This is a genomic window from Pseudomonas sp. p50(2008), assembly GCF_015351605.1.
Classification (GTDB): domain Bacteria; phylum Pseudomonadota; class Gammaproteobacteria; order Pseudomonadales; family Pseudomonadaceae; genus Aquipseudomonas.
Genome location: NZ_JACMYF010000003.1, coordinates 628,941 through 686,076, shown reverse-complemented (window position 1 = coordinate 686,076; position 57,136 = coordinate 628,941). Strand labels below are relative to the sequence as shown.

The 57,136-nt window shown below is 57.7% G+C and carries 51 protein-coding genes, 3 tRNA genes, 1 other RNA gene and 1 pseudogene (2 of these 56 only partly in view); 37 read left to right on the top strand and 19 right to left on the bottom strand.

Features of this window, described 5'->3' with window-relative positions:
- From H7698_RS11610 to H7698_RS11600, 3 genes are all read right to left on the bottom strand, one after another.
- Positions 1-2,236, bottom strand: partial view of a TonB-dependent siderophore receptor gene (locus H7698_RS11610; RefSeq protein ID WP_194691485.1) — the 5' portion only. The gene continues 104 nt to the left of window position 1, outside the view; the window shows 2,236 of its 2,340 coding nt (coding positions 1-2,236); the start codon lies at positions 2,234-2,236; its stop codon lies off the left edge, out of view.
- Positions 2,237-2,410: 174 nt separating this feature from the next.
- On the bottom strand, positions 2,411-3,373 hold the full coding sequence (locus H7698_RS11605; RefSeq protein ID WP_328803730.1) for a FecR domain-containing protein: 963 nt from the start codon (positions 3,371-3,373) through the stop codon (positions 2,411-2,413).
- A complete protein-coding gene (locus H7698_RS11600) occupies positions 3,370-3,891 on the bottom strand; it encodes a sigma-70 family RNA polymerase sigma factor (protein WP_194691448.1) in 522 nt (173 codons plus the stop codon). The genes H7698_RS11605 and H7698_RS11600 overlap by 4 nt, the downstream gene beginning before the upstream one ends.
- Positions 3,892-4,129: 238 nt before the next feature.
- Here H7698_RS11600 and H7698_RS11595 point away from each other — a divergent pair, with 238 nt between their 5' ends.
- Both H7698_RS11595 and H7698_RS11590 read left to right on the top strand, forming a co-directional pair.
- Positions 4,130-4,378 carry a helix-turn-helix transcriptional regulator gene (locus H7698_RS11595; protein WP_194691447.1) on the top strand — a complete coding sequence of 83 codons (249 nt, stop codon included), beginning with the start codon at positions 4,130-4,132 and terminating at the stop codon, positions 4,376-4,378.
- Positions 4,378-5,577 (top strand): type II toxin-antitoxin system HipA family toxin, encoded by a 1,200-nt coding sequence (locus tag H7698_RS11590; RefSeq protein ID WP_194691446.1) that lies wholly within the window; start codon positions 4,378-4,380, stop codon positions 5,575-5,577. The genes H7698_RS11595 and H7698_RS11590 overlap by 1 nt, the downstream gene beginning before the upstream one ends.
- 39 nt (positions 5,578-5,616) lie before the next feature.
- On the opposite strand, the gene H7698_RS11585 is transcribed toward H7698_RS11590, so the two are convergent.
- The 9 genes from H7698_RS11585 to H7698_RS11545 form a co-directional block, all read right to left on the bottom strand.
- Entirely contained in the window at positions 5,617-5,820 is a 204-nt protein-coding gene (locus tag H7698_RS11585) for a hypothetical protein (RefSeq protein ID WP_194691445.1), read from the bottom strand.
- A gap of 148 nt (positions 5,821-5,968) precedes the next feature.
- Positions 5,969-6,365, bottom strand: a transfer-messenger RNA (tmRNA) gene (gene ssrA, locus H7698_RS11580).
- Between the two features lie 109 nt (positions 6,366-6,474).
- Positions 6,475-6,726 carry a hypothetical protein gene (locus H7698_RS11575; RefSeq protein WP_162437882.1) on the bottom strand — a complete coding sequence of 84 codons (252 nt, stop codon included), beginning with the start codon at positions 6,724-6,726 and terminating at the stop codon, positions 6,475-6,477.
- A 242-nt stretch (positions 6,727-6,968) separates the two neighbouring features.
- The gene (locus H7698_RS11570) at positions 6,969-7,244 is read right to left on the bottom strand and encodes a hypothetical protein (protein WP_162437883.1); all 276 of its coding nucleotides are present in this window, start codon (positions 7,242-7,244) and stop codon (positions 6,969-6,971) included.
- Between the two features lie 110 nt (positions 7,245-7,354).
- Positions 7,355-10,183, bottom strand: a complete 2,829-nt coding sequence (locus tag H7698_RS11565; RefSeq protein WP_194691444.1) for an FAD-binding and (Fe-S)-binding domain-containing protein — start codon at positions 10,181-10,183, stop codon at positions 7,355-7,357.
- Entirely contained in the window at positions 10,180-10,851 is a 672-nt protein-coding gene (locus H7698_RS11560; RefSeq protein ID WP_162437885.1) for a LutC/YkgG family protein, read from the bottom strand. Before H7698_RS11560 ends, H7698_RS11565 begins: the two co-directional genes overlap by 4 nt.
- Positions 10,851-12,305 (bottom strand): LutB/LldF family L-lactate oxidation iron-sulfur protein, encoded by a 1,455-nt coding sequence (locus H7698_RS11555; RefSeq protein WP_194691443.1) that lies wholly within the window; start codon positions 12,303-12,305, stop codon positions 10,851-10,853. Before H7698_RS11555 ends, H7698_RS11560 begins: the two co-directional genes overlap by 1 nt.
- Positions 12,302-13,126: a (Fe-S)-binding protein gene (locus H7698_RS11550; RefSeq protein ID WP_194691442.1), complete on the bottom strand. Its 825-nt coding sequence runs from the start codon at positions 13,124-13,126 to the stop codon at positions 12,302-12,304. Before H7698_RS11550 ends, H7698_RS11555 begins: the two co-directional genes overlap by 4 nt.
- Positions 13,127-13,277: 151 nt before the next feature.
- Positions 13,278-14,972 carry a lactate permease LctP family transporter gene (locus H7698_RS11545; protein WP_194691441.1) on the bottom strand — a complete coding sequence of 565 codons (1,695 nt, stop codon included), beginning with the start codon at positions 14,970-14,972 and terminating at the stop codon, positions 13,278-13,280.
- A gap of 262 nt (positions 14,973-15,234) precedes the next feature.
- Between H7698_RS11545 and H7698_RS11540 the strand changes: the two genes are divergently transcribed.
- Positions 15,235-16,002: a GntR family transcriptional regulator gene (locus tag H7698_RS11540; RefSeq protein WP_162437889.1), complete on the top strand. Its 768-nt coding sequence runs from the start codon at positions 15,235-15,237 to the stop codon at positions 16,000-16,002.
- A gap of 130 nt (positions 16,003-16,132) precedes the next feature.
- Here the strand turns inward: H7698_RS11540 and smpB are convergent, their stop codons facing one another.
- Entirely contained in the window at positions 16,133-16,615 is a 483-nt protein-coding gene (gene smpB / locus H7698_RS11535) for an SsrA-binding protein SmpB (RefSeq protein ID WP_150580576.1), read from the bottom strand.
- A 118-nt stretch (positions 16,616-16,733) separates the two neighbouring features.
- On the opposite strand from smpB, the gene H7698_RS11530 reads away from it, so the two are divergent.
- Genes H7698_RS11530 through H7698_RS11520 form a run of 3 tightly spaced genes read left to right on the top strand, consistent with a single transcriptional unit; the run spans position 16,734 to position 18,886 of the window.
- Positions 16,734-18,137, top strand: a complete 1,404-nt coding sequence (locus H7698_RS11530) for a sodium-dependent transporter (protein ID WP_194691440.1) — start codon at positions 16,734-16,736, stop codon at positions 18,135-18,137.
- Between the two features lie 7 nt (positions 18,138-18,144).
- Entirely contained in the window at positions 18,145-18,579 is a 435-nt protein-coding gene (locus H7698_RS11525) for a type II toxin-antitoxin system RatA family toxin (RefSeq protein ID WP_162437891.1), read from the top strand.
- Positions 18,572-18,886 carry an RnfH family protein gene (locus tag H7698_RS11520; protein ID WP_162437892.1) on the top strand — a complete coding sequence of 105 codons (315 nt, stop codon included), beginning with the start codon at positions 18,572-18,574 and terminating at the stop codon, positions 18,884-18,886. The genes H7698_RS11525 and H7698_RS11520 overlap by 8 nt, the downstream gene beginning before the upstream one ends.
- Positions 18,887-18,946: 60 nt before the next feature.
- On the opposite strand, the gene H7698_RS11515 is transcribed toward H7698_RS11520, so the two are convergent.
- Positions 18,947-19,474 carry an outer membrane protein assembly factor BamE gene (locus H7698_RS11515; RefSeq protein ID WP_162437893.1) on the bottom strand — a complete coding sequence of 176 codons (528 nt, stop codon included), beginning with the start codon at positions 19,472-19,474 and terminating at the stop codon, positions 18,947-18,949.
- 97 nt (positions 19,475-19,571) lie between these two features.
- Here H7698_RS11515 and fur point away from each other — a divergent pair, with 97 nt between their 5' ends.
- The gene (fur, locus tag H7698_RS11510) at positions 19,572-19,976 is read left to right on the top strand and encodes a ferric iron uptake transcriptional regulator (RefSeq protein ID WP_003197684.1); all 405 of its coding nucleotides are present in this window, start codon (positions 19,572-19,574) and stop codon (positions 19,974-19,976) included.
- Between the two features lie 75 nt (positions 19,977-20,051).
- On the opposite strand, the gene recN is transcribed toward fur, so the two are convergent.
- Positions 20,052-21,725 carry a DNA repair protein RecN gene (recN, locus tag H7698_RS11505; protein WP_194691439.1) on the bottom strand — a complete coding sequence of 558 codons (1,674 nt, stop codon included), beginning with the start codon at positions 21,723-21,725 and terminating at the stop codon, positions 20,052-20,054.
- A gap of 240 nt (positions 21,726-21,965) precedes the next feature.
- Between recN and grpE the strand changes: the two genes are divergently transcribed.
- The 8 genes from grpE to H7698_RS11465 all read left to right on the top strand — a co-directional run bounded on the left by grpE (position 21,966) and on the right by H7698_RS11465 (position 32,427).
- Positions 21,966-22,532 carry a nucleotide exchange factor GrpE gene (gene grpE, locus H7698_RS11500; protein ID WP_162437895.1) on the top strand — a complete coding sequence of 189 codons (567 nt, stop codon included), beginning with the start codon at positions 21,966-21,968 and terminating at the stop codon, positions 22,530-22,532.
- A gap of 102 nt (positions 22,533-22,634) precedes the next feature.
- Entirely contained in the window at positions 22,635-24,551 is a 1,917-nt protein-coding gene (gene dnaK, locus H7698_RS11495; RefSeq protein ID WP_162437896.1) for a molecular chaperone DnaK, read from the top strand.
- A gap of 297 nt (positions 24,552-24,848) precedes the next feature.
- Positions 24,849-25,973: a molecular chaperone DnaJ gene (dnaJ, locus tag H7698_RS11490; protein ID WP_194691438.1), complete on the top strand. Its 1,125-nt coding sequence runs from the start codon at positions 24,849-24,851 to the stop codon at positions 25,971-25,973.
- A 10-nt stretch (positions 25,974-25,983) separates the two neighbouring features.
- The gene (dapB, locus tag H7698_RS11485; RefSeq protein WP_162437898.1) at positions 25,984-26,787 is read left to right on the top strand and encodes a 4-hydroxy-tetrahydrodipicolinate reductase; all 804 of its coding nucleotides are present in this window, start codon (positions 25,984-25,986) and stop codon (positions 26,785-26,787) included.
- 258 nt (positions 26,788-27,045) lie between these two features.
- A complete protein-coding gene (gene carA / locus H7698_RS11480) occupies positions 27,046-28,182 on the top strand; it encodes a glutamine-hydrolyzing carbamoyl-phosphate synthase small subunit (protein ID WP_194691437.1) in 1,137 nt (378 codons plus the stop codon).
- A 117-nt stretch (positions 28,183-28,299) separates the two neighbouring features.
- Complete coding sequence (gene carB / locus H7698_RS11475) at positions 28,300-31,521, top strand: carbamoyl-phosphate synthase large subunit (RefSeq protein WP_194691436.1); 3,222 nt, start codon at positions 28,300-28,302, stop codon at positions 31,519-31,521.
- Complete coding sequence (greA, locus tag H7698_RS11470; RefSeq protein ID WP_010463507.1) at positions 31,518-31,994, top strand: transcription elongation factor GreA; 477 nt, start codon at positions 31,518-31,520, stop codon at positions 31,992-31,994. The genes carB and greA overlap by 4 nt, the downstream gene beginning before the upstream one ends.
- A gap of 49 nt (positions 31,995-32,043) precedes the next feature.
- Positions 32,044-32,427 carry an MFS transporter gene (locus H7698_RS11465; RefSeq protein WP_194691483.1) on the top strand — a complete coding sequence of 128 codons (384 nt, stop codon included), beginning with the start codon at positions 32,044-32,046 and terminating at the stop codon, positions 32,425-32,427.
- Between the two features lie 9 nt (positions 32,428-32,436).
- On the opposite strand, the gene H7698_RS11460 is transcribed toward H7698_RS11465, so the two are convergent.
- On the bottom strand, positions 32,437-32,745 hold the full coding sequence (locus H7698_RS11460; protein WP_162437901.1) for a YhbY family RNA-binding protein: 309 nt from the start codon (positions 32,743-32,745) through the stop codon (positions 32,437-32,439).
- A 105-nt stretch (positions 32,746-32,850) separates the two neighbouring features.
- On the opposite strand from H7698_RS11460, the gene rlmE reads away from it, so the two are divergent.
- From rlmE to H7698_RS11375, 17 genes are all read left to right on the top strand, one after another.
- Positions 32,851-33,480 (top strand): 23S rRNA (uridine(2552)-2'-O)-methyltransferase RlmE, encoded by a 630-nt coding sequence (gene rlmE, locus H7698_RS11455; RefSeq protein WP_020299918.1) that lies wholly within the window; start codon positions 32,851-32,853, stop codon positions 33,478-33,480.
- A gap of 202 nt (positions 33,481-33,682) precedes the next feature.
- Entirely contained in the window at positions 33,683-35,593 is a 1,911-nt protein-coding gene (gene ftsH, locus H7698_RS11450) for an ATP-dependent zinc metalloprotease FtsH (RefSeq protein ID WP_162437902.1), read from the top strand.
- An 8-nt stretch (positions 35,594-35,601) separates the two neighbouring features.
- Positions 35,602-36,453 carry a dihydropteroate synthase gene (gene folP / locus H7698_RS11445; RefSeq protein WP_194691435.1) on the top strand — a complete coding sequence of 284 codons (852 nt, stop codon included), beginning with the start codon at positions 35,602-35,604 and terminating at the stop codon, positions 36,451-36,453.
- A gap of 16 nt (positions 36,454-36,469) precedes the next feature.
- Entirely contained in the window at positions 36,470-37,807 is a 1,338-nt protein-coding gene (glmM, locus tag H7698_RS11440; RefSeq protein WP_162437904.1) for a phosphoglucosamine mutase, read from the top strand.
- 66 nt (positions 37,808-37,873) lie between these two features.
- Positions 37,874-38,629: a triose-phosphate isomerase gene (gene tpiA, locus H7698_RS11435; protein ID WP_162437905.1), complete on the top strand. Its 756-nt coding sequence runs from the start codon at positions 37,874-37,876 to the stop codon at positions 38,627-38,629.
- Between the two features lie 4 nt (positions 38,630-38,633).
- Positions 38,634-39,017, top strand: coding sequence for a preprotein translocase subunit SecG (gene secG / locus H7698_RS11430; RefSeq protein ID WP_017336473.1), 384 nt, complete (start codon positions 38,634-38,636; stop codon positions 39,015-39,017).
- Positions 39,018-39,039: 22 nt separating this feature from the next.
- Positions 39,040-39,125: transfer RNA gene (locus H7698_RS11425), tRNA-Leu, on the top strand.
- Between the two features lie 96 nt (positions 39,126-39,221).
- Positions 39,222-39,298: transfer RNA gene (locus H7698_RS11420), tRNA-Met, on the top strand.
- Positions 39,299-39,437: 139 nt separating this feature from the next.
- Positions 39,438-39,896 carry a ribosome maturation factor RimP gene (rimP, locus tag H7698_RS11415; RefSeq protein WP_010463487.1) on the top strand — a complete coding sequence of 153 codons (459 nt, stop codon included), beginning with the start codon at positions 39,438-39,440 and terminating at the stop codon, positions 39,894-39,896.
- Between the two features lie 47 nt (positions 39,897-39,943).
- On the top strand, positions 39,944-41,425 hold the full coding sequence (gene nusA / locus H7698_RS11410) for a transcription termination factor NusA (RefSeq protein ID WP_162437906.1): 1,482 nt from the start codon (positions 39,944-39,946) through the stop codon (positions 41,423-41,425).
- Between the two features lie 27 nt (positions 41,426-41,452).
- A complete protein-coding gene (gene infB / locus H7698_RS11405) occupies positions 41,453-43,981 on the top strand; it encodes a translation initiation factor IF-2 (RefSeq protein WP_162437907.1) in 2,529 nt (842 codons plus the stop codon).
- 159 nt (positions 43,982-44,140) lie between these two features.
- Entirely contained in the window at positions 44,141-44,542 is a 402-nt protein-coding gene (gene rbfA, locus H7698_RS11400) for a 30S ribosome-binding factor RbfA (RefSeq protein ID WP_162437908.1), read from the top strand.
- 3 nt (positions 44,543-44,545) lie between these two features.
- Positions 44,546-45,463 (top strand): tRNA pseudouridine(55) synthase TruB, encoded by a 918-nt coding sequence (gene truB / locus H7698_RS11395; RefSeq protein WP_162437909.1) that lies wholly within the window; start codon positions 44,546-44,548, stop codon positions 45,461-45,463.
- Between the two features lie 117 nt (positions 45,464-45,580).
- Complete coding sequence (gene rpsO, locus H7698_RS11390) at positions 45,581-45,850, top strand: 30S ribosomal protein S15 (protein WP_003176135.1); 270 nt, start codon at positions 45,581-45,583, stop codon at positions 45,848-45,850.
- A 195-nt stretch (positions 45,851-46,045) separates the two neighbouring features.
- A complete protein-coding gene (pnp, locus tag H7698_RS11385; RefSeq protein WP_007942868.1) occupies positions 46,046-48,151 on the top strand; it encodes a polyribonucleotide nucleotidyltransferase in 2,106 nt (701 codons plus the stop codon).
- 150 nt (positions 48,152-48,301) lie between these two features.
- Positions 48,302-48,377, top strand: a tRNA-Thr gene (locus H7698_RS11380).
- Positions 48,378-48,510: 133 nt separating this feature from the next.
- Positions 48,511-48,816: a DUF6388 family protein gene (locus H7698_RS11375; protein ID WP_194691482.1), complete on the top strand. Its 306-nt coding sequence runs from the start codon at positions 48,511-48,513 to the stop codon at positions 48,814-48,816.
- Between the two features lie 87 nt (positions 48,817-48,903).
- Here the strand turns inward: H7698_RS11375 and nadC are convergent, their stop codons facing one another.
- Positions 48,904-49,752: a carboxylating nicotinate-nucleotide diphosphorylase gene (gene nadC, locus H7698_RS11370; protein ID WP_162437911.1), complete on the bottom strand. Its 849-nt coding sequence runs from the start codon at positions 49,750-49,752 to the stop codon at positions 48,904-48,906.
- 196 nt (positions 49,753-49,948) lie between these two features.
- On the opposite strand from nadC, the gene ampD reads away from it, so the two are divergent.
- The 4 genes and pseudogenes from ampD to H7698_RS31830 all read left to right on the top strand — a co-directional run bounded on the left by ampD (position 49,949) and on the right by H7698_RS31830 (position 53,604).
- On the top strand, positions 49,949-50,509 hold the full coding sequence (gene ampD, locus H7698_RS11365; protein ID WP_194691434.1) for a 1,6-anhydro-N-acetylmuramyl-L-alanine amidase AmpD: 561 nt from the start codon (positions 49,949-49,951) through the stop codon (positions 50,507-50,509).
- Entirely contained in the window at positions 50,506-51,342 is an 837-nt protein-coding gene (gene ampE, locus H7698_RS11360) for a regulatory signaling modulator protein AmpE (RefSeq protein ID WP_194691433.1), read from the top strand. The genes ampD and ampE overlap by 4 nt, the downstream gene beginning before the upstream one ends.
- 264 nt (positions 51,343-51,606) lie before the next feature.
- Positions 51,607-52,698 (top strand): annotated as a pseudogene (locus H7698_RS31835) (methyl-accepting chemotaxis protein); the annotation flags it as partial.
- Entirely contained in the window at positions 52,675-53,604 is a 930-nt protein-coding gene (locus H7698_RS31830; protein ID WP_442966285.1) for a methyl-accepting chemotaxis protein, read from the top strand. The pseudogene H7698_RS31835 and the gene H7698_RS31830, both read left to right, overlap by 24 nt.
- A 33-nt stretch (positions 53,605-53,637) precedes the next feature.
- Here H7698_RS31830 and H7698_RS11350 read toward each other — a convergent pair whose 3' ends face one another.
- Positions 53,638-54,414, bottom strand: a complete 777-nt coding sequence (locus tag H7698_RS11350; protein ID WP_194691431.1) for a TatD family hydrolase — start codon at positions 54,412-54,414, stop codon at positions 53,638-53,640.
- A gap of 3 nt (positions 54,415-54,417) precedes the next feature.
- Positions 54,418-55,413 carry a catabolite repressor/activator gene (gene cra, locus H7698_RS11345; RefSeq protein ID WP_194691430.1) on the bottom strand — a complete coding sequence of 332 codons (996 nt, stop codon included), beginning with the start codon at positions 55,411-55,413 and terminating at the stop codon, positions 54,418-54,420.
- A 290-nt stretch (positions 55,414-55,703) separates the two neighbouring features.
- Here cra and ptsP point away from each other — a divergent pair, with 290 nt between their 5' ends.
- Positions 55,704-57,136, top strand: the 5' portion of a protein-coding gene (gene ptsP / locus H7698_RS11340) for a phosphoenolpyruvate--protein phosphotransferase (RefSeq protein ID WP_194691429.1). The gene runs 1,429 nt beyond the window's last position; the window shows 1,433 of its 2,862 coding nt (coding positions 1-1,433); the start codon lies at positions 55,704-55,706; the stop codon falls past the right edge of the window.

The window sequence follows — 57,136 nt, the reverse complement described above, 5'->3', positions numbered from 1 at the left end:
TCACCGACGCCGTCAGGTTACGGGTGATGTCATAGCGCGCCAGCAAGTTGGCAATCGCGTAGCTGCCTTGGGTAAAGGTGTGCAAGTCGTTGCCGGTTTTGCTCTGCCAGTTGACGCCACCGCCGAGGGTCAGCTTGTCCAGCGGGCCGTGCAGGCGATAGCTGGTGAACGTCTTGACGCTGTTGCGCGGCATCATGGTGCTGATGCGGGCGTCGTCCGCGTCGGTGGTCACCGAGTAGGCATAGCCTGCAGACGCTTGCCAGCCTTCAGCCAGTTCACCGTTGAGCTCCAGCTCGATGCCTTTGGACGTGGTGTCCTGCTCGGCGCTGTACACGTTGTCGTGTTGCCAGATCGCCAGGTTGTCCTGCTCCAGTTTGAACAGCGCAACGCTGGAGTTCAGCTTGCCTTCAAGGTGCGTGCCTTTCAGGCCGATCTCGTAGCCCTTGCCTTCCATCGGGTCGAGGGGTTTGTTGTCTTCGTTTGTGACCCACGAGGCTTGCGGGCTGAAAATGCTGGTGTAGCTGGCGTACACCGACCAGGTGTCGTTGAGGTCGTAAACCACGCCGGCGTAAGGAATGAACACGCCGTTCTCTTCACGATTGACCTCGGTTTCGGGTGCGCCATACGGGCGGTCCGTGGTGTCGCGTTTCCAGTCGATCAGTCGGCTGCCGAGGATCAGGCTCAGGTCGTCGGTCACGCTGAAACGTGAGGTCAGGTAGGCCGCGTATTGGGTTTCGTCCATGGACGATTTTCCACTTTCGACGAAGTCGGGTTTGGGTGAGTTGCCGTCCCAGGTGAACAGGTTGTCGATGGCGCCTCCCGCTGAAGAGGCGTAGTCGTATTGCCAGCCGCCCCAGCCCGGAACACTTTCCTTGTATTTGGAAAGGGTCATCCCGCCGATCAACTCATGCTCGCGACCAAACAGTCCGAACGGGCCGGTGACGTACAGGTCGAGGTTGTCCTGCCTTGGCGTACCGGAGAACCGCACGGGCAATTGTGAAGTGCCGCTACCGTCCTTGTTGAGATCGCCCATCACATAGTTGAAGGCTTCATCGAATTTGTTTTCCGCGTGGGTGTACTCGATCTTGCCGCTCCAGCCGTTGGCGAATTGCTGCTCGATGGAGGTGAAGAACGTGGTCTGTTCGTGATCGTTATAGGACCAGTCCGGCGCCCCGTTGATCGAGCGCTTGAGGTCGGTGCGTTCGCCGGTGCTGAAGCGCGAGGGCAAGCCGGTGCGCAGCGGCGAGTCGACGTCGGTGCGCTGGTAGCTGAAGCCCATGGTCAGCAGGGTGTCTTCGCTCAGGTCGAATTCGCTGATGCCGTAGAGCAGTTGCGATTGCAGGTTGAAGCGGTCGATCCAGGCATCCTGGGTCTTGTAGTCCGCCACCAGGCGGCCACGCACGTTGCCGCTTTCGGTCAGGGGGCCGGACACGTCGAAGCCGCTGCCGTAGCGATCCCAGTTACCGGCTTCACCGGTGATGCTGGCCCGGGCCTCGGCGGTCGGGCGCTTGCGAATCAGATTGATGGTCGCCGAGGGGTTGCCCATGCCGCTGATCAGGCCGGTGGCGCCGCGAATGATCTCGACGCGGTCGTACATCGCCATGCTCTGGGTGTAGTTGTCCAGACGCGTGTTGGTGGGCACGCCGTCGATCTCGTAGTTCTGGATGACGAAGCCGCGGGAATAGTAGGTGTCAGTCTCCGCACCGAGGCCGTCACGAACGACGGTGATGCCTGAGGTGGCATCCATGGCGTCGGTCAGGGTTGTCAGGTTCTGGTCATCCAGACGTTGGCGAGTCATCACCGTCAACGACTGCGGGGTTTCACGCGGGGTGAGGTTGAGCCGGGTCGAACTGCTGGACGAGTAGGTGGTGTACAGGCCGGTGCCTTCGGTGGTCGACCCCGGCGCCTTGCCGGAAATGGACACCGCGCTCAGCTGCAACGCATCGCCGGAACTGGCCACCAGCGAATAGTTGCCGTTGGCGCCACGGCTGGCTTCCAGGCCAGTGCCCGCCAGGAGCATCGCCAGGCCTTGCTCCACGTCGTACTGGCCGTTAAGCCCTGGCGTTGTCTGGCCTTCGGTCAACGGGGTGGAGTAGGACAGCAGGATGTGCGCCGTTTGACCAAAGCGCGTCAGCGCAGGTGCCAAAGCCCCGGCTGGAATATCGAACGACTGCAGCGTTTGTTCGGCGGCCTGCGCCCAGTTCGGCGCAATCATCAATGATGTGGTTGCCGTCATGCAGGCGATACCTTGAACCACGGCGCCGGCCAGTTTTTGCTTGAGGGATAAGTGCCAGAGCTGGCCGTTGCGAGCGGTGGAATCCACGAGTTGTTCCCCATTGAATATAAGTGTCTGGGGTTTAAGTCTCGCGAGATTCGAAAACGGACCACCCAATCGCAAAAAAAAGTGGTGTCAGGTCAGCCGGGGTTTCAGCGTGACCCAATAGCGGGTGAATTGCTGAACGTCGAGTTGCAGGGTGTCGGCGACGGCGAAAATGATCCGCTCGGTGTTGGCCAAGGGGAATGTGCCTGATACGCGTATGTCGGCCAGGCTCGGATCACAGGCCAGATGTCCGCGCCGGTAGCGGCTCAGTTCATCGAGGAAGTCTTGGAGTGGCTGCCCCTGGGCAACCAGCATGCCCTGACTCCAGGCGGGCGGCGTGAGTGCCACGGCTTGACGGGTAATCAGGCCCTGGGCGTTGAAGCTGAGCTGCTCGCCCGCCTGTAAAGTCATTGCCAGTTGGCGTTGCGCCGACGGATTAATGACCAGCGAGCCCTGATAAACGCTGACCTGTGTAATGCCCGAGCGCTGCCGGACGCTGAACCGTGCCAGCGCGACATCCAGACGACCTTCGGCAGTTTCTATCGACAGGGGACGGCCGTCGGCAATCTTGTCCAGGGTGATCAATATCTCCCCGCGCAGCAGTTTGATGCGTCGTACTTCTCGTTCGAACACCACGTTGATCGCACTGTCGGTGTTGAGCTGTAAGCGTGTGTTGTCCGCGAGCGCGATGCGCCGCTGCTCGCCGATTCGACTGTGGTAATCGGCGGTCAAGTCCTGGAGGAGCGCGGCGTCCTTCATGCTCCAGGCTCCCGCGCCTGCGGCCATCAATACACCGAGTTGCTTGATCGCCGTGCGCCGCGACATCGTCGGGCGAAGGGCGGCGTGGACCAGCGGGCGCTGGTTCGGGGAGCGGATATCGCTCATGCGTTGAGAGAATGCTTCGGCACGCTGCCATGCATGCTCGTGAACGGGGTGTGCCTGGCGCCAGTTCATCCACGCAGCCAGGGTGTCTTCGCTGACGTCGCGTTCCTGCAGTTCCAGATGCCAGTGCATGGCTTGTTCGGCGACGTCGCCGGGGATGGGCGGCTTCACTGCAAGTCCAGGCTGTCATCGAGCATGATGCACAGAGCGCCCGCTTTGACGATGTAGCGCTTGACGGTGGTGATGGAAATGGCGAGCCGTTCAGCGATTTCGCCATGGCTCAGCCCATCCACCTGCGACCACAGAAAGGCCTCGCGAACCGGCCGCTCAAGGCATTCCAGTACAGCATCGAGGGCGATCAGGGTTTCCAGCAGGATTGCCTGCGTTTCAAGACTGGGTGCGGTGAGCTCTGGCATGGCTGCCAGGGCTTCAAGATAAGCGCGTTCGAGTTTTTGCCGGCGGTAATGATTGGATAAAACGCTTTGTGCCACCTTCGCCAGAAACGTGCGTGGCGCATGCAACTCCGGCACCTGCTCCTTGGCCAGCAGTCGCATGAAGGTGTCCTGTGCCAGGTCAGCTGCACTTTGCGAACAGTTGAGCCGGCGCCGTAACCAGTTCTGCAACCAACTGTGCTGTTGTCGATACAGCACGGCCACGTCGCAAAAGCCGGTTTGAGAGGGTGAGGACATGGTCTGATAGCGCCGGATGAGTAAATATCACAAATGATAATACTTATCATATAGATCGGCTGGGTGTGGCTGCAAGGGCGGTGTTTGATTGCTCGGGCAAATGGTCGGTCGCATGCGCCTGTTGACCCGTCACAGGAATGCAGGGCAGGAAATAGGGCGTTACCCAGGATAAAATCTTTGGGTCGCGCGAATGTTATGTATGCGGTACATTTATTGACAAATGTTACGGATATTGAACATGGATCACGCTCTTCTTGTAGATCGTCTCGGCGAACAGATACGCGAAAAGCGCATCAATCGCGGCTTGACTCAGGCACAGGTCGCTCAACTCGCCGGTTTGACACGGCAGAAAGTCATTGCTGTAGAGAAGGGTACATTGTCGGTGAGCATGCTCGCGTTTGCCCGGGTGTTGGGTGCGCTGGATTGTGAGTTCGAGGTGGTTCCAGCCCGCATGCCCACTCTAGAAGAACTGGGGGACATGTTCTAATGAAAATGACCTCGCTGAACGTCAGTACTCCCGAAGGCAATAGCGGGAGGGTCTTCGCCAGTGCAGCAGATTTTGTGTTCCGCTACGACGACGATGCGCGCTCCGAAAGTGCGATCAGCTTGTCGATGCCTGTGCGACTAGACGATTTCCGTCGGCGGGATCTGCATCCTGTTTTCCAGATGAACTTGCCGGAAGGGTATGTGCTGGAGCAGTTGCGTAATCGCCTGGCTAAAACAACCAATGTTGATCCGTTTCTGTTGCTCGCGCTTTCCGGTAGCAGTGCACCCATTGGTCGGGTTCACGTGCGCTCAGAAGCAGTTGATGCGCTGCTGGGGGAGCAGAGATTTGCCGGGGAAAATCTCGAAGAGATTCTGACGTGGGACGGCACGGAAGATATTTTTGCCGACCTGCTGGATCGCTACATTCTGCGGGCAGGCATTTCAGGTGTTCAGCCAAAAGTCATGGTTCCTGAACATCAAGGAGTTGACTTGCCACGCGTCACCTCCAAAACCTCTGACTTGATTATTAAAAGTGGCCGTGATGAGTTTCCCGGGCTGGCAATCAACGAGTTCCTCTGTATGTCGATGGCCAAGGAGGCGGGCATCCCCGTCCCGCCGTTTTACCTTTCGGAAAACGCCAAGCTCTTTGTCATGCGTCGATTTGATCGTGACGATCAGCTCAACCCGATTGGATTCGAGGACATGGCGGCGCTGATGGGGCTTTCAGCCGATCAAAAGTACAGCAAAAGCTACGCAGCGATTGCCAAGGCAGTCCGAGTATTTTGCCCGGCGGTGCACATCAGATCGTCATTGGACCAGCTATTCGATAGCGTCGCGTTGAGTTGTATTGTCGGAAATGGTGATGCGCATTTGAAAAATTACGGCTTGCTCTATTCCGAGCCGACCCAACGCGACGCGCGACTGGCGCCGGCGTATGACATCGTCAACACAACGGCCTACATCCCGGAGGATGTTCTGGCGCTGGATCTGGCGGGTAACAAATCACTGTTTGCTTCACGCCAGGGGCTATTGGAGTTCGCGCAGACATGCGAGGTCGAGCGACCTCAGGAGCGAATTCAGCACCTGCTTACGGCTGTTGAAGGGGTGCTAGAGCGCTACCCCCAGTATCGGGAGCAGGCGCCTAATGTAGTGGGAGCAATTCAACGAGCGGCAGCACCTTTCGCACTCACGTTCGGGTAGTGTTTGGTCGACAGTCAGTTTAAAGGACGGCTCACCTGGTTACTTGGATGCACCGAGCCCGAATTTCAGCCCGCCCCAATTCCACTCCTTCGATTGCTTTACATAGCATCCGGGCTGAATGGCGGGGGTAGCATCACAAGCGATACGACCACCCTTGCTGGTGTCGGCTGTGCGGTCGTTGTAGTGCGCGCAGCCGGAGGCCATCGAAAAAATCAGCGCGGCGGTCAGGGTTTTGAGGGTCATGACAGCATCCTTGCAGGTGGGGCCGTAGCATAGGTTCCGATGTGTCGGGCCGTCCAGGGACTCTTCGAAAGGTAGGGACGCCCCGGGATTACAAACCTCCAGATGCAACAAAGCCCGCACTGGGCGGGCTTTGTTGGTGCTTCGTATTTGGTGGAGCCGGGGGGATTTGAACCCCCGTCCGCCAGTACTCCGCTGTCGGTACTACATGCGTAGCCGTTTCTATTAAGTTAACCCTCAGCGACCCGAAGGGCAGGGTGCTTTGGGCGAGTTGTGTAAGTTTTAGCCGCTTCGTCCACAACGTACTGCACGGCGATTCTGTTCTATATGACAATCACTTCGGGTTTACAGACATCCCCTAGTGATTGCTGGACCCGAAGGTACCAGAAGCTCAGGGCTAAGGCTGCTTACGCAGCGAGAGCGAATTCCTGGCCGTAGTTTTCGTCATTGGCAACTATAAGTAGTTGCAACAGTGGATTTACGAGTTCTGTTACCAACTCGGCATGCACCTAAAGTTTCGCAACCGGCGTCGAATCCTAAACGGCCCCGAGTCTGTTGCTCGGTGAATCAAGTGAGCAACAGACCTGCGCAGTGTACGCCAACGAGACTCAGAAGGCCAACCCGAAGGTTGGCCGCGAGTGATTATGTGCTCGCTGCTCAGTTTGCCATCGACAATGCCTGGGTGGCCTCAGTGGCGCATTTTTTTTCATCATTCGCAGCCTGTGAAGCTTTGGCGCTGGCCAGCAACCTCCTGATCTCCGGTGCGTTGGCGGAGGTCGCTGGCAGCGAATTCACTTTGGCTTCGAGTTCCTGCAGCTTGCTCGTACACAGGTTGTTATCCGCAGCAAATACGGGAGAGGTCAACATTGCAGCGGACATGAACAGACCAGCCAGTGCGGTACGTTTCATGGATATCTCCTAAGAATGATGGTCTCGGTGCTATCGCATGACCGGGCTCGGCCGAGGTCGATCGACCGGCCGCGATGCTTGAGGCCTACTCAAAAGACCACGCCACTGCAAAGTAATTCGGTTTTAGAGAATCGTGAACGACGACAGGCCTGTTGCTCTGTCAATCGAGATGAGCAACAAGCCTGTGTGATTTACATCAGCGTCTGCGAAGCAGGCCATCCCAAAGGTTGGCCTTGTCGGGACTACTGCTTGCCGCCATCACTGGACTTCTGAATATCCTGAATCGTTTGGGTCGTTTCGGCGATGCAATCTTCCGTGCCTTTTTTGGTACCCGTCGCGTGATCAGCTTTGGCTTTTTCGACGGACGCCTGCACCTGTTCAGTCATCTCCGGAGAGATTTGCGACTTGGCATTTTCGATAGTTTTCAAATTGACCGCACAGAGGTCTTCGGCTGCGAACGAAGTGGACGCCATCATGGAAGCAGTAACGAACAGACCTAACAGTACAGAACGTTTCATGTGTATCTCCTTGAGCTGAGGGTCCAGGCATTTGCTGGCCATCAGGACGGGCTGCCGATTGGGGGAAGCCCGGCGATGTCCGGGCTTAATCTGTGGACTACAGCGGCGCGTCAGGGTTCTATTTTTTCTTCAGGTGACCTCGACCGTGTCACCCGGTCCACCAGATAGACCAGGCTGTGGTAGTCAATTCCACCGTGTTGTGTCAGACCAATCTCACAGGTGCGGCTCGTGGAAATCCCTTCGCTGCATTGTTGCACCGCATCCTTGAGCGTTCGCAGTGAATGAGCGTTCAGCTCCGGGGTGGTAAAGCCTTTGTCGCCGGCGAACCCACAGCAGTGAATGCCTTCGGGAATGACCACGTTTTTGCTGCACTTGCGCGCCAGATCGATCAGCGCCTGGCTCTCGCCCAGGTGCTGGGTGCTGCACGTGACGTGAACGGCGATCGGCGCTTCCTGTGGGGTGAAGTCGAGGCGATCCATCAGGTGGGTGCGGATGAAACGTACCGGGTCGTATAGGTCCAGGCGCACATCGCCCACATCCTGGACCAGGCGCAAGGTGCAGGGGCTGGTGTCGCAGTAGATGGGATCGAGCCCACCTCGACTGGCGTGCAGCAGCGCGCCGATCAGTTCCTGGCGTTTGTGCTCGGCCTGCTCTGCGTAGCCTTTGGATGCGAAGGGCTGGCCACAGCAGAGGTTGTCCTGATTGTCCGGAAAGACAACCTGGTAACCGGCTTTTTCCAGCAGCCCACGGGTTTTGTCGTACAGCGACATTTGTTCGTTATCGCCGGCTGCCGGTCCCATGACTCGCGAAACACATGCCGCCAGATAAACCACCCGAGGGCGCTCGTCCGGGACGGTCGGGCTGAAGCGAATGGCTTTTTCCGGTTGCGGCATGGCGCTGGTCCATTGCGGGACCTGGCCTTTGGATAATCGGTTCAGCGTCGCCGACAGCTTTGCCAGACGCGGCGCCCCCAGCATCATTCGTGCACCATTGGCGACGTGCAGGGTAAAACGCGCCCCTTGCAGTGCCGTGGCGAAATTACCTTCAAGCCAGTTGGCAGTTTTCGTATGCGTCGCCTTACGGCTGCGGAGCTTTTTCACCAGCTCGCCGGTATTGATTCCTACAGGACAACGCTGCGCACACAGCCCGGTGGCGGCACACGTTTCGATGCCTTGGTATTCGTAGGCCGCTTCCAACTCGGTAGTGTCCACGCCGGCACGCTTCTTCGCCTGAATATCGCGCCATATCACGATGCGCTGGCGCGGGCTCAAAGTCAGGCCCTTCGACGGGCAGACGGGTTCGCAGAAACCGCACTCGATGCACTTATCCACAATTTCATCGGCGGCCGGCAACGGCTTCAAGTGCTTGAGATGAATTTGCGGATCGTTGCTGAGCACAACGTCGGGGTTGAGAATCCCATGGGGATCGAGCAGACGTTTGAGTTGCCACATCAACTGGTAGGCGTCGCTGCCCCATTCCAGTTCGACGAAGGGGGCCATGTTGCGCCCGGTACCGTGCTCGGCTTTTAAAGAACCGCCAAATTCCACTGCAACCAGCTGTGCAACGTCGTCCATGAAGGCCTGATAGCGTGCGACTTCTTCCGGGCTGTTGAAGCCTTGGGTGAAGACGAAGTGCAGATTACCTTCCAGTGCGTGTCCGAAAAGGATGGCTTCGTCGTAGTGATGCTTGTCGAACAGCTCGATCAAGCGGTTCACGCCAATCGCGAGTTGTTCCACCGGGAACGTCACGTCTTCGATGATCACCGTCGTGCCGGTTTGGCGTACGGCGCCAACGGCGGGAAAGGTGTCTTTGCGGATCGCCCAGAGGCGCGCGTTTTCGACCGGATCTTCAGTGAAATCGACTTGCTTCTCTACGGGAAAACCGGCCAGCGACGCCATGATTTGCCCGAGCTGTTCCTGCAACAGCGAGGACGATGCGGCGCGGGATTCGATCAACAGGGCGCAGGCATTATTCGACAGTTGTTGTACGAAAGCGGGCATGCCGGGTTTTTCCTGCACTGAGCGCAGGCTGCGACGGTCCAGCAGTTCCACGGCGGACACCGGTTGGGTTTTCAACACGGTGACAGCGTTGCAACAGGTTTCCACGTCCGGGAACACGATCAGCGCCGACGCCTTGTTTGGGTGGTCGATGACGGTGTCGTAGGTCACCGCGCTGATGAAGCCAAGGGTGCCTTCGGAGCCGACCAGCAAATGGCTCAAGATATCCACAGGTTCATCGAAATCGACCAAGGCATTGAGTGACAGACCAGTGGTATTTTTCAGACGGTATTTGTGGCGAATTCGTGCGGCGAGTTCGGTATTGGCGCGTGTCTCACGGCCCAGGGTTGCCAGACGTTCCAGCAATTGCCCATGGCTTGTGCGAAAGGCTGCAACGCTGGTTGCATCCTCGGTGTCGAGACGGCTTCCGTCTGCCAGCACCAAACGAATGCCAGCCAGCGTGTGGTAGGTGTTTTGCGCAGTGCCGCAGCACATGCCGCTTGCATTGTTGGCAACGATGCCGCCGATTTTGCAGGCGTTGATCGACGCCGGGTCCGGCCCGATCTTGCGTCCGAAGGGGGCCAGCCAGGCGTTCGCCTGCGCGCCGATAACGCCCGGTTGCAGGCGGATCTGCAGACCCTCGCCGCGGATCTCGCGCGCGTTCCAGTTATCCCCGAGGACGATCAATACCGAGTCGCTGATGGCCTGGCCGGAGAGGCTGGTGCCTGCGGCGCGAAACGTCACCGGGACCTGATCCCGTTGCGCCAGTTTAAGCAGCGCCACCACCTCATCTTCGGATTCGACGCGGATCACCAGTTTCGGAATCAATCGGTAGAAACTGGCATCGGTGCCGAAGGCCAGGGTCGACAGCGGATCATCGAAACGCCGGTCCTGGGGAATCAGTTGCTGCATATCTCGCAGGAAAGCCGTCGGTAAACTCATTGATCCTCCAGGATCAGCACCACAAGGTCTTTCGGCCCGTGCGCGCCGTACGCCAGCACTTGTTCGATATCGGCAGTTTTCGAGGGGCCGGACACCAGCAGCGCGTTGGTCGGCATGCCCTTGGCCCATTCGAACTCTTGCTGCACCTGATAGAAGTTGTCGCGGATTTCGCTGGCCTTGAGCAGGGCGAAATGCACCGGCGGTACCAGGCTCATCAAGCGCGGTTCTTCTCGCGTCGGCCAGATAATGAGGCTGCCCGTGGCAGCGATTGCACCGAGTGTAGTGGTCAGGCTGGCCGGAGTGTCGTTGAACAATTCGGCTTTCCATTCCTCGACCGGGCGGTCGTAGGCTTTGAGCGTTGGAAGCGTGGGATTGTTCGCCCAGTGCTGAGTGACACGTTCGCCGTGGGGCGTCGTGGGTGCGATCAGCAGGCTCGGCAATTGACGATCCTGCAGCAATTGCGCGAGCAGTGTTGGCCACTCGGCACCTGAAGTCAGGTGGATTTCCGTGTGCACCGCTTCCATCTGTTTGCGCAGTTGCGCGATGCGTTGTTCGGGGGCGTAGGTGTAAGGCGCTGTCACCAGTTCGACGTCGAAGTTGTCAGCCACTGGTGTGGTGCCTGTCAGACTGTTGCGCAATTTGGCGAGGATGTTTTGCTTGGCGCTCATCAACGGTCTCCCTGTTTGGCCAGGTGCGCGCGGGCCATGTCATGCAATGAGCGGGCGGCGGGTTTGGGTGCGCTGTGGTTTTGCGTCCAGGGCCCGACATTGCTCGGTGCCAGCGCGCGCAGGCGTGTGGCGAAGAAGCCGAACAGCCGATAGAGCGTCGGCGAACTGTTGAGCCTTGCCCAGGCGTTCCAGATAAACCGTTCCTTGCGTGAATACTTGCTGCCTTGGCCGCGCATCACTTTATGGGGCGTGTCCGGGGCTTTCACGTTCTCTTCCCGTAGGCGCCTAAGCAAGGCTGGGATAGGAATTTTTACCGGGCAGACTTCGCCGCAGGCGCCGCACAGTGACGAGGCACTGGGGTGGTCCGGAACTTTTGCCAGCCCGACCATGTGAGGGGTGATGATCTTTCCGATAGGACCCGGGTAGACCTCGCCGTAGGCATGACCGCCGATTCGGGTGTAGACCGGGCAATGATTCATGCAGGCGCCGCAGCGGATGCAGTTCAAGGTCTGGCGCAACTCACTGTCGGCAAAGGCCTGGCTACGACCGTTGTCGAGCAAGACCAGATGCACTTCCTGTGGGCCGTCGAGTTCATGATCCTTGCGTGGGCCGGAAATCATATTGACGTAGGTGGTAATCGGCTGGCCGAGGGCGGAGCGGGTCAACAAGGACAGCAGCGGGACAACGTCGCGCAGGTTTTCGACGACTTTTTCTATGCCGGTGACCGCGATGTGAACCGGCGGCACGGTGGTCGACATGCGCCCGTTGCCTTCATTTTCCACCAGCAGCAAGGTGCCGGTTTCGGCCACTGCGAAGTTGACGCCGGAGACGCCGATGTCCGCTTCGAAGAATTTCTGCCGCAGGACTCTGCGACCGATTTGAATGAGTTGGTCAACGTCCTTGGTGTATTCCACGCCAAGTTTGTCGTGGAACAAGGACGCGACCTGACCGGCATTCTTGTGGATCGCCGGCATAATAATGTGTGAAGGCTTCTCGTGGTCGAGCTGGACGATGTACTCGCCCATGTCCGATTCCAGGCATTCAATGCCACGATCAGCGAGGAAATGATTCATTTCCATTTCTTCGCTGACCATCGATTTGCCCTTGATCACTTGCCGCGCCTCGTGAGCCCGGATGATCGAGAAGACGATGCCATTGGCTTCGTCCACCGTTTCCGCCCAATGCACTGTCACACCGTTGCGGGTCAGGTTGTGTTCAAGCTGCTCGAGCAGGTCGGGCAGCTTTGATAACGCACGAGCGCGGACAGCGTTGCCCAGCGCTCGCAAATGTTCCCTTTCGTGGGCATCGCTGAAAGACGCTGCCCGTTTTGTCATCAGTGAATCCATCGCCGAGCGAAAGTTGTTTCGCAACTGCGTGTCACCCAGCGCCTCGTGAGCCCGAGTGCGGAAATCTTCTTCTACGGCAACCGTAGGAATAATCGCGGAAGCGTTCATAGAACACCGCCGGTTCGTTGCCAGAGGAAGCTGGCCAGGTGTTGGCCGCGCAACGCTTCCTGCTGTTTTTCCAGCGAGCCGTTGATGTTCATCAGGCAACCGCAGTCGGCACTGAGTACCTTGTGCGCACCGGATTCCTTCAACGACCGGGTCTTGTCAGCCACCATCGCGCCGGAAATGTCTGGCATACGGACGCTGAACGTCCCACCGAAGCCACAACATTCGCTTTCGTGACCGTGCTCGACCCGCTCCACGTTGCTCAGTTGCGACAACAGCTCGCGACCGTGCAGGTGGGTGTTCATCTCACGACGCGCCGAACACGAGGTGTGCAGCGCCACTTTGATCGGCGCACCGCTGTCCTTGAGCTGCACCTTGCAAACGAACAGCAGAAACTCGGCCAACTCGTAGGTCCGTGCCGCCAAGGCCTGGACCTGTTTCAACGTGTGCGGCTCATCCTTGAACAAGTCGGCGTAGTGCTCGCGCAACATACCCGCGCAAGAACCTGACGGCACCACCACCGGGTAGTCTTCGGCGAACAGCGCCAGCTGCGAGCGCGCTACGGTCCGGGCCTGTTCGGTGTAACCCGAGGTGTAGGCCGGTTGTCCGCAGCAGCTTTGCCCTTGCGGATACTCGACACGAATGCCTTCGCGCTCCAGCAGGTGGATCGCATCCATCCCGGCTTCGGGGTAGAACAAATCCACCACGCACGTCCCGAACAGGTAGACCCGCTGCGGTTTTTCGCTGGGGTATTGCCGTGGCTCGGGCAGTGGCGGGGCGACTCGGGTCGCGTTCGGCACAGCGTTGTAAAAAAGCTCGCTCATCAGGCGTGTCTCCGGGTTTTCCCGGTTATCCGTCCGCTGCGGCTGCTGAATATAGTGAGGGAAGCTTTCAGCAGCCTTACAGACCGGGTTGTGAATAGCTGACGCCGCAGTCGTGGTACGGCGTCGGTTTAATGCGTGCAGCGTGTAGTCCTTAGTGCACCAGCATGCCGGTGAACCAGTAGGCCTGGGCCAGGGTGATCAAGCCGACAATCGTTGCAAAGAACAGGCTGTGCTTGAGGGTGAACCGGAACAGGTCGGATTCCTTGCCCACCAGGCCGGTCGCGGCGCAGGCCACGGCGATCGACTGAGGCGAGATCATCTTGCCGGTGACGCCACCGCTGGTGTTCGCGGCGACCAGCAACACATCGCTCACGCCGATTTGGTGTGCCGTGGTGGCTTGCAGCGAGCTGAACAGTGCGTTGGAAGACGTATCGGAACCGGTCAGGAATACGCCCAGCCAACCGAGGAACGGCGAGAAGAACGGGAACGCTGCGCCTGTACCGGCCAATACCAGCGCCATGGTCGAAGACATGCCTGAGTAGTTGGTGACAAAGGCGAAGGCCAGCACCATGCCAATGGATAGAATCGGCCAGCGCAACTCGTAGAAGGTCTCGCGCAAAGTGGTCAGACCAGTTTTTAAGTTGATCTTCAGCACCAGCATCGAGATCAGCGCGGAGAAGAATATCGCCGTGCCGGTGGCGGAAATCGGGTCGAGCTTGAACACGGCGGGAAGAGCGGTCGGAGCGGTCACGATCGGAGCGACCTTGATCACCATCTGGTCCAGGTGCGGAATGGCGAAGTTGAACACCCAGCTGTACATCGAGCCGCCCGCAGCGAACATCGCCTTGAACGGTTTCAGGGTCCAGATCGTCACCAGCACAGTGAGGATCAGGAAGGGAGACCAGGCTTTGAAAATCTCACCCAGGCTGTAGGGAGAAGCCACGGTGCTGCGCGGCAGGCCGAAACCGCCGGCGCTGGCGGTTACGACAGACGCGGAGACTGCACCGGCGATGTGCTGGCCGGCGGTGCGTTTCGGCTGCCAGACTTTCAGGAACAGCGTCAGGGAAATCAGGCTGGCGAGCGCCGAAGTGATGTCCGGCAGCTCAGGCCCGATGAAGTTCGACGTGAAGTATTGGGTGACAGCGAAGCTCAAGCCCGCCACCAGTGCCGCCGGCCAGGTTTCGCGGACGCCACGCATGCCGTCCATCATGAACACCAGCCAGAACGGCACGAATAGCGACAGCAGCGGCAGTTGGCGACCGGTCATTGCGCCGATCTTGAAGGCGTCGATGCCGGTAACTTGCCCGGCGACAATAATCGGAATGCCCAAGGCGCCGAAGGCCACCGGCGCCGTGTTCGCAATCAGGCATAACCCGGCGGCGTACAGCGGGTTGAACCCCAGTCCTACCAACAGCGCGGCGGTAATCGCCACAGGTGCGCCGAAACCGGCTGCGCCTTCCAGGAAGGCACCGAAGCAGAAGCCGATCAACAGCACCTGCAGTCGTTGGTCGTCGGTGATCGACAGCACGGAGCTGCGGATCACTTCGAACTGGCCGCTTTTGACCGTCAATTTGTAGAGGAACACCGCTGCCACGATGATCCACGCGATGGGCCAAAGGCCGTAGGCGAAGCCATACCCGGCTGCGGCGAACGCCATGTCGACCGGCATCTGGAAGGCAAAGATCGCTACTGCAATCGACAGGGCCAGCGTAATGCTGCCTGCCACATGGCCTTTGAGGCGAAACACTGCCAAAGCGAGGAAGAAAAACACGATGGGAATGACGGCGGCGAGTGCGGACAGGCCGAGGCTGCCGAGCGGACTGTAGAGCTGTTGCCAGGTTTGCATATGGGGTGGCCCCTAATTGTTGTTGGTCAGGCACTGATGAGCGTTCTTGGTTAATTGGTAATACCAATTTACAATCGCTGTTGGCTAGGGTAAAAGCCTTGTAGGCGGTGTGTCAATTTGTCGCCCTAAAACTTTTGTCGCAGGCAGGGTGCAGAGACTGATTTGTTTACGCTGTCGAGCGTCGTCTGGTAGGTGCTGCTGCAGTGCCGATAGGCCAGAATAGAGACCCCGGCGAGCGGCCGGGATCGTGGAGAATTGAGTTATGGGGTTTGATCAGATTCGTCAGCGCCGTTTGTCTGACGATATTGTCGAGCAACTCGAGGAGATGATTCTTGAGGGGACGCTGAAGTCCGGCGAGCGTTTGCCGGCCGAACGTGCACTCGCCGAACAGTTCGGGGTGTCACGTCCTTCGTTGCGTGAGGCGATTCAAAAACTGGCGGCCAAGGGCTTGCTGGTCAGTCGCCAAGGCGGTGGCAACTATGTGGTGGAGTCGCTGGGGTCGACATTCAGCGATCCGCTGTTGCACCTGTTGGAGAGCAATCCAGAAGCCCAGCGCGATCTACTTGAATTTCGCCACACACTGGAAGCGTCGTGCGCCTATTACGCAGCATTGCGCGCCACAGATGTGGATCGTGAGCGGCTGACCGCTGCGTTCAATGAACTGCAGGATTGCTATACCCGTCACGACGAAGTCAGCCGGGCGGAGGAGGGGGCCGCTGATGCAAAATTCCACCTCGCGATTGCCGAAGCCAGTCATAACGCGGTTTTGCTGCACACGATTCGTGGGCTGTTCGATCTGCTCAAGCGCAACGTGGTGACAAACATTGGCGGGATGTACAAGCAGCGTACGGAAACGCGCGACATGTTGATTACTCAGCACCGTGAGTTGTACCTGGCGATTGTCGAGGGACGGGCGGAGCAGGCGCGGGAAGTGTCCAGTCGGCACATTTTGTACGTGCAGGAAGTGCTGGAGGAGGTGCGGCAGGAAGTTCAGCGCATGGCTCGGGCGGAGCGGCGCAAGGGGACGTAGTCAGTCAGAGTTTGTGTCGGGTTTGCAATCGCAATCGCGAGCAGGCTCGCTCCCACATTGTTTTGTGTCGTTCACAAATCCACTGTGGGGGCGAGCCTGCTCGCGATGGAGGCCTCAGGCAAAAGGAGGATTAATCTTCCTTGCCCTTGTTCCGCACTGCGCGCTGCAGTTCTCGGCCGGCATCGCGTTCGCGCTCGGTATCACGCTTGTCGTATTCCTTCTTGCCCTTGCCCAGAGCGATCTCGCACTTGACCATGTGCTTGCTCCAGTACCAGGACAGGCAGACGCAGGCGTAACCCTTTTGCTGCACGGCAGAGGCCAGCTTTTCCAGCTCGCGCCGGTTGAGCAGCAACTTTCGTGTGCGCGTCGGATCGGCGATGACGTGGGTGCTTGCGGTCATCAGCGGCGTGATATGGCTGCCGAGCAGCCAGGCTTCGCCATCCTTGAGCAGTACATAACTGTCAACCAGTTGCAGCTTGCTCGCCCGCAAACTCTTTACTTCCCAGCCGGCCAGGACCAGACCAGCCTCGAACCGATGTTCGATGAAGTAATCGTGTCGCGCCTTTTTATTTTGCGCGATGGTCCCTGTGGGGTGTTTCTTCTGTTTAGCCATAGGGGCGGCATTATAGGGAGTTGCGCGCGAGTCGGCTACGGTATCGCTACGTGCTTGAGCAGGTTGATTGAATCCCGGACAATGCGGCCTCTTTTTTGAACGCTTGGGCGTGATAACGATGTCGACAGACAAGGTTTCTGTCCACGGCAGTTGGGCTAGCCGATGGGTCTTCATACTCGCCGCGACCGGTTCGGCCGTGGGCCTGGGTAGTATCTGGAAATTCCCTTACATGGTCGGCGTCTATGGCGGCGGCGCCTTCGTGCTGATGTTCCTGGCCTGTATTGCGCTGATCGGTGTACCGGTCATGCTGGCTGAAACCCTTATCGGCCGTCGCGCCCGGCAAAGTCCGGCCAACGCCTTGAAGGTGCTGGCAATAGAAGCGGGGCATTCGGGCAAGTGGTCCTGGGGGGCATTCGCCGGGATGATCACGGCGTTGCTGATCCTGTCTTTCTATAGTGTGGTGGGCGGCTGGTCGCTCGATTACATCATCGACATGGGGCGTGGGGACTTTCAGGGCGTCACGCCAGACCAGGTCGGCGCGTACTTTGGCAATGTAATCGCCGACCCGTGGCGCCTGACACTTTGGCACACTGTTTTCATGCTCCTGTCAGCCGTTGTGATCGCCAAAGGCGTGGTTGCCGGGCTTGAGCGCAGCTTGCGGATCATGATGCCGTTGCTCTTTGTGATGATCCTGGTGCTGTTGGGTTACAGCATGACCACCGGGCATTTCATGGAAGGCGTGCATTTCATGTTCGACTTCCATCCGGAAAAAGTACTCGATGGCTTGCTGCCAGCGATGGGGCACGCCTTCTTTTCCCTGAGTGTCGGCGTTGGCTCGATCATGATCTACGGCGCCTACATGCCGAAGAATTCGTCGATTTCCGGTACGGTTGTGGGTGTGGCGCTGCTGGATACGTTCGTATCCCTTATCGCTGGCCTGGCATTGTTTCCAATTGTGTTCGCCGCAGGTTTGAACCCAAGCGAAGGCCCGGGCCTGATGTTTGTCAGCCTTCCTTTTGCTTTTGGCAACGTGGCTTTCGGTCAGTTGATGGGCGTCGTGTTCTTCGTTCTGGTCGCAGTTGCAGCCTGGAGTTCGGCGATTTCGTTGCTGGAGCCGATGGTGGCTTATCTGGTTGAACGAACCAAAGTCCGACGCGCCTGGGTGACTTTCTGGTTGGCGTTCACCTGCTGGTTCGTAGGGTTGGGCACGGTTTTTTCCTTCAATATCTGGAAGGAAGCCAAGTTTTTCGTGAACGAAGGCGGAATGTTCCACCTCTATCAATGGGGTGCGGCAGGCGGTCTGGACTTCTTCGGCGTGATCGATTTCTTCACCTCGCGGATCATGCTGCCTCTCGGTGGTTTATGTTTCGTGGTGTTTGCAGGCTGGGTGATGGGCCGTGAGGCCGTGCGTGATGAGTTGTCGATCCGAAGTCCGGTACTGTTTAACCTGTCCTTGTTTTTGATGCGCTATGTGGCGCCCATCGGCATTCTTGTAGTGTTTGCCGCCCAGCTGTGGAAGTGACGCTGACATGACGACACATATTCAACGTTCGGCCCTGCTGCCTTACCCGGCACAAGCGCTGTACGACCTGGTAAACGACGTGGCGCGTTACCCGGAGTTCTTGCCGTGGTGCTCGTCAGCGGAGGTGCTGGAAAGCTCGCCCGAGCATATGCGCGCGAGTGTCGGTGTAGCCAAAGGTGGCCTCAGCCAGCATTTCGTAACGCGCAATACGTTGGTGCCCGGTCATTCCATCGAGATGAATCTCGAGGAAGGGCCATTCAATCAGCTGCATGGTGTCTGGGTCTTCAAGCCTTTGAGCGATAAAGCCTGCAAGATCAGCCTGGACTTGTCGTTCGACTACGCCGGGCCGATTATCCGCGCGACCTTGGGACCGTTGTTCAACCAGGCGGCTAACACGTTGGTGGATGCGTTCTGTCAACGTGCCAAGCAAATGCATGGTTGAGGACATGATCGAGGTCGAGGTGGTTTACGCCGCCATTGATCGTCAGGTGCTTCTCAGTGTGAAGGTGCCGGCGGTGGCGACAGTGCGAGAGGCGTTGCAGCAGTCAGGTGTTGGAAAGGAATTTCCAGAGCTGAATCTCGCCGATTGTCCTGTCGGGATATTCGGCAAAGTGATCAGCGATCCGGACAGCCGTTTGGTGAAAGCGGGTGACCGCATTGAAATTTACCGACCATTGCTCGCCGATCCGAAAGAAGTTCGCCGGTTACGTGCAGCCAAGGCCGCCGAGACCAAGGCTCGAAACCAGTGATCTGCTAAACACCAGACAATAAAAAACCCGGACAAGCCGGGTTTTTTAATGCGTCGCAAATTATTGCGGCGTGGTGTCCAGTGGTTCTGGAGTCGGGACTGGTACGGTTTCTACGCCATCCACGTCCTTCTGGATCTGATCCAGCAACGAACCAGGCTTGACCGGTTTTTCCGGTTTCGGCTTCTCGACGTTTTCTGCAGGCGCGGTCACATTTGTGTCGCTATCCTTACCGAGAATGGCTTCGTCACGGCTTACGCCTGGCATGAAATCGCCGGAGAGGCTGACAAGTTGATCATTTGGGTTGAAGATAACGCTAATGCGTTCCTGTTGGCGTTCACCGCCACCCGGTTGCAGGCTGTACAGATAATCCCAGCGATCGGCATGGAACGTGTCGGTCAGCAGAGGGTTACCCATGATAAACCGTACTTGCCGACGGGTCATTCCCGGGCGTAACTGGTCTATCATGTCCTGCGTGACGACATTGCCCTGCTGGATGTCGATTTTGTAAACCCCGGGGAATGAACAACCGGCGAGTGCGAGCAGTCCCACAAAGGTGAAACTGGTTAGCAAGAGCTTGGTGTTTTGCATCGGTGGGCGACTTCCACTATCTTGGCTGGGACAACGTAAACGCCGATCATACCCGCATTAAGAGAAGCTGCGAAGCAGCATCGCGAGAAAGCTGACCATGGTTGAAAATAGCGAACTACGCAAAGCCGGCCTCAAAGTGACCCTTCCACGGGTCAAAATTCTGCAAATGCTCGATTCCGCCGAGCAACGCCACATGAGTGCCGAGGACGTTTACAAGGCGCTCATGGAGGCTGGTGAGGACGTCGGTCTGGCCACGGTTTACCGTGTACTGACTCAGTTCGAGGCAGCTGGCCTTGTGGTGCGGCACAACTTCGACGGAGGCCATGCGGTCTTCGAGCTGGACGACGGCAAGCATCACGACCATATGGTCAACGTCGAAACCAGCGAAGTGATCGAATTCTTCGACGAAGAAATCGAGCGTCTGCAGAAAGCCATTGTCGATAAGTATGGCTTTGAGATGGTTGATCACAATCTTGTGCTGTACGTACGCAAGAAAAAGTAAGCATGTCGCGCGAACTTAAGGTTCGCGAAACGAGCGAAGGCGACCCCAGGGTCGCCTTCGTGCTGTCTGCCTTCTTTAAATTTTCGCGGTAACTACCATCTTCTTAGCGTGTGCCAGGGATTCCTTGGTCAGGTCGATGCCACCCAGCATCCTCGCCACCTCTTCGACACGGTCATTTTTGCTTAGCTTGGAGACGGCTGTACGGGTTGCATCTTCGCCACGCACCTTGTGCACAAATAGATGCTGGTGTCCTTGGGCTGCGACTTGCGGCAAGTGAGTCACGGTCAGTACCTGGCCACGTTCTCCGAGGCGTCGCAGCAACTGGCCGACAATCTCGGCTGTTGGTCCACCGATTCCCACGTCCACTTCGTCGAACACCAGCGTAGGCACGCGTGAGGTCTGCGCAGTGATGACCTGAATGGCCAGGCTGATTCGTGACAACTCGCCGCCCGATGCCACTTTCGCCAGCGCTTTAAGCGGCTGCCCGGGGTTGGCGCTGACCAGCAGTTCAACCTGTTCAAGTCCATTGGGCAGCAATTCATCGCTGGTGTTGGGGCGCAGTTCAATGGTGAAGCGGCCGCCGGGCATGCCCAGTCGCTGGATCTCCTGCTCCACGGCAGCAGCGAGACTGCTAGAAGCTTGATGGCGAAGGTCGCTGAGCTCCCGGGCTTTTTCCTGGTAGTGACGGGCGTAGGAGGCGAGTTCGTCGCTCAGTCGCTCGATGGATTCATCGTTGGCGTTCAGTGTTTCAATTTCATCCAGCAGGCGCTGCTGCATCTCGGCCACTTCGGTCGGCTGGATGCGATGTTTGCGTGCCATGGTGTAGATCGCATCAAGGCGCTCTTCCAGGTACTGAAGGCGCGCCGGGTCGGCATCAAAGTTATCGAGGAAGCGGTTCAGTTCGCCCACGGCTTCTTCAACCTGAATCTGCGCACTGGTCAATAAGCTGCTGGCCTCGCCGAGCGCGCCGATCGAATTGTTCACGCTGGACAATCGATTGAGGCTGGCGGTGAGGGCGTTCAGGACATTGCCGGAGTCACTTTCGCTGCACTGTTCGACCACTTGCCGGCAGATGCCCAGCAAGGTTTCGGCGTTGGTGAGGTTCTTGTGCTCGTGCTCCAATTGCTCCAGCTCGTTCTCGCCGAGGCCCAGATTTTCAAGCTCTTCGAGTTGGTAGCTGAGCAATTGGTGGCGGGCGCGCTGTTCGTCACCGGAGTTGGAAAGGCGTTCCAGCTCCTGTCGTGTCTGGCGCCATCGCTGGGCGGCCAGTTGAACGTGGCGGGCAAGATCGGTAGCGCCCGCGTACTCGTCAAGCAGGCGGCGGTGTGTATCGGTCTTCAGTAGAGACTGGTGTTCGTGCTGGCTATGAATATCGATCAACAGCTCGCCCAGGGACTTGAGGTCGCCAAGCGGGCACGGAGTGCCATTGATGTAACCGCGCGAGCGTCCTTCGGCTGTGATCACCCGGCGCAGGATGCACGGACCGTCACTGTCGAGGTCGCGCTCAGCGAGCCAGGCGCTTGCTTCTGGAATGTCGACCAGGTCAAAGGTTGCCAGGATATCGGCCTTGTCTGCTCCGGGGCGGACTACGCCACTGTCGGCACGATCACCGAGGGTCAAGCCCAGCGCGTCGAGCATGATCGACTTGCCGGCGCCGGTTTCCCCTGTGATCACGCTCATCCCGCGATCAAGTTCAAGATCGAGATGTTCAACGATGGCGTAGTTGTGTACAGACAGGTGCACCAGCATAGAGGCCGCTCCCAGGTGTTAGGTCTGGTTATTTATACAGTGTTTTCAAGCGGGCTGACAATGCCCTCGCTTAGCTCGATTTGTTTGAATGGGAGCAATCCTTAGGCCGCCATGAATTCACAATGCAGCTCTTTTTGTAGGGTTAATACGACTCGACCCCTTGAAGCTTAATTTTGCGGCCCCATATAGCTGGGCAGAAGCGCGAGTTGAGCTCGCGGACGATATTGAAAGGAGAAATCTATGGCTGACGAACAGACAGTGGATACGCAAAATCTAGACGCCAATAAGGGCCCCGAGGCTTCGGGTGAAGACCTGGCGGCACGTGTACAAGTGCTCGAAGAGCAGCTGGCAGGCGCGCAGGATCAGGCTTTGCGTGTTGCCGCCGATCTGCAGAACGTCCGCCGTCGCGCCGAGCAGGACGTAGAGAAAGCTCACAAATTTGCGCTGGAAAAATTCGCCGCTGACCTGCTGCCGATTATCGACAGCCTGGAGCGCGGCCTGGAGTTGTCCAGCCCGGATGACGAAAGCATTCGTCCAATGCGTGAAGGCATTGAGCTGACCCTGAAGATGTTCCAGGACACCCTCAAGCGTTATCAGCTGGAAGCGATCGACCCGCATGGCGAACCGTTCAACGCCGTTCATCACCAGGCGATGGCCATGCAGGAAAGCGCTGATGTCGAGCCGAACAGCGTCCTCAAGGTATTCCAGAAGGGCTACCAGCTTAATGGCCGCCTGTTGCGCCCGGCCATGGTCGTGGTCAGCAAGGCTCCATCGCCAGTTGCGCCTTCGATTGACGAGCAGGCTTGAAATTAGCCGCAAGGCCCCCATTTAGAAGTCAAGCGTTTAAGTACTACCGCAGTTAGCCATCACTGCTGCGGCAACCAAATCCAAAGTTTCGGGAGAGTGAACATGGGCAAAATTATCGGTATCGACCTGGGGACTACCAACTCCTGCGTCTCCGTGCTTGAAAACGGCGTAGCCAAAGTTATTGAAAATGCTGAAGGCGCGCGTACCACGCCGTCGATCATCGCTTACGCCAACGATGGCGAGATCCTGGTTGGCCAGTCCGCCAAGCGTCAGGCAGTGACCAATCCGCACAACACCCTGTATGCGGTGAAGCGTCTGATCGGTCGCAAGTTCGACGAAGAAGTCGTACAGAAAGACATCAAGATGGTCCCTTACAAAATCGCCAAGGCTGACAATGGCGATGCTTGGGTTGAAGTGAACGGCCAGAAAATGTCGCCGCCACAAATCTCGGCTGAAATTCTGAAGAAAATGAAGAAGACCGCCGAAGACTACCTCGGCGAGCCAGTGACTGAAGCGGTGATCACCGTTCCGGCCTACTTCAACGACAGCCAGCGTCAGGCGACCAAAGACGCCGGCCGTATCGCGGGTCTGGACGTTAAACGCATCATCAACGAACCAACCGCAGCCGCTTTGGCTTACGGTATGGACAAGGCGAAAGGCGATCACACCGTGATCGTTTACGACCTGGGTGGCGGTACGTTCGACGTTTCCGTGATCGAAATCGCTGAAGTGGATGGCGAGCACCAGTTCGAAGTTTTGGCCACCAACGGTGACACGTTCCTGGGCGGTGAAGACTTTGACATTCGTCTGATCGACTACCTCGTCGACGAATTCAAGAAAGAAAGTGGCATGAACCTTAAAGGTGATCCGCTGGCCATGCAGCGCCTGAAAGAAGCCGCTGAAAAAGCCAAGATCGAGCTGTCTTCTGCTCTGTCGACCGACGTGAACCTGCCGTACATCACTGCAGACGCTACCGGTCCTAAGCACTTGAACGTGAAAATCTCCCGCGCCAAGCTGGAAGCGCTGGTAGAAGACCTGGTTCAACGCACTATCGAGCCTTGCCGCATTGCTCTGAAAGACTCCGGCATCGACGTTGGCGCTATCAACGACGTGATCCTGGTAGGCGGTCAGACCCGTATGCCACTGGTTCAGAAGCTGGTAACCGAGTTCTTCGGTAAAGAAGCTCGTAAAGATGTGAACCCGGACGAAGCCGTTGCCATGGGTGCTGCAATCCAGGGCGCAGTATTGGCCGGTGATGTTAAAGACGTTCTGTTGCTCGACGTCAGCCCGCTGACTCTGGGTATCGAAACCATGGGTGGCGTGATGACTGCGCTGATCGAGAAAAACACCACGATTCCTACCAAGAAATCGCAAGTGTTCTCGACTGCCGACGACAACCAGGGCGCTGTGACCATTCACGTGCTGCAAGGTGAGCGTAAGCAAGCAGCTCAGAACAAGTCCTTGGGCAAGTTCGACCTGGCCGAGATTCCACCAGCACCACGTGGCGTGCCACAAATCGAAGTGACCTTCGACATCGACGCCAACGGCATTCTGCACGTAGGCGCCAAAGACAAGGCCACTGGCAAGACTCAGTCGATCGTCATCAAGGCTAACTCGGGTCTGTCCGAGGAAGAAATTCAGCAGATGATTCGTGATGCTGAAACCAACGCTGACGAAGACCGCAAGTTCGAAGAACTCGCAGCTGCCCGTAACCAGGGCGACGCACTGGTTCACTCGACTCGCAAAATGGTCGCAGACGCTGGCGATAAAGTGAGCGCTGAAGAGAAGACTGCAATCGAAGCGGCAGTGGTTGCCCTGGAAGCCGCCGTTAAAGGCGACGACAAGGCTGCCATCGAAGCCAAGGTTGAAGAACTGTCGAAAGTCTCCGCTCCAGTGGCGCAGAAGATGTACGCCGAACAGGCTCAGCCTGCTGAAGGCGCTGCACCGCAAGGCGAGTCGGCTGAGAAGGCTGATGATGTTGTCGATGCCGAGTTCGAAGAAGTCAAAGACCAGAAGTAAGTTGTTGGTCGCCCGGTTGACTGCCTTAAGGCGGTGACTGGTAGGATGTCGCCGCGCGGGAGCCTGCTCCCGCGTTGGCGTGTCTGGAGTACACGAATTTTTACAGCATGCGACAACGCTCGCGCGCTGGTGGTATGGCCGAAGATGCTCCTGCTTTTCGAGCTGAAAGTACCGCAATGAATCAAAGACCAGGATCGTTGAATTGACGTGAGTTGGGTCCGGGCCTGTATTGGGGCTCAACGAGTTTGGCGAGGTTCAGGAGAGCTTTGTCGAACGTCCTTAAGAGTGCAAAGACTTATGGCAAAGCGTGACTATTACGAAGTATTGGGTGTTGAGCGTGGCTCAAGCGAAGCAGACCTGAAGAAGGCCTACCGCCGCCTGGCAATGAAGCACCACCCAGACCGTAATCCCGATGACAAAGCATCGGAAGAGCTGTTCAAAGAGGCCAACGAAGCCTACGAAGTACTGTCCGATTCCGGTAAGCGTGCGGCCTACGATCAGTACGGTCATGCCGGTGTCGACCCGAGTATGGGTGGCGGTGGTGCCGGGTTTGGTGGGCAGAATTTCTCCGACATCTTTGGTGATGTCTTCAGTGATTTCTTCGGTGGCGGTCGCGGCGGTTCCCGTGGCGGCGCTCAGCGTGGCAGTGACCTGCGGTACACGCTGGAGCTGAACCTGGAAGAGGCGGTGCGCGGTACGACGGTGAATATCCGCGTTCCGACATTGGTTAATTGCAAACCGTGTGACGGCTCGGGTGCCAAGAAAGGCTCCTCGCCAGTCACGTGCCCGACGTGTGGCGGTATCGGTCAGGTTCGTATGCAGCAGGGTTTCTTCTCTGTGCAGCAGACCTGCCCGCGCTGTCATGGTCAGGGCAAGATCATTTCCGATCCGTGCGATTCCTGCCACGGCGAAGGTCGTGTCGAAGAGTACAAAACCCTCTCCGTCAAAGTCCCGGCCGGCGTTGATACCGGCGATCGCATTCGTCTGTCCGGTGAAGGCGAGGCGGGTGCTCAGGGCGGCCCGACGGGCGACCTGTATGTGGTGATCAACGTGCGCGAGCACGCGATCTTCCAGCGTGACGGCAAGCATTTGTTTTGCGAAGTGCCAATCAGCTTCGTTGATGCCGCGCTGGGCGGCGAGCTGGAGATTCCAACCCTGGATGGTCGGGTCAAACTGAAAATCCCGGAAGGAACCCAGACCGGCAAGCAGTTCCGTGTTCGTGGCAAAGGCGTCGCGCCGGTGCGTGGCGGTGGTGCTGGTGATCTGATGTGCCGTGTAGCGGTGGAGACTCCGGTCAACCTGGGTCGTCGTCAGCGTGAATTGCTGGAAGAGTTCCGCAGCTCGCTGGAGGACGACAATAGTCACTCGCCGAAAACCACCGGTTGGTTCGAAGGCGTGAAGCGCTTCTTCGGCGATTTGTAAGGAGACAGGCATGCGACGTATTGCAGTGATGGGCGCCGCGGGGCGCATGGGTAAAACCTTGATCGAAGCTGTTCAGCAGACGCCGGGCGCGGGTTTGACGGCGGCTGTCGATCGTCCTGACAGCACCTTGGTCGGTGCGGATGCCGGTGAGCTGGCGGCGCTGGGTCGTATTGGCGTACCGCTGTCCGGTGATCTGGCTCGAGTCGTCGACGAGTTCGACGTGCTGATCGATTTCACACACCCGACAGTCACCCTGAAAAACCTCGCGTTCTGCCGCAAGCACGGTAAAGCGATGATTATCGGTACCACCGGTTTCAGCGTTGAAGAGAAGCAGTTGCTGGCTGAGGCGGGCAAGGACATCCCGATCGTCTTCGCGGCCAACTTCAGTGTCGGCGTCAATCTGTGCTTGAAGTTGCTCGATACTGCTGCTCGTGTGTTGGGTGATGATGTCGACATCGAAATCACCGAAGCTCACCATCGCCATAAAGTCGATGCGCCTTCGGGTACCGCTGTACGCATGGGTGAAGTCATCGCCGATGCGCTGGGGCGTGACCTGAAGAAGGTGGCGGTCTATGGTCGGGAAGGCCAGACCGGTGCCCGCGAGCGCGAAACGATCGGTTTCGCAACCGTACGTGCGGGTGACATCGTTGGTGATCACACCGTGCTGTTCGCCGCCGATGGCGAGCGTGTCGAGATCACTCACAAGGCTTCCAGCCGGATGACCTTCGCCAAGGGTGCGGTTCGTGCCGCATTGTGGCTGGATGGTCGCGAGCCAGGCCTCTACGACATGCAAGACGTGCTCGACCTGCGTTAATATGCATCCGGAATCGGGTTCAAACATCGTGTTTGAGCCCGGTTTTACTCCGCCAAGCGACGACCTGTCGCATTCTCCAGCCTTTCGGGCTCATTGGCGGTAGACCAAAATTGCCTTTTTCTGTAAGCTACAGCTTTAGTGTGTTCACTAAAAGCGCGCAGAATAATTCAGTGAATGAGCGGAGTGACGTGTCCATACGTCACTCCGCTTTTTTACACCTGCGATCGCCCTTTCAGGCTTTATTTACGGGAGGTCTTCTTGACTAAGCCAGCCATACTCGCCCTTGCTGATGGCAGCATTTTTCGCGGCGAAGCCATTGGAGCCGACGGTCAAACCGTTGGTGAGGTGGTGTTTAACACCGCAATGACCGGCTATCAGGAAATCCTTACCGATCCTTCCTACGCCCAACAAATCGTTACCCTGACTTACCCGCATATCGGCAACACCGGCACCACGCCGGAAGACGCCGAGTCCGACCGCGTATGGTCCGCTGGCCTGGTTATCCGTGACCTGCCACTGGTTGCGAGCAACTGGCGTAACACGATGTCCCTGTCCGATTACCTGAAAGCCAACAATGTTGTGGCTATCGCCGGTATCGACACTCGCCGCCTGACCCGCATCCTGCGTGAGAAAGGCGCACAGAACGGCTGCATCATGGCCGGTGACAACATCTCCGAAGAAGCCGCCGTCGCCGCTGCCCAGGGTTTCCCTGGCCTGAAAGGCATGGACCTGGCAAAAGTCGTCAGCACCAAAGAGAAGTACGAGTGGCGTTCGACTGTCTGGGACCTGAAAACCGACAGCCACGCGACCATCGATGCCTCCGAGCTGCCGTACCACGTGGTTGCCTACGACTACGGCGTCAAGCTGAACATCCTGCGCATGCTGGTCGAGCGCGGTTGCCGCGTCACCGTAGTGCCGGCACAGACGCCTGCTGCTGACGTACTGGCGATGAAGCCGGACGGCGTGTTCCTGTCCAACGGCCCTGGTGACCCGGAGCCTTGCGACTACGCGATCCAGGCGATCAAGGACGTGCTGGAAACCGAGATTCCGGTGTTCGGCATTTGCCTCGGTCACCAATTGCTGGCCCTGGCCTCGGGCGCCAAGACCCTGAAAATGGGGCATGGTCACCACGGTGCCAACCACCCGGTCCAGGATATGGACACCGGTGTTGTGATGATCACCAGCCAGAACCACGGTTTTGCGGTAGACGAAGCAACCCTGCCCGCCAACGTACGTGCGATTCACAAGTCGCTCTTCGACGGCACCCTGCAAGGGATCGAGCGCACCGACAAGAGCGCCTTCAGCTTCCAGGGTCACCCTGAAGCCAGCCCTGGCCCGAACGACGTAGCGCCTCTGTTTGATCGCTTCATCAACGAAATGGCCAAGCGACGCTAATCGCCAGCCCTGATGCAGCAAAGCTTGAGGGTGGTCCCGAGATCGGCGGCCCCCTCAAGTTTCACAGATTGAACAAGACGGCTTGCCGACTGACCTGCGGATTTGAGTGACAAACCCATGCCAAAACGTACAGACATAAAAAGCATCCTGATTCTCGGCGCTGGCCCGATCGTTATCGGCCAGGCCTGTGAATTCGACTACTCCGGCGCCCAGGCCTGCAAAGCCCTGCGCGAGGAGGGTTACCGCGTCATCCTGGTGAACTCCAACCCGGCAACCATCATGACCGACCCGGACATGGCCGACGCTACGTACATCGAGCCGATCAAGTGGCAGACCGTTGCCAAGATCATCGAGAAAGAGCGTCCGGACGCGCTGCTGCCGACCATGGGTGGCCAGACCGCTCTGAACTGCGCACTGGACCTGGAGCGCGAAGGCGTTCTGGAGAAGTTCGGCGTAGAGATGATCGGTGCCAATGCTGACACCATCGACAAGGCAGAAGACCGTTCGCGCTTTGACAAGGCAATGAAATCCATTGGCCTGGACTGCCCGCGTTCCGGTATCGCCCACAGCATGGAAGAGGCCAATGCGGTTCTCGAGAAGCTTGGCTTCCCGTGCATCATTCGTCCGTCCTTCACCATGGGCGGCACGGGTGGCGGCATCGCTTACAACCGTGAAGAGTTCGAAGAAATCTGCGCCCGTGGTCTGGATCTGTCGCCGACTAAAGAGCTGCTGATCGACGAGTCCCTGATCGGCTGGAAAGAGTACGAGATGGAGGTTGTCCGCGATAAGAAAGACAACTGCATCATCGTCTGCTCCATCGAAAACTTCGACCCGATGGGCGTCCACACCGGTGACTCGATCACCGTTGCGCCAGCACAGACGCTGACGGACAAGGAATACCAGATCATGCGTAACGCCTCGTTGGCGGTACTGCGTGAAATCGGCGTGGAAACCGGCGGCTCCAACGTCCAGTTCGGCATTTGCCCGGACACTGGCCGTATGGTTGTCATCGAGATGAACCCGCGTGTATCCCGCTCTTCGGCGTTGGCCTCGAAAGCCACCGGTTTCCCGATTGCGCGTATCGCTGCCAAGCTCGCGATCGGCTACACCCTGGACGAGTTGCAGAACGAAATCACCGGCGGCGCTACTCCGGCGTCCTTCGAGCCGTCCATCGACTACGTCGTGACCAAGCTGCCACGCTTCGCCTTTGAGAAATTCCCGAAAGCCGACGCGCGCCTGACCACTCAAATGAAGTCGGTGGGTGAAGTCATGGCCATCGGCCGGACTTTCCAGGAATCCCTGCAAAAAGCCCTTCGCGGTCTGGAAGTGGGTGTCTGCGGCCTGGACGAGAAGCTCGATCTGAGCAACCCGGAAAGCATGAGCATCCTCAAGCGCGAACTGACCGTGCCGGGTGCCGAGCGTATCTGGTATGTGGCTGACGCCTTCCGCGCCGGTCTGTCGGTCGAAGATATTTTCGGCATGAACATGATCGATCCGTGGTTCCTGGTGCAGATCGAAGATCTGATCAAGGAAGAAGAGAAGGTCAAGACCCTGGGTCTGGCCAGCATTGATCGCGACGTGATGTTCCGCCTCAAGCGCAAAGGCTTCTCGGACATGCGCCTGGCCAAGCTGCTGGGTGTGACCGAGAAAAACCTGCGTCGCCACCGTCACAAGCTGGAAATTTTCCCGGTCTACAAGCGTGTTGACACCTGCGCGGCCGAGTTCGCCACTGACACTGCTTACATGTACTCGACTTACGAGGAAGAGTGCGAGGCCGCACCAACGGGCCGTGACAAGATCATGATCCTGGGTGGCGGTCCTAACCGCATCGGCCAAGGCATCGAGTTCGACTACTGCTGCGTACACGCGGCACTGGCCCTGCGCGCCGACGGTTACGAGACCATCATGGTCAACTGCAACCCGGAAACCGTCTCCACTGACTACGACACCTCTGATCGCTTGTACTTCGAACCAGTAACCCTGGAAGACGTGCTGGAAATCGTTCGCGTCGAGAAGCCAAAAGGCGTGATCGTTCAGTACGGCGGCCAAACCCCGCTGAAACTGGCGCGTGCCCTGGAAGAGGCCGGCGTGCCGATCATCGGTACCAGCCCTGACGCTATCGACCGTGCAGAAGACCGCGAGCGCTTCCAGCAGATGGTTGAACGCCTGAACCTGCGTCAGCCACCGAACGCTACCGTGCGCAGCGAAGACGAAGCGATTCGTGCTGCCAGCAAGATCGGGTATCCGTTGGTGGTTCGTCCGTCCTATGTACTGGGCGGCCGCGCGATGGAAATCGTGTACGAAGAAGAAGAGCTCAAGCGCTACCTGCGTGACGCGGTGAAAGTGTCCAACGACAGCCCGGTGCTGCTGGACCACTTCCTGAACTGCGCCATCGAGATGGACGTCGATGCAGTTTGCGACGGCACCGATGTGGTGATCGGCGCGATCATGCAGCACATCGAGCAGGCCGGCGTTCACTCCGGTGACTCCGCGTGCTCCCTGCCGCCTTACTCGCTGCCTGGCCATATCCAGGACGAGATGCGCGAACAGGTCAAGAAAATGGCTCTGGAACTGGGCGTTGTCGGCCTGATGAACGTTCAGCTGGCGCTGCAGGGCGAAGACATCTATGTCATCGAAGTCAACCCGCGCGCTTCCCGCACCGTACCGTTCGTGTCCAAGTGCATCGGTGTTTCCCTGGCCATGATCGCAGCCCGTGTGATGGCCGGTAAGACCCTGAAGGAAATCGGCTTCACCAAGGAAATCATCCCGAATTTCTACAGTGTGAAAGAGGCAGTGTTCCCGTTTGCCAAATTCCCTGGTGTGGACCCGATCCTGGGCCCAGAGATGAAGTCCACTGGTGAGGTGATGGGTGTCGGCGACACCTTCGGCGAAGCATTCGCCAAGGCCCAGATGGGTGCCAGCGAAGTGCTGCCGACCGGCGGTACTGCGTTCATCAGCGTGCGTGACGACGATAAGCCGTTGGTTGCAGGCGTAGCCCGTGATCTGATCAACTTGGGCTTCGAAGTGGTTGCCACCGCCGGCACTGCCAAGCTGATCGAAGCCGCAGGTCTGAAAGTGCGTCGTGTGAACAAGGTGACCGAAGGTCGTCCTCACGTGGTCGACATGATCAAGAATGACGAAGTTACGCTGATCATCAACACGACTGAAGGTCGTCAGTCGATTGCTGATTCGTACTCCATTCGTCGTAATGCCTTGCAGCACAAGATCTACTGCACAACCACCATTGCTGCTGGCGAAGCCATCTGCGAAGCGCTCAAGTTCGGTCCCGAGAAGACCGTGCGTCGCTTGCAGGATCTACACGCAGGATTGAAGGCATGATCAAATACCCAATGACTGTCCAGGGCGCCAAAGCCCTGGAAGAAGAACACGCTCACCTGACCAAGGTCGTCCGTCCGAAGCTCAGCCAGGACATCGGTACGGCCCGCGAGCTGGGTGACTTGAAGGAAAACGCCGAATACCACGCTGCTCGCGAGCAGCAGGGGATGGTCGAGGCGCGGATCCGGGACATTGAAGGCCGGATTCAGAATCAGGTCATCATCGATGTCACGACTATTCCTCACACCGGCAAAGTGATTTTCGGCACCACCGTTGAGATTGCCAACGTCGAGACTGATGAAAGCGTCACTTACCACATCGTTGGTGAAGACGAGGCTGACTTCAAGCTGGGCAAGATTTCGGTGGGTTCGCCGCTGGCCCGAGCCTTGATCGCCAAGGAAGAGGGTGATGTGGTTGCGGTAAAAACGCCCGGTGGCGTTATCGAGTACGAGATTGTCGAAGTACGCCACATCTAAAAGAAGGCGCCCGCTACGTGCGGGCGCTGTTCTTTGGCAGCTGACCCAGATGCTTTGGGTTGGCGGCCTGTGGCTGTTGCATATCGGCCTGCTGCCGGTGCTGGGGCAAATTGGCTTGGCACCGCTGTTGATTGATGAAATTGCAGGCGTGTTGAACGGGCTGTTGGTCGCTTTTGCCACAGCTTGTGTGATTTTTCAGGCTTTGGTGCTGGTTCAGGCCGAGGGCCTTGCCAGTCTATGGCGCGATATTCGCGGGCAACTGCTGATGATGGCGTTCTACGCGTGCGGGATGTTTTTCGCGGTACGCTTCGGATGGCCGGATGCCGTGCGTTGGCAGGTTTTCAGCTATCTGGTGCTAGGTTTTTCCGGGCTTGTGCTGGTTTTACAGCCCGTGCCGGGATGGAGTGGCAGGGTGCGCGAAGCACACCCCTGACCCTTGCCATCACTTGAAGCGATGAACGTTCGACAGCTGCTTGTTGACGCTGAAGTTCTTGCGGTAAATCAGTGCCATCTTGCCGATGACCTGAACCAAATCGGCTTTGCCGACCTTGCAGAGTTCTGCAATGGTCGCCAGGCGCGATTCGCGATCGAGGATGTTGAGCTTGATTTTGATCAGCTCGTGATCCGCCAAAGCGCGTTCAAGTTCGGCTAACACACCTTCAGTCAAACCGTTGTCAGCCACGATCAAAACCGGTTTCAGATGGTGGCCAATGGATTTGTACTGTTTCTTCTGCTCTTGAGTGAGCGGCATAATCTGACCCCTGCGTCTGATCTTGTAAAAAGCGGCGGCCAGTTTACCCGAGCGAGTCCGGGACCGCCCAGTTAATCACGACCCGTTTTATTTTCGAGGTGGCCCGTGGCCCGTTCCAAGACAAGCCTTAAGTGGCTGCAAAGACATGTTAATGATCCCTATGTGAAGCAGGCGCAGAAGGATGGTTACCGTTCGCGTGCGAGTTACAAGCTTCTGGAGGTTCAGGAGAAATACAAACTGATCCGTCCTGGTATGAGCGTTGTCGATCTGGGAGCGGCGCCCGGCGGCTGGTCGCAGGTCACTAGTCGGCTGATCGGTGGTCAGGGGCGTCTGATCGCCTCGGACATCCTGGAAATGGACAGCATTCCGGATGTGACTTTCATCCAGGGTGACTTCACCCGGGACGACGTGCTCGCTCAGATCCTTGAAGCCGTGGGTAATTCGCAGGTGGACCTTGTGATTTCCGATATGGCCCCCAATATGAGTGGTACGCCTGAGGTGGACATGCCAAAGGCCATGTTTCTATGTGAGCTGGCTCTTGATTTGGCAGCTCGGATTCTCAAGCCGGGTGGTAATTTCGTGATCAAGGTGTTCCAGGGCGAAGGGTTTGATGCTTACGTGAAGGACGCTCGTCAGAAATTCGACAAGGTCCAGATGATCAAGCCGGACTCTTCCCGCGGCAGCTCCCGTGAGCAATACATGCTGGCTTGGGGCTACCGCGGCCGTAGTGAGTAAATCGCAGTTTTTTAGCGGGTCGATAGGATTTTCGTATTTCGCCCCGTGAGCATTAGCGAATATTGTGTAGAAAGTGTTTCACAAAGGGTTACAGACGGCGCCTGCCAGAGCCGTAGGTAATGTAGTAAGTTAGGCCGGTGAATATCATGCGAAGCGCGCGCCATTAGCGGAGCTTGCTTCAGAGGGTAGTTAATTGAACGATATGGCAAAGAATCTGATCCTGTGGTTGATCATCGCGGCTGTCCTGGTGACAGTGATGAACAACTTCTCCAGCCCTAACGAGCCGCAGACCCTCAACTATTCCGACTTTATCCAGCAGGTCAAGGATGGCAAGGTCGAGCGCGTAGCGGTTGACGGCTACGTCATTACCGGTAAGCGCAGTGATGGCGACAGCTTCAAGACCATTCGTCCTGCAATTCAGGACAACGGTCTGATTGGCGACCTCGTGGACAACCATGTGGTCGTTGAAGGCAAGCAGCCTGAGCAGCAAAGCATCTGGACTCAGCTCCTGGTGGCGAGCTTCCCGATCCTGGTGATCATCGCCGTGTTCATGTTCTTCATGCGCCAGATGCAGGGTGGTGCGGGAGGCAAGGGCGGTCCGATGAGCTTCGGCAAGAGCAAGGCGCGCCTGCTCTCCGAAGATCAGGTGAAAACCACTTTGGCTGACGTTGCCGGTTGCGACGAAGCCAAGGAAGAAGTCGGCGAGCTGGTCGAGTTCCTCCGTGACCCGGGCAAGTTCCAGCGTTTAGGCGGTCGCATTCCTCGCGGTGTGCTGATGGTGGGTCCTCCTGGTACTGGTAAAACCTTGCTGGCCAAAGCGATTGCCGGTGAGGCCAAAGTGCCGTTCTTCACCATTTCCGGTTCCGACTTCGTCGAAATGTTCGTCGGTGTAGGCGCAAGCCGTGTCCGTGACATGTTCGAACAAGCCAAGAAGCACGCTCCTTGCATCATCTTCATCGATGAAATCGACGCCGTTGGTCGCCATCGTGGCGCTGGCATGGGCGGCGGTCATGATGAGCGTGAGCAGACTCTCAACCAGTTGCTGGTAGAGATGGACGGCTTTGAAATGAATGACGGTATTATCGTCATCGCCGCAACCAACCGTCCTGACGTTCTGGACCCTGCGCTGCTGCGTCCGGGCCGTTTCGACCGTCAGGTCGTGGTCGGTTTGCCGGATATCCGCGGTCGTGAGCAAATTCTCAAAGTCCACATGCGTAAAGTGCCAATGGGTGACGACGTCGCTCCAGCGGTTATCGCTCGTGGTACTCCTGGTTTCTCCGGTGCTGATCTGGCCAACCTGGTAAACGAAGCGTCGTTGTTTGCTGCTCGTACTGGCAAGCGCGTCGTTGAGATGAAAGAGTTCGAGCTGGCTAAAGACAAGATCATGATGGGCGCTGAGCGCAAATCCATGGTCATGTCCGAGAAAGAGAAGCAGAACACCGCTTATCACGAAGCGGGCCACGCCATCGTTGGTCGCGTCGTGCCTGAGCACGACCCGGTTTACAAGGTGTCGATCATTCCGCGCGGTCGTGCGTTGGGTGTGACCATGTTCCTGCCCGAAGAAGATCGTTACAGTCTGTCCAAGCGAGCATTGATCAGCCAGATCTGTTCGCTGTACGGCGGTCGTATTGCCGAAGAGATGACACTTGGGTTCGACGGTGTTACCACCGGTGCCTCCAATGACATCATGCGTGCCAGCCAGATTGCACGGAATATGGTGACCAAGTGGGGTCTGTCCGAAAAGCTGGGTCCGTTGATGTATGCCGAAGACGAGGGTGAAGTATTCCTCGGTCGTGGCGGTGGCGGTCAGAGTGCAAGCTTCTCCGGTGAGACTGCCAAACTGATCGACTCCGAAGTGCGTAGCATCATTGACCAGTGCTACGGCACCGCCAAGCAGATCCTCACGGATAACCGTGACAAGCTTGATGCGATGGCTGATGCACTGATGAAGTACGAAACGATCGATGCTGAACAGATCGATGACATCATGGCGGGTCGTACGCCTCGCGAACCTCGCGACTGGTCTGGTGGCACCGGGACTTCCGGAACACCTCCGGTAGTGCAGGGCGAGCGTCCTGAAACACCGATCGGCGGTCCTGCTGCTGACGTTTAAGGTTTGAAATGACTTTTGTTCAGTCCTCAACCCGGTTGCCTTGCGGCAACCGGGTTCTTGATTTGGCCCAGACGCATGTCATGGGCATTCTCAACGTGACTCCTGACTCCTTTTCTGACGGCGGCCAATATAGCCAGCTGGATGCGGCCCTGCGCCACGCTGAGGCGATGGTGGTCGCGGGTGCAACACTGATCGATGTGGGTGGCGAGTCAACGCGGCCAGGTGCCAGAGCGGTGTCGCCACTCGAAGAGCTTGAGCGCGTGGCATCTGTCGTCGAGCGAATACATCGCGAGCTGGATGTGATCGTCTCGGTTGATACTTCCACGCCTGCGGTCATGCGCGAAACAGCGCGACTTGGGGCGGGGTTGATCAACGATGTGCGTTCATTGCGACGGGATGGGGCTCTTGATGCGGCTGCGGACACCGGTCTTCCGGTCTGTCTGATGCATATGCTCGGGGAGCCTGGTGACATGCAGGATGATCCGCAGTATCAGAACGTAACCCAGGAGGTGGGAGCGTTTCTGGCTGAGCGAATGGTTCAGTGTGCGCGGGCTGGAATTCCGTCCGAACGGATCATTCTCGACCCGGGATTCGGCTTCGCCAAAACCCTGCAGCACAATCTAAGCTTGTTTAAGCACATGGAAGCTCTGCATGCCTTGGGGCGGCCCCTGCTGGTCGGGGTTTCGCGCAAAAGCATGATTGGTCAGGCGCTGAATCGTCCGGTCGGGGAGCGCCTGTTTGGCGGTCTTGCGCTCGCGGCGCTGGCTTCGACCAAGGGGGCGCGTATATTGCGCGTCCATGACGTAGCTGAAACAGTTGATGTAGTGCGGATGATCGCCGCAGTGGAATCAGCCGAATAAGAATGATGGAGCACTTATGACTAAGAAATATTTTGGCACCGACGGCATTCGCGGTCGAGTCGGTGAATACCCGATCACTCCTGACTTCATGCTTAAGCTCGGTTGGGCCGCGGGCATGGCGTTTCGCAAAATGGGCGCCTGCAAGGTGCTCGTTGGCAAGGACACGCGGATCTCCGGTTATATGTTCGAGTCTGCTCTCGAGGCCGGTTTAACGTCCGCAGGTGCTGACGTGATGCTGCTGGGCCCGATGCCAACTCCAGCCATCGCTTACCTGACACGTACATTTCATGCTGAAGCGGGTATCGTGATCAGTGCTTCGCATAATCCCCACGATGACAACGGTATCAAGTTTTTCTCGGGGAAAGGCACCAAGCTGCCGGACGAAGTCGAGCTGATGATCGAAGAGCTGCTGGACACTCCGATGACCGTGGTTGAGTCGAGCAAGATTGGCAAGGTGTCGCGGATCAACGATGCGTCGGGTCGCTACATCGAGTTCTGCAAGAGCAGTGTTCCGACTGGCACCAGCTTTGCTGGCTTGAAGATCGTGATTGATTGCGCTCACGGTGCGACCTACAAGGTGGCCCCCAGCGTTTTCCGCGAGCTTGGGGCTGAAGTTGTCGTCCTTTCTGCTCAGCCGAACGGCCTGAACATCAATGACAATTGCGGTTCGACCCATATGGGCCAGCTTCAGGCTGCTGTATTGGCCGAGCATGCCGACCTGGGTATTGCCTTTGATGGTGATGGTGATCGAGTTCTGATGGTCGATCACACAGGTGCAATTGTCGACGGTGATGAATTGTTGTACATCATCGCTCGCGATTTGCATGAGCGCGGCAAGTTGCAGGGCGGCGTAGTTGGAACATTGATGAGTAACCTGGGCCTGGAGTTGGCCTTGGCTGATTTGTCCATTCCCTTTGTTCGCGCCAATGTCGGTGATCGCTACGTCATCGCAGATCTGTTGGAGCGTAATTGGCTGGTGGGTGGAGAGAATTCGGGGCATATCGTCTGCTTCAGTCACACTACTACCGGTGATGCGATTATTGCCGCATTGCAGGTTCTGATGGCGCTGAAGAGACGCTCGGAAGGTCTGGCTCAAGCTCGTCAGGCATTGCGTAAGTGCCCTCAGGTGCTGATCAACGTGCGTTTTGGCGGCGGTGCGAATCCACTTGAGCATCCATCAGTTAAAGAGGCCAGTGAGGCTGTCACCCAGGCAATGGCAGGTCGTGGGCGGGTGCTGTTGCGCAAGTCTGGTACTGAGCCTTTGGTGCGCGTCATGGTCGAAGGCGAGGACGAAACACAGGTTCGTGGCTACGCCGAAGAACTGGCAAAACTGGTAACTGAAGTTTCTGCCTGATTTCGGCTTGCCAGCCATGATTGTCTTGGGTAACATCTGCGCCCACTTTGACCGACGAGGTACAGCATGCGTCGCCCTTTGGTAGCTGGTAACTGGAAGATGCACGGTACCCGCGCCAGCGTCGCTGAGCTGATCAACGGCCTACGTAATCTGGCCTTGCCGAGCGATGTTGATGTTGCGGTTTTCCCGCCTTGCTTGCATATCAACCAAGTGGTTGATGGTTTGAAAGGTCGGCCGGTCATGATCGGCGCGCAGAACTCTGCGGTGGAATCCATGCAAGGTGCGTTGACCGGTGAGGTTGCACCGAGTCAGTTGGTGGATGCAGGTTGTTCCCTGGTCCTTGTTGGGCATTCCGAGCGCCGCCAGATAATGGGTGAGCAGGACGGAATGCTGATCCGCAAGTTTGCGGCGGCACAGGCTTCCGGCTTAATTCCGGTGTTGTGCGTAGGGGAAACTCTCGAGCAGCGCGAAGCCGGCAAAACTCTTGATGTTGTCGGGCGTCAGCTGGACAGCATCATTGACGAGTTGGGTGTCGAGGTGTTTGCAAAAGCAGTAATTGCTTATGAGCCGGTCTGGGCCATTGGTACCGGGCTGACTGCTTCGCCGCAACAAGCGCAGGATGTGCATGCAGCCATTCGCGCTCAGTTGGCGGCAAAGAATTCTGAGGTCGCGCAAGGTGTGCGGCTTCTATACGGCGGCAGCGTGAAGGCGGCCAATGCGGTCGAACTGTTCGGCATGCCGGATATCGATGGGGGGCTCATTGGTGGGGCTTCCCTGAATGCAGATGAGTTCGGTGCGATTTGTCGCGCCGCGGGAAACTGAAAAAATGCTGGAAACAGTCGTAGTCGTTTTTCATCTGCTGGGTGCATTGGGCGTAGTTGCTCTGGTTTTGCTGCAGCAGGGTAAAGGTGCGGATGCTGGTGCGTCTTTCGGTGCAGGTGCTTCAAATACTGTGTTCGGAAGCCAAGGTTCCTCTACCTTTCTTAGTAAGTTTACTGCTATACTTGCCGCAGGTTTCTTCATAACCAGCTTAGGGTTAGGTTACTTTGCTAAAGAGAAAGCTCATCAGCTGACTCAAGTAGGTTTGCCAAATCCAGCAGTGTTGGAAGTTCCAAAGCAACAACCGGCTTCTGATGATGTACCGGTGCTTCAAGAGCAAAAGTCGGCTACTCCAGCGACTGACGTGCCTCCAGCTCAAGAGCAAAAGTAAGAAGGGTTTCACACGTAGTATTGCCGAGGTGGTGGAATTGGTAGACACGCAACCTTGAGGTGGTTGTGCCCATAGGGTGTAGGGGTTCGAGTCCCCTTCTCGGTACCAATTATCAGGAGAGCCCGCTGTTGCGGGCTTTCTTGTAGGTGGAAGGTTACATTGACCCTGTCAGGGATCGGTCGTATACTTCCGCCCCAGCTTTGTCGCGGGGTGGAGCAGTCTGGTAGCTCGTCGGGCTCATAACCCGAAGGTCGTCGGTTCAAATCCGGCCCCCGCAACCAGTTTAAGGAGCCCCTTTTCAGGGGCTTTTTGTTAGCTGGACACTTTATAACGCCGCTGTTCGACGGCGTTTCAAGGATGGGCGTTTCGCCCATTTTTTTATTTTGCATAGCATGCACATACATGCACGAGGGGGTTCAGGTGTCGAGCAAGCTAGAAGAGTTGCAGGCCTTGCTGGCCCCGGTGGTCGTGGCCCTAGGCTATGAATGCTGGGGTATTGAGTTTTCGGCTCAAGGTCGCCACTCAATGTTGCGCGTTTATATCGATAAAGAGGGCGGCGTGCTGGTGGACGATTGTGCCATTGTCAGCCGTCAGATCAGCGGTGTCCTGGATGTTGAAGATCCAATCGCCGTTGAGTACACCCTAGAAGTTTCCTCGCCTGGCATGGAACGCCCGCTGTTCACTATTGAGCAGTTTGCAAAATTTGCCGGTGAACAAGTGAAGATCAAGCTGCGCTCGCCTTTTGAAGGTCGACGCAACTTTCAGGGCCTTCTGCGCGGTGTAGAAGAGCAGGACGTCGTGGTGCAGGTTGAAGACCATGAGTTCCTGTTGCCGATCGATATGATCGACAAGGCCAACATTATTCCCAGTTTTGACTGAGACGCGGATCCCGCGGATCCAATGGCTTGCGAAAGGCGAGGCGTACGATGAGCAAAGAAGTACTGCTGGTTGTTGAGTCGGTATCCAATGAAAAGGGCGTACCGGCAAACGTAATTTTTGAAGCGCTGGAGCTGGCTCTGGCCACTGCTACCAAAAAGCGTTTCGAGGACGAAGTCGATCTGCGTGTGGAAATCAATCGCCACACGGGCGCTTACGAGACATTCCGTCGCTGGACGGTCGTCGAAGAAGACGACCTGGACGATCCGGCGATCGAAACCTGGCCGAGCAAGGTTGCAGAAACGCATCCTGGTGCTCAGGTCGGTGACGTAGTCGAAGAAAAGATTGAATCCATCGAGTTCGGCCGCATTGCTGCACAGACTGCGAAGCAAGTCATCGTGCAGAAAGTTCGCGAAGCCGAGCGCGCTCAAGTCGTTGACGCCTACCGCGAGCGCCTGGGAGAAATCATCTCCGGCACCGTGAAGAAAGTCACCCGCGACAACGTGATCGTCGACCTGGGCAACAACGCTGAAGCGCTGCTGGCTCGTGAAGACATCATCTCCCGCGAGACTTTCCGGGTTGGTGTGCGCCTGCGTGCACTGCTGAAGGAAATCCGCACCGAGAACCGCGGCCCGCAGCTGATCCTGTCGCGTACCGCGCCGGAAATGCTGATCGAGTTGTTCCGCATCGAAGTGCCGGAAATCGCAGAAGGCCTGATCGAAGTAATGGCTGCGTCCCGTGACCCGGGTTCGCGCGCCAAGATCGCAGTCCGTTCCAAGGACAAACGCATTGACCCGCAGGGCGCTTGCATCGGTATGCGCGGTTCGCGCGTCCAGGCAGTGTCGGGCGAGTTGGGCGGTGAGCGTGTGGATATCGTCCTGTGGGATGACAACCCGGCTCAGTTCGTAATCAATGCAATGTCGCCGGCTGAAGTGGCGGCAATTATCGTTGACGAGGATGCCCATGCAATGGACATCGCCGTTGGCGCAGACAATCTGGCTCAGGCCATCGGTCGCGGTGGTCAGAACGTGCGTCTGGCTAGCCAGTTGACTGGCTGGACCCTGAACGTGATGACCGAATCGGACATCCAGGCTAAGCAGCAAGCAGAAACCGGCGACATCCTGCGCAACTTCATCGACGAGCTGGAAGTCGACGAAGACCTGGCGCAGGTGCTGGTAGATGAAGGCTTCACCAGCCTGGAAGAGATTGCCTACGTACCGTTGGAAGAAATGCTCAACATCGACGGCTTTGACGAAGAAACCGTCAACGAGCTTCGCGCTCGTGCCAAGGATCGTTTGTTGACCAAAGCCATCGCTACTGAGGAAAAGCTGGCAGACGCCCATCCGGCCGAAGACCTGCTCTCGCTTGAGGGTATGGACAAGGATTTGGCGATGGAACTGGCGGTGCGCGGCGTAATTACCCGCGAAGACCTGGCCGAGCAGTCTATTGACGACCTGCTCGACATCGACGGCATTGACGATGATCGTGCCGGCAAGTTGATCATGGCCGCCCGAGCCCATTGGTTCGAGTAATTAGGCGCGGCCTGAGGAGAGAAGTGCATGACGCAAGTCACGGTGAAACAACTGGCCGATGAGGTCAAAACACCGGTAGAGCGCCTGTTGCAGCAGATGCGTGAGGCAGGTCTGCCGCACACCGCCGCCGAAGAACATGTGACTGACAGTGAGAAGCAATCTTTGCTGACTCACTTGAAAAGCAGCCACAAGGCGAAAGTGGAAGAACCACGCAAGATCACGCTGCAGCGTAAAACCACCAGCACCCTGCGTGTTGCTGGCAGCAAAAGCATCAGCGTTGAAGTACGCAAGAAGAAAGTCTTCGTACAGCGCAGCCCGGAAGAAATCGAAGCCGAGCGCAAACGCGAACTGGATGAACGTCGCGCAGTAGAAAATGCTGCACGTCAGAAGGCTGAAGAAGAAGCCAAGCGTCGCGCCGAAGAAGAAGCGCGTCGCCAGCCTGCTGGTACGCAAGCGACTGCTAACGACGCTGTCGCAGCGCCTGCTGCGGCAGTCGAGCCAGTGCGTGAAAGCGCGCCGGTTGTGGCTGCTGCTCCAGCACCGTCTGCTGACGTTCGCAACAAGCAGAACGAACAGCGCCGTCCGGACAAACCACGCGCCGACGATAACAATCGTCGTGGCAGTGGCGATGGCGAGCGCAAAAACGCTCCACATCGTGCTTCGGTCAAAGAGAAAGCGCCTGCTCCACGTGTTGCGCCACGTACTACCGACGAAGAAAGCGATAGCTTCCGTCGTGGTGGTCGCGGCAAGGCCAAGCTGAAGAAACGCAACGCTCACGGTTTCCAGAGCCCAACCGGCCCTGTCGTGCGTGATGTGCAGATCGGCGAGACCATCACTGTTGGCGATCTCGCCAATCAGATGTCGGTCAAGGCTGCTGAAATCATCAAGTTCATGTTCAAACTGGGAACTCCAGCGACCATCAACCAGGTGCTTGATCAGGAAACTGCTCAGCTGGTAGCCGAAGAACTGGGCCACAAAGTGACCCTGGTCAGCGACACCGCCCTGGAAGATTCCTTGGCCGAGTCCCTGAAGTTTGAAGGTGAGACGTTCTCCCGTGCACCAGTCGTGACCGTAATGGGCCACGTCGACCACGGTAAGACGTCGCTGCTCGACTACATCCGTCGTGCCAAGGTAGCTGCTGGCGAAGCCGGTGGTATCACTCAGCACATTGGTGCATACCACGTTGAAACCGAACGCGGCATGGTCACGTTCCTCGATACCCCAGGTCACGCCGCGTTTACCGCAATGCGTGCCCGTGGTGCCAAGGCGACTGACATCGTGATTCTGGTAGTTGCAGCGGACGACGGTGTGATGCCGCAGACCATTGAAGCTGTCCAGCACGCTAAAGCTGCCGGTGTTCCACTGGTTGTAGCCGTGAACAAAATCGACAAGCCGGGCGCTGATCTCGATCGCATCCGTAGCGAACTGTCGGTTCACGGTGTGACCTCGGAAGAGTGGGGCGGCGACACCCCGTTCGTATCGGTTTCGGCGAAAGTCGGTACTGGCGTGGACGAGTTGCTCGAAGCTGTCTTGCTGCAAGCTGAAGTTCTCGAACTGAAAGCGACTCCTTCGGCTCCTGGTCGTGGTGTTGTGGTTGAATCGCGTCTCGACAAAGGTCGTGGCCCGGTAGCAACCGTTCTGGTTCAAGACGGTACCCTGCGCCAAGGCGACATGGTGCTGGTCGGTTCGAACTATGGCCGTGTACGTGCCATGCTCGACGAGAACGGCAAGCCAATCAAGGAAGCCGGTCCTTCCATCCCTGTCGAGATCCTCGGCCTGGACGGTACTCCGGACGCTGGCGACGAGATGAGCGTGTTGTCCGACGAGAAGAAAGCCCGTGAAGTGGCTCTGTTCCGTCAAGGCAAGTTCCGCGAAGTCAAGTTGGCTCGCGCTCACGCCGGCAAGCTGGAAAATATCTTCGAAAACATGGGTCAGGCAGAGAAGAAGACGCTCAACATCGTCCTCAAATCCGACGTCCGTGGTTCGCTGGAAGCGTTGAACGGTGCCTTGAACGGCCTGGGTAACGACGAAGTGCAAGTGCGTGTTGTCGGTGGCGGTGTCGGTGGTATCACCGAGTCCGACGCCAACCTGGCACTGGCCTCCAACGCTGTACTGTTCGGCTTCAACGTGCGTGCCGATGCTGGCGCTCGCAAGATCGTCGAGCAGGAAGGTCTGGATATGCGTTACTACAACGTGATCTACGACATCATCGAAGACGTCAAGAAAGCCCTCACCGGTATGCTGGGCAGTGATGTTCGCGAGAACATCCTGGGTATCGCTGAAGTCCGTGACGTGTTCCGTTCGCCGAAGTTTGGCGCGATCGCCGGTTGCATGGTTCTCGAAGGTGTTGTTCACCGTAACCGTCCAATCCGTGTACTGCGTGAAGACATCGTTATCTTCGAAGGCGAGCTGGAATCCCTGCGCCGCTTCAAGGATGACGCTTCCGAAGTACGTGCCGGCATGGAATGCGGTATCGGCGTGAAGAGCTACAACGACGTCAAAGTCGGTGACAAGATCGAAGTCTTCGAGAAGGTTCAGGTTGCTCGCAGCCTCTAACTCGCGCACTTCAAGGGCCACGCCGAGCCGCCGCATGCAGATGCGCGGTCAGGCGTCAGGACTCTAAACGCAACGCCCGGTCTGGCTTCTGTCAGGCCGGGCGTTTGCCGCTTTCAGACCACACGGGTTTCACCGTGGGGCAGTAACAGGTAACAAGACATGGCAAAAGAATACAGCCGTACCCAACGTATCGGCGATCAGATGCAGCGTGAGCTGGCACAGCTGATCCGTCGTGAAGTCAAAGATCCACGCGTAGGCCTGGTGACTATTACCGCTGTTGAAGTCAGCCGTGACGTCGGTCACGCCAAGATCTTCATCACCGTGATGGGCCAGGACAACGCCGAAGACATCGCACAGAGCATCAAGGTGCTCAACTCCGCTGCCGGCTTCCTGCGTATGCAGCTAGCGCGTGAAATGAAGCTGCGCAGTGTTCCGCAGTTGCACTTCCACTACGACGAAAGCGTCGTGCGTGGCGCGCATCTGTCGGCCTTGATCGAGCGAGCGGTGGCTGAAGACAGTCAGCGCCCGGAAGCGGCTGAACCCGAAGACGCCAAGGAGTAATCGGTGGCTCAGGTCAAACGTATCCGTCGTAACGTCAGCGGCATCATCCTGCTCGACAAGCCGTTGGGCTTCACTTCCAACGCGGCGTTGCAGAAGGTTCGCTGGTTGCTGAACGCCGAGAAGGCCGGTCATACCGGCAGTCTCGATCCGCTGGCCACTGGCGTGTTGCCGTTGTGCTTCGGTGAAGCGACCAAGTTTTCGCAGTACCTGCTTGATTCCGACAAGGCCTATGAAACCCTGGCGCAGTTGGGCAAAACCACCACGACGGCGGATGCCGAAGGTGAGGTTTTGCAGGAGCGCCCGGTGACCGTTGGTCGCGCCGATGTCGAAGCGGCCCTGCCGAATTTTCGTGGACAAATCAGTCAGATACCGCCGATGTACTCGGCACTCAAGCGTGATGGCCAGCCGCTGTACAAGCTGGCTCGTGCAGGCGAAGTAGTGGAGCGCGAACCGCGTTCTGTTACTATTGCGCGCTTGGAATTGCTGGCCTTCGACGGTGATACTGCGCGGCTGGCAGTGGATTGCAGCAAAGGCACCTATATCCGCACCCTGGTGGAGGATATCGGCGAGCAACTCGGTTGTGGCGCTTACGTTGCTGAATTGCGACGTACCCAGGCCGGGCCGTTCACGCTGGCGCAGACGGTTACGCTTGAAGAGCTGGAAGCCGTACACGCCGAAGGCGGCAACGAAGCGGTAGATCGCTTCCTCATGCCATCGGACAGCGGTCTGCTGGATTGGCCGCTGTTGCAGTTCTCGGAGCACAGCTCGTTCTACTGGCTTAACGGCCAGCCGGTACGCGCCCCGGATGCACCGAAGTTCGGCATGGTACGGGTACAGGATCACAACGGTCGCTTCATCGGAATCGGTGAAGTGAGCGAAGACGGGCGCATCGCGCCGCGTCGACTGATTCGGTCAGAATGACCGGACGAGGGTGGCTGTTAACAGGCACGGTCACTACTCATTTTTAGATACAGGGATTTGTCCCTGGCCTGTTGAAGCTGTTTCTTTGAAACAGTTTCCTGATAAAAGGATTGCCTCATGGCTCTCGACGTTCAAGAAAAAGCTCAAATCGTAGCTGACTACCAGCAAGCTGTTGGTGACACTGGTTCGCCAGAAGTGCAAGTTGCACTGCTGACCCACAACATCAACAAGCTGCAAGGTCACTTCAAGGCCAACGGTAAAGATCACCACTCCCGTCGTGGTCTGATCCGCATGGTAAACCAGCGTCGTAAGCTGCTGGACTACCTGAAAGGCAAGGATCTGGGTCGTTATCAGGCTCTGATCGGTCGCCTGGGTCTGCGTCGCTAATAAGCGATTGCGCTAGAGGTTGGTTGTCTGTCGTACGTCAGTGGGATTCCCGCTGGCGCATGGCAGGCTCCCAGCCTCAAGTTTTATCTGGATACACGTTTTACCCTGGACAGGCGTTGGGCCGATTCCCGACATTGCCCAAGAATTTCGCAAGAAGACAAGTTCCCCAAGAGCCACAAAAGAAGGTAGGACACCGTGAACCCGGTAATCAAAAAATTCCAGTTCGGTCAGTCGACCGTTACTCTCGAGACTGGCCGTATCGCCCGTCAGGCCTCCGGCGCAGTATTGGTCACCGTTGACGACGACGTCAGCGTGTTGGTAACTGTAGTCGGCGCCAAGCAAGCCGATCCAGGCAAGGGCTTCTTCCCTCTGTCCGTTCACTACCAGGAAAAAACTTACGCTGCCGGTAAGATCCCTGGCGGTTTCTTCAAGCGTGAAGGCCGCCCTTCCGAGAAAGAAACCCTGACTTCCCGACTGATCGACCGTCCGATCCGTCCGCTGTTCCCAGAAGGCTTCATGAACGAAGTGCAGGTTGTCTGCACCGTCGTTTCCACCAGCAAGAAAACCGATCCGGACATCGCTGCGATGATCGGTACCTCGGCTGCACTGGCCATCTCCGGTATTCCTTTCGATGGCCCGATCGGCGCTGCCCGCGTTGCGTTCCACGAAAGCACCGGCTACCTGCTGAACCCGACTTACGAACAACAGAAAGCTTCGAGCCTGGACATGGTCGTTGCCGGTACGTCGGAAGCCGTGTTGATGGTTGAATCGGAAGCCAAAGAGCTGACCGAAGACCAGATGCTGGGTGCGGTACTGTTTGCTCACGACGAGTTCCAGGTTGTGATCAACGCTGTTAAAGAACTGGCTGCCGAAGCTGCCAAGCCGACCTGGACCTGGGCTCCACAGCCTGAAGCCACTGCTCTGCTGGGCGCTATCCGTGCCGAGTTCGGCGATGCGATCTCCCAGGCTTACACCATCACCATCAAGGCCGACCGTTACGCTCGCCTGGGTGAGCTGAAGGATCAGGTAGTTGCCAAGCTGTCCGGTGAAGAAGGCCAGCCTTCTTCCAGCGAAGTGAAAGCCGCTTTCGGCGAAATCGAATACCGCACTGTTCGCGAAAACATCGTAAACGGCAAGCCACGTATCGATGGTCGCGACACCAAGACCGTACGTCCTCTGAACATCGAAGTCGGCGTTCTGCCAAAGACCCACGGTTCGGCGCTGTTCACCCGTGGCGAAACCCAGGCTCTGGTCGTTGCAACGCTGGGTACTGCCCGTGACGCGCAGCTGCTGGACACCCTGGAAGGCGAGAAAAAAGACCCGTTCATGCTGCACTACAACTTCCCTCCGTTCTCGGTAGGTGAGTGTGGTCGCATGGGTGGCGCCGGTCGTCGCGAAATCGGTCACGGCCGTCTGGCCCGTCGTTCGATTGCCGCCATGCTGCCTGCTGCCGACGTGTTCCCGTACACCATCCGTGTTGTGTCGGAAATCACCGAGTCCAACGGTTCGAGCTCCATGGCTTCGGTCTGCGGCGCTTCGCTGGCCCTGATGGATGCCGGTGTTCCGATGAAGGCACCGGTTGCCGGTATCGCCATGGGTCTGGTTAAAGAAGGCGAGAAGTTCGCCATCCTGACCGACATCCTGGGTGACGAAGACCACCTCGGCGACATGGACTTCAAAGTAGCCGGTACCGCCAAAGGTGTTACCGCGCTGCAGATGGACATCAAGATCAAAGGCATCACCGAAGAAATCATGGAAATCGCTCTGGGCCAAGCCCTGGAAGCGCGCCTGAACATCCTCGGCCAGATGAACCAGATCATTGGTCAGTCCCGTACCGAACTGTCGGAAAATGCTCCGACCATGATCGCGATGAAAATCGACACCGACAAAATCCGTGATGTTATCGGTAAAGGCGGCGCGACCATTCGTGCGATCTGTGAAGAGACCAAGGCTTCGATCGACATCGAAGACGACGGCTCGATCAAGATCTTCGGCGAAACCAAGGAAGCTGCTGAAGCTGCACGTCAGCGCGTTCTGGGTATCACCGCAGAAGCTGAAATCGGCAAGATCTACGTGGGTAAGGTTGAGCGCATCGTCGACTTCGGCGCATTCGTCAACATCCTGCCAGGCAAGGACGGTCTGGTTCACATCTCGATGCTGAGCGACGCTCGCGTTGAAAAAGTGACCGATATCCTGAAAGAAGGCCAGGAAGTGGAAGTACTGGTACTGGACGTGGACAACCGCGGCCGTATCAAGCTGTCCATCAAAGACGTAGCAGCAGCCAAGGCATCGGGCGTTTAATTACCCCCTTCGCTTGAAAGCTTCGACGTTGTAAAAAATGCCCCGTAGTGAAAGCTGCGGGGTTTTTTTTGCCCTGTAGAAAAAGGTCAAAAGATCTTTGTAGCGCCGTCAGTTGCCTGACCCCAAAGTCAGTGCTAGGTTTAGCCCACCGCCCGTGTAGCTCAGCCGGTAGAGCAGCGCACTCGTAACGCGAAGGTCGCAGGTTCGATTCCTGTCTCGGGCACCAGCGACACGTTGTTTTCAGATGATCCCGAATGGTTCTGAAGGCCAGACAAGCCGGGTTTCAAACGGCTTTTTGCGTCAGAGAGATCCTTGATGATCCAGATCCATCTTCCATTCCCCAGATCAAAGAGAACGCCATGACCGTTAAAGAATTGACCCAAGAAGCCAGACACCAAGAAGCGCTGAAAAAGTATTTGCTGGATTCCCCCCAACTGGCCGATGAGATCAAGGACCTGCCGTCCGACGACCAGAAAGACCAGATCCAATGGGCATTCGAGGACGAGGCTGAATCCCAGGGATTGCAGCCTTGGGAGCTGACGCTCAAGTACACCTCAACACCTGAAGAGTTTGAGGAGGCGCGCCTGGTTTTGCACAAGGAGGCGGCCGAAGTGCTGGGCGTCGAGTGGGAAGAGTACTGCGAGATGAATAATCTGGTGGTGTGATCGCCGTCTCATGCATGCGACCGCAAGCCACAAGTTGAAGCGAGATTGCTTATGGCTTGTGGCTTGCTGCTTTAGGCTTGCAGCTTCTTAAAGGCTAAGGCGCATCGACAGATCAACGGCCTTTACATCCTTGGTCATCGCACCGATCGAAATGTAATCCACGCCCGTTTCAGCGATCGGCAGCAGCGTACTTTCGTTGATGCCACCACTGGCTTCCAGTTTCGCCTTGCCGTCGTTCAGGCGTACCGCTTCGCGCATGTCATCCAGGCTCAGCTCATCAAGCATGATGATGTCCGCACCTGCTGCCAGGGCTTGCTTCAACTCCTCAAGACTTTCCACCTCGATCTCAACCGGTTTGCCCGGAGCAATCTTGTGCGCGGCGTTGATGGCCTCTGGGATGCCACCACAAGCCGCAATATGGTTTTCCTTGATCAGGAACGCGTCATACAGGCCGATGCGATGATTGTGGCAACCGCCACAGGTCACGGCATATTTTTGCGCCAGACGCAGCCCGGGAAGGGTTTTGCGGGTGTCGAGCAATTTGACCTGGGTCTCGGCAACGTAATCCGCCAGGTACTGCGCGCGAGTGGCCACCCCTGAAAGCAGCTGCAGGAAGTTCAGTGCGCAGCGCTCGCCAGTGAGAAGCGAGCGTGCCGGCCCTTCGAGGTGGAACAGCGCCTGATTGGGTTTCACCCGTTCGCCATCGCGCACTTGCCAATGAACGGCCACTCGAGGGTCCAATTGCCGGAATACAGCATCGACCCATGCGGTGCCCGCGATAACGGCAGCATCACGGGTGATGATGGTCGCTTTGGCCAGGCGTTCAGCCGGGATCAATTGTGCGGTGATGTCGCCGCTGCCGATGTCTTCGAGCAACGCACGGCGCACGTTGGCTTCGATTTCGGCAGTCAAATCGGCGAGACGTAGATTCGGCATAACGGACTCCACAAACAAAGTGATCCGATTATAGGGGCATGGCACGCGGCAACCCAAGGCATCAGAGGCCTTTCCTGGGTGATGAAAGGTGTATTTGGTCGATTCTCCAGCGACATCAATTGTGGCAAGTGATCGCGTCGCGAGGGTCTATCGCGGCATACTGGGCGCCAATACAGTCGATGCTCAAGGAACCGGTATGCACTTGGATCCCGCAAGTGGTTGGTGTCAGGGCGTGCAGGTCTGCCCTTCGCCTAACTTCAATGCGCGCCCCACGGACGAAATTTCCCTGCTGGTGATCCACAACATCAGCCTGCCGCCCGCGCAGTTCGCCACCGGTAAGGTGCAGGCGTTTTTCCAGAATCGCCTGGACGTCACAGAGCATCCCTACTTTGAAGGGATAGCTGATCTGCGGGTGTCCGCGCATTTCCTGATCGAACGTGACGGCAAGGTCACCCAGTTTGTCTCTTGTCTTGAGCGCGCCTGGCATGCGGGTGTCTCGGTTTTCGAAGGCCGGGAAACCTGTAACGATTTTTCCGTGGGCATTGAGCTGGAAGGTACGGATGATCTGCCGTTCACCGATGCTCAATACACTGCATTGACGGCCCTGACCCGACAGCTGCAAAGCGCCTTCACGGCCATCACGGCACAGCGTATCTGCGGTCATAGTGACATCGCACCCGGACGTAAAACCGATCCGGGTCCAGCGTTCGACTGGGCTCGCTATCGCGCGGCCTTGGCAAAAGAGGAACAACAATGAGTTTTCTGGTGTTGCTGTTGGCGGTCTGGATCGAGAAGTTCTCGGCCCTTCGTCATCGTGTTCAGCGCGACAGTGGTTGGGTAAGCGAACTGAACAAGCTTGAAGCAAGCCCACGCTTTGCCAGCCACCCATGGCTGATATTGATCGTGCTCGTGTTACTGCCGGTCGCGGTGCTGGGGTTGCTGTTGATCGTGCTTGAGCCGGTGGCCTACGGTCTTTTGGCGTTGCCAGTGCATTTGCTGGTAGTGATCTACAGCCTGGGCCGTGGCGATTTGCTGGCCGGTCTTGGCCCGTTTCGCGATGCCTGGCGTCGGGAAGATCTGCAGGCGGCAGCACACGTTGCGAACCGCGATCTGGGCATTTGTGCCGACAACGGCGAACAACTGCTGGAGCGCGTCGAAGGTCACTTGCTGTGGGAGGCTTACCAAAGCTTTTTCGCTGTGATTTTCTGGTATTTCCTGCTGGGTCCGGTCGCGGCACTCAGCTATCGCCTGTTAGCGTTGGCCGAAGAACACGGGAAAAACCCGGCGGTCACCGAGCGCGCTGCGCAATTGCGACATGCGTTCGACTGGATACCGGTGCGCCTGCTGGCGGCGAGCTTTGCGCTGGTGGGCAACTTTGTCGCGGTCAGTCGGGTGATGCTGCATGAACTGCTCAACTGGAACATCAGCGCTGCCCAATTGATCGAGAAGGTCGGGCTGGTGGCCGGTGAAATACCGGCACCGGTGGTCGGGCCCGACGGTATCAACAGCCTGGACCGCATTTGGGAACTGCTGCTGCGCGCAGCGTTGCTTTGGTACGCCGGGTTCGCCTTGTGGACTGTCCTTCCCTGAACACAACCACCTTGTAGCAGCTGGCGAAGCCTGCGTTCGGCGGCGAAGCCGTCGCAGGTTGCCAAATCCAATGACGGCTTCACCCGCTGCTACACGAATCCCTCCTTCGTTAACCTTAAGTTACAAAACCTCCTGCCGATTTAAGCTATACAGAGATAGCGCCCAATAGTGGCTATCTGCTTTCTCTGTGCGCCTGCCAATAAAAATAAGAAATCCAAGGGAGACTTCACAGTGAAGAGCTTGCTCTATCCCGCCGTCGCGCTAATGAATCGCCTGAGCTTCGGCATGAAGTTCAGCCTGATCAGCGTGCTGTTCCTCATACCGATGCTGGTGACCAACTTCTATCTGGTGCGAGATTCCTATCGCGAATTTCAGGGCACCCGAATCGAACTGCAAAGCATCGACTTACTCGGCAACAGCCTGGCACTTCGTCGCGATCTCGAGACTCTGAACAACCTGGTGCAGATCAACGTCACCCTGGGTCAGTCAGGCAAAGCCGGCAATGTCGAATCGAAAATCAGCGCGCTGGAGCAAAGCGTACTGGCTCGTCTGCAAGGTCTGGCCGCAATGTCCACGGACCCCGAGCAGATCGCGGTATTCGATGCCAAGCGCGATGAGATGATTGCGGCATTCAAAGCCCAGCAAGCGGAAAGCTCCCTGCAAAGCAAAAGCGGGATGATTGGCAAGTTACTCGGCAGCGCACAAATTTTCAGCCAGATCATTGCCAGTCAGGCGGGCCTGAGTCGCGACACTCAAAGCGACATGCGCCAACTGACCGAACTCATCACCACTGTCACTCCACCGGTCACCCAGCTGTTGGGTGAAGGCCGGGCGATGGGCTCTTTTTCCCTGGGGCAGGGTTTTCTCAACTCGGCATCGAGCACCCGATTTGATGAATTGCTGGTGCAGATCGAAAAGCTCCAGGCTGAGTACGGCCTGAAATTGCAGGACACACTGGGGTCGAGCAAAGCGGCCAAGGACTCGCTGACGGCTCTGGCCGACACCAGCAACGCCTCGCTTAAAAAAGCCAGTGAACTGTTCGAAGAACAGGTGGTGATGGCCGATACGCTTGATGCGCCGTGGCAAGGTTTTTACGACACCGTCACTGGCCTGATGGACCAAACCTACCAACTCAACGAAGCCACCCTGAAATTTCTCGGCACCCAGTTACAGCAACGACTGGAGCAAAATCGCACGCATATGATCCTTCAGGCCGTGGCGCTGTCGGTGGTGTTCGTGTTGATCTTTTACCTATACGGCGGTTTCTACGCCTCGACCCGCACCACCCTCAAGCGCCTTGGCGCCGTGATGGACAAAGTCGCGGCGGGCGACATGACAGTGACGTTCAGTGCCAACAGTCGCGACGAACTCGGCGAGTTGGGCGAAGTGTTCAACGGGACCGTGAAGAAAATCCATGACCTGATCGAGCGCGTCGGACAAACCGTCAGCGAGGTCGAGCGCCAGGCCGGTCAGGTCGAAAACGTTTCTGCCCAAAGTAACCAGGCAGTGGCGGGACAGCGCTCGCAGATCGAGCAGGTCGCCACGGCCATGAACCAGATGTCCGCCACCTCTCTGGAGGTAGCGCGCAGTGCCGCCGCCGCGGTTAGCAGCGCGCACAGCGTCAACGATGAAACCCTCAACGGCCGCGGACTTGTGCAGTCACAGCAGGGCAGCATCGCAGCCCTTGCCGGCGAAATTGATCAATCTGTCCTGGTGATCAATCAACTGGCCAGCGACAGCCAATCCATCAGTCGTGTGCTGGAAGTGATCAAAAGCATCGCCGAGCAAACCAACCTGCTGGCACTCAACGCGGCAATTGAAGCTGCGCGGGCGGGTGAGCAGGGCCGTGGATTCGCGGTGGTGGCCGATGAGGTCAGGACACTGGCCAAGCGCACGCAGCAATCGACCGAAGAAATCGAGCAGATGATCACCAGGCTGCACAGCGGCGTAGGCGCAGCGGTGAAAGCCATGGGCACCAGTCATCAGATGGCAAGCGGCACTGTCGGGCAGTCGGAGAAGGTCCAGCAAGCGTTGGAAAATATTCTTGGCGCTGTGGGCATGATCGTCGATCAGAACCAGCAGATCGCCGCCGCCGTGGAGCAACAAACTGCCGTGGCCCACGACATCGACCAGAACATCGTCGAGATCAATCGGGCAGGTGAGCGTACTGCCGAAGGGGCCCACCAGACCGAAGATGCCAGCCGTGCATTGTCGGCTCAGGTGGTGGAGTTGAAACAGCTGATCAGTGCGTTCCGGGTCTGAAAACACCGCAGCGCCTACAAGGCGCTACGTGGGTCACCAGCGGAACACTTCACGCGCATTGGCACTGCTGACCGCTGCCAACTGCTCGGGGCTGATCCCCATAATTTGCGCCAATGCGGCGCAAATGTCCGGCAAATGCGCCGGACTGTTGCGTTGACCGGCGAACATCGCGGGCGCCATGTCCGGCGAGTCGGTTTCCAGCACCACGGCGTCCAGTGGCAGTTCAGCAAGTACGCGGTGCATGCGCAGCGCCTGCGGCCATGTTGCAGCGCCACCCAGGCCGAGTTTGAAACCCAGCTTGATGTACTCGCGAGCCTCCTCCTTGCTTCCCGCAAACGCATGGATAATTCCCGCGCGTTTCAAGCGAAACCGTTTGAGCGTAGCAATCACTGCCGCATGGCTGCGACGCACGTGGATCAGCGCCGGCAAGTCAAAGTCCACCGCCAGTTGCAGTTGCGCATCGAACAGCGCTTGCTGGCGTTCGCGGTCCAGGGTCTCGATGAAATAATCCAGACCGATCTCACCCACCGCGCACAGCTGCCGATGACCGGCTAACCGTGTCAGCCAGTCACCGAGTTCAGGCAAATCCTCTGGCTGATGTTGATCCAGGTACACCGGATGCAAGCCGAACGCCGCGTGCAAGTCAGGATCGCTTTGCACCAGGTCCCAGACCCGTTGCCAATTCCCCTGATAAACCCCCAGCACCACCATCCGCTGAACACCGAGCGCACGACTCTCGGCCAGCAACGCCGTGCGATCGGCGTCGAAGTCGGGAAAATCCAGGTGCGTGTGGGTGTCGATCAGCTCCACGGTTCAGTCCTGGCGAATACGCTGCTTGAATGTCCGCGCGATGGCTTGCACGCCGGGTTGGTAGTCCGATTGTTCTATAGCGGCCAAGGCCAGCTCCAGCGCCTTGTCGGCAATCAGTTGATGCTGCTGGGCCATGGCGTTGACCGGTAACGGCAAGAAGTCCAGCAACTGCGTGTCACCAAAAGTGCCCAGACGCAGCGGGCGGGATTTCAGCGGGAAGTCGTGCAAGGCATCGAATACGCCCTGCAACAACACGTAGGACGTCGTGACCAGAGCGTCCGGCAAATGCCCCAGGCGCTGAAGCATTTCGTCCATCAACTGCTTGCCACATTCGCGGCTGAAGGATTCGCCGTGTTCGATCAGCACCTCGCCTTTGAACCCGGCCAAGGCCTCTTTGAACCCGGCGGCGCGCTCCTGGCTGATACTCAGTTCGGGGCGAGCGCCAATCAGGGCGATCTGTTTGGGCACAGGGTCCAGTAGACTGTGGGTCAGTTGCAGGCTGGCTTCCCGGTCGTCACTGATTACCGAGCAGAAATGCTCGGGTTCCATGACCCGGTCAATCGCGATGATCGGTATGCCTTTGGCCTGTAATTGGCGATAGCTGTCGTCGCTGGTTGGCAGGCAACTGGCGACGATCAGGGCGTCGCAACGCCTGGCTCGAAACAGTTGCAGCAGTTGCCGTTCGCTGTCAGGCGCGTCGTCCGAGCTGGCGATCAGCAGCTGGTAGCCGCGAGCACGAGCGCCTTGTTCCAGCAGCTTGGCAATCCGCGCGTAACTGGGGTTTTCCAGGTCCGGCAGAATGAAACCCAGCGTGCGGGTGTGCCGGCTTCGCAGTCCGGCAGCCTGTGGGTTGGGCGTAAAGCCATGCAGTTCGACGACCGCGCGGACGCGCTCGACCGTGGCGCTGCTGATCCGCTGCTGTTCAGCCTTGCCATTGATGACATAACTGGCGGTGGTCACGGAGACACCAGCCAACTGTGCGATATCACTGAGTTTCAACTCGGGATTTCCTTGTTTGTTCGAGCGTGCCCCGACATTTTCGACAATCCTACCCGATTCCGGCAGGCGACCATTGTCGCAACGTAACCGACAAGTTGCGCTTCAAGGATGAGACATTATCGAGTAACGTGCCGATCGTTATAGATTAAACGTTTCAGCAGGCGTATTTTCTACGTTTTAGGTGCCTTTGCCAGTTCTGCCGCGAAACTGCCAAATAAGATGAACAAGCGCCTAAGCTGAATCCTCAAAAACAATACCTGGCCTCCCAAAGGGTGCCAAAAGGAGAAAGCATGCTCGAGCTCACCATTGAGCAGATTTCCATGGGCCAATCAGCCGTGGATAAGCCTGCAGCGTTGGACTTGCTGGCCCGGCACCTGGTTGCCGATGGCTTGGTCGCCGAGGGTTACCTCGCCGGTTTGCAAGCGCGTGAAGCCCAGGGCTCGACCTTTCTCGGTCAAGGTATTGCCATCCCCCACGGCACGCCGCAAACCCGCGATCAGGTGTTTTCCACCGGCGTGCGGCTGATGCAATTCCCTGAGGGCGTGGACTGGGGTGACGGTCAAATTGTCTACCTAGCGATTGGCATTGCCGCCAAGTCCGATGAACACCTGCGTCTGCTGCAACTGCTCACTCGAGCCCTCGGCGAAACCGATCTGGGCCAGGCCCTGCGTCGTGCCAGCTCCGCCGAAGCCTTGTTGAAACTGCTGCAAGGCGCACCGCAGGAACTGGCACTGGACGCGCAGATGATCGGCCTTGGCGTGTCCGCCGATGATTTCGAAGAGCTGGTTTGGCGTGGTGCACGTTTGCTGCGCCAGGCTGATTGCGTGAGCAACGGCTTTGCCGCGGTGTTGCAGCAGGTTGAAGCGCTGCCCCTCGGTGATGGTCTGTGGTGGTTGCACAGCGAACAAACGGTGAAGCGCCCAGGCCTGGCCTTCGTCACGCCAGACAAGCCGATACGCTACCTCGGGCAACCGCTGAGCGGACTGTTCTGCCTGGCCAGCCTCGGAGAAGCGCACCAAGCCTTGCTCGAACGACTTTGCGCGCTGTTGATTGAAGGTCGCGGCCATGAATTGGGTCGCGCTACCAGCAGTCGCGCCGTGCTTGAAGTCCTCGGCGGCGAACTGCCGGCCGATTGGCCAAGCGCCCGTATCGCCTTGGCCAACGCCCATGGATTGCACGCCCGTCCGGCGAAAATTCTGGCTCAGTTGGCGAAAAGCTTCGAAGGCGAGATCCGCGTACGCATTGTCGATGGTCACGACAGCGCCGTCTCTGTGAAGAGCCTGAGCAAGTTGCTGAGCCTCGGTGCGCGTCGTGGCCAAGTGCTGGAGTTCATCGCCGAACCCATCATTGCGGCAGACGCCTTGCCGGCCTTGCTGGCCGCCATCGAGGAGGGCCTGGGTGAGGAAGTCGAACCGTTGCCAGCCGTGAGCCAACAAAGCGCCGTGTTGACCGACATTGCCGAAGTGCTGCTCGCACCCGCCTCCGGCAGCGTCATCCAGGCCATCGCCGCCGCACCGGGAATTGCCATCGGCCCGGCGCATATCCAGGTGCTGCAAACCATCGAATACCCGTTGCGCGGAGAGTCCGCCGCCATCGAGCGCGAACGTCTCCAGCAAGCGCTGCAGCAAGTGCGTCGCGACATTGAAGGCCTGATCGAACGCAGTCAGTCCAAGGCCATCCGCGAGATCTTCATCACCCACCAGGAAATGCTCGACGACCCGGA

Bases quoted from the DNA above. Each gene is read 5' to 3' on its own strand.
- H7698_RS11590 (WP_194691446.1), top strand. From the start codon at position 4,378: ATGAAAATGACCTCGCTGAACGTCAGTACTCCCGAAGGCAATAGCGGG.
- H7698_RS11465 (WP_194691483.1), top strand. From the start codon at position 32,044: ATGCTTTGGGTTGGCGGCCTGTGGCTGTTGCATATCGGCCTGCTGCCG.
- dapB (WP_162437898.1), top strand. From the start codon at position 25,984: ATGCGACGTATTGCAGTGATGGGCGCCGCGGGGCGCATGGGTAAAACC.
- greA (WP_010463507.1), top strand. From the start codon at position 31,518: ATGATCAAATACCCAATGACTGTCCAGGGCGCCAAAGCCCTGGAAGAA.
- grpE (WP_162437895.1), top strand. From the start codon at position 21,966: ATGGCTGACGAACAGACAGTGGATACGCAAAATCTAGACGCCAATAAG.
- H7698_RS11530 (WP_194691440.1), top strand. From the start codon at position 16,734: ATGTCGACAGACAAGGTTTCTGTCCACGGCAGTTGGGCTAGCCGATGG.
- H7698_RS11375 (WP_194691482.1), top strand. From the start codon at position 48,511: ATGACCGTTAAAGAATTGACCCAAGAAGCCAGACACCAAGAAGCGCTG.
- ampD (WP_194691434.1), top strand. From the start codon at position 49,949: ATGCACTTGGATCCCGCAAGTGGTTGGTGTCAGGGCGTGCAGGTCTGC.
- H7698_RS11560 (WP_162437885.1), bottom strand. From the start codon at position 10,851: ATGAGCGCCAAGCAAAACATCCTCGCCAAATTGCGCAACAGTCTGACA.
- H7698_RS11555 (WP_194691443.1), bottom strand. From the start codon at position 12,305: ATGAACGCTTCCGCGATTATTCCTACGGTTGCCGTAGAAGAAGATTTC.
- H7698_RS11525 (WP_162437891.1), top strand. From the start codon at position 18,145: ATGACGACACATATTCAACGTTCGGCCCTGCTGCCTTACCCGGCACAA.
- glmM (WP_162437904.1), top strand. From the start codon at position 36,470: ATGACTAAGAAATATTTTGGCACCGACGGCATTCGCGGTCGAGTCGGT.
- H7698_RS11520 (WP_162437892.1), top strand. From the start codon at position 18,572: ATGGTTGAGGACATGATCGAGGTCGAGGTGGTTTACGCCGCCATTGAT.
- dnaJ (WP_194691438.1), top strand. From the start codon at position 24,849: ATGGCAAAGCGTGACTATTACGAAGTATTGGGTGTTGAGCGTGGCTCA.
- carB (WP_194691436.1), top strand. From the start codon at position 28,300: ATGCCAAAACGTACAGACATAAAAAGCATCCTGATTCTCGGCGCTGGC.
- H7698_RS11515 (WP_162437893.1), bottom strand. From the start codon at position 19,474: ATGCAAAACACCAAGCTCTTGCTAACCAGTTTCACCTTTGTGGGACTG.
- ftsH (WP_162437902.1), top strand. From the start codon at position 33,683: ATGGCAAAGAATCTGATCCTGTGGTTGATCATCGCGGCTGTCCTGGTG.
- smpB (WP_150580576.1), bottom strand. From the start codon at position 16,615: ATGGCTAAACAGAAGAAACACCCCACAGGGACCATCGCGCAAAATAAA.
- rbfA (WP_162437908.1), top strand. From the start codon at position 44,141: ATGGCAAAAGAATACAGCCGTACCCAACGTATCGGCGATCAGATGCAG.
- H7698_RS11540 (WP_162437889.1), top strand. From the start codon at position 15,235: ATGGGGTTTGATCAGATTCGTCAGCGCCGTTTGTCTGACGATATTGTC.
- H7698_RS11585 (WP_194691445.1), bottom strand. From the start codon at position 5,820: ATGACCCTCAAAACCCTGACCGCCGCGCTGATTTTTTCGATGGCCTCC.
- secG (WP_017336473.1), top strand. From the start codon at position 38,634: ATGCTGGAAACAGTCGTAGTCGTTTTTCATCTGCTGGGTGCATTGGGC.
- H7698_RS11570 (WP_162437883.1), bottom strand. From the start codon at position 7,244: ATGAAACGTTCTGTACTGTTAGGTCTGTTCGTTACTGCTTCCATGATG.
- ampE (WP_194691433.1), top strand. From the start codon at position 50,506: ATGAGTTTTCTGGTGTTGCTGTTGGCGGTCTGGATCGAGAAGTTCTCG.
- folP (WP_194691435.1), top strand. From the start codon at position 35,602: ATGACTTTTGTTCAGTCCTCAACCCGGTTGCCTTGCGGCAACCGGGTT.
- dnaK (WP_162437896.1), top strand. From the start codon at position 22,635: ATGGGCAAAATTATCGGTATCGACCTGGGGACTACCAACTCCTGCGTC.
- H7698_RS11595 (WP_194691447.1), top strand. From the start codon at position 4,130: ATGGATCACGCTCTTCTTGTAGATCGTCTCGGCGAACAGATACGCGAA.
- nadC (WP_162437911.1), bottom strand. From the start codon at position 49,752: ATGCCGAATCTACGTCTCGCCGATTTGACTGCCGAAATCGAAGCCAAC.
- tpiA (WP_162437905.1), top strand. From the start codon at position 37,874: ATGCGTCGCCCTTTGGTAGCTGGTAACTGGAAGATGCACGGTACCCGC.
- infB (WP_162437907.1), top strand. From the start codon at position 41,453: ATGACGCAAGTCACGGTGAAACAACTGGCCGATGAGGTCAAAACACCG.
- H7698_RS11600 (WP_194691448.1), bottom strand. From the start codon at position 3,891: ATGTCCTCACCCTCTCAAACCGGCTTTTGCGACGTGGCCGTGCTGTAT.
- H7698_RS11550 (WP_194691442.1), bottom strand. From the start codon at position 13,126: ATGAGCGAGCTTTTTTACAACGCTGTGCCGAACGCGACCCGAGTCGCC.
- recN (WP_194691439.1), bottom strand. From the start codon at position 21,725: ATGCTGGTGCACCTGTCTGTACACAACTACGCCATCGTTGAACATCTC.
- H7698_RS11460 (WP_162437901.1), bottom strand. From the start codon at position 32,745: ATGCCGCTCACTCAAGAGCAGAAGAAACAGTACAAATCCATTGGCCAC.
- nusA (WP_162437906.1), top strand. From the start codon at position 39,944: ATGAGCAAAGAAGTACTGCTGGTTGTTGAGTCGGTATCCAATGAAAAG.
- H7698_RS11545 (WP_194691441.1), bottom strand. From the start codon at position 14,972: ATGCAAACCTGGCAACAGCTCTACAGTCCGCTCGGCAGCCTCGGCCTG.
- H7698_RS31830 (WP_442966285.1), top strand. From the start codon at position 52,675: ATGACAGTGACGTTCAGTGCCAACAGTCGCGACGAACTCGGCGAGTTG.
- H7698_RS11575 (WP_162437882.1), bottom strand. From the start codon at position 6,726: ATGAAACGTACCGCACTGGCTGGTCTGTTCATGTCCGCTGCAATGTTG.
- rpsO (WP_003176135.1), top strand. From the start codon at position 45,581: ATGGCTCTCGACGTTCAAGAAAAAGCTCAAATCGTAGCTGACTACCAG.
- H7698_RS11565 (WP_194691444.1), bottom strand. From the start codon at position 10,183: ATGAGTTTACCGACGGCTTTCCTGCGAGATATGCAGCAACTGATTCCC.
- fur (WP_003197684.1), top strand. From the start codon at position 19,572: ATGGTTGAAAATAGCGAACTACGCAAAGCCGGCCTCAAAGTGACCCTT.